We start from the raw sequence: 57,671 nt of genomic DNA on the forward strand, positions 1-57,671 counted from the left end.
TTGATATGCTCGCGCAGCGATTGTGCTACGCGGCCTTCAAAACCGGAAAACGCCTGTACGACGTACCAGCGTTTCTTTGGAGCTTCAGACATCTCAGAACCTCAGGCCAGTGATAAACGATACCAGACGGACCAGAATACCATCCAGCCCCCACAAAATCAGTGACATCACGGCAGTAACCGCGGCAACGATTAACGTGGTGTGCAGCGTTTCCTGGCGGGTTGGCCAGATAACCTTACGCATTTCTGTTCTTGCTTCACGAGCAAAAGCCACGGTCGCTTTGCCTTTGGTCGTTAAAAGCGCAATGCCGCCAGCCGCTGCAATCAGTACAACTACGGCTAAAGCACGCAGTGGCAGTGACACATCACGATAGAGGTAGTTACCTACAATCGCTGCAAGCAGCAGTAACACGACTACTACCCACTTTACCGCTTCCAGGCCACGCCCGCTCCCTTGAGCTTCGGTATTCGCACTCATAAACCAACCTGCCACAATAATTCAGAAACTATTCTGCCCCGCAGTGCGAGGCGTCCAAACCGAATGAGCTTTTGGGGCGTAACTCGGTATCCAACGCCGCATAACAGAGCCTGTCTCAGCAATGATTATGATTCAAAAAATCACTGATGAGCCAGGTTCTATGAAACAGCGTGCAAAAAGGGCATCAAATGATGCCCTTTCCGTGTGCATTGCGTCAAACGTTATCGGTAATTATGCGATAACTTTAGCAACAACACCCGCGCCAACGGTACGGCCACCTTCGCGGATTGCGAAGCGCAGACCTTCGTCCATTGCGATTGGGTGGATCAGGGTAACAACCATTTTGATGTTGTCGCCTGGCATGACCATCTCAACGCCTTCTGGCAGCTCTACTGAACCGGTTACGTCAGTTGTACGGAAGTAGAACTGTGGACGATAGCCTTTGAAGAACGGAGTATGGCGGCCACCTTCGTCTTTAGACAGAACGTAAACTTCTGACTCGAACTGGGTGTGCGGCTTGATTGAGCCTGGCTTAGCCAGAACCTGGCCACGCTGGATGTCTTCACGCTTGATACCACGCAGCAGAACACCACAGTTTTCGCCTGCCTGACCCTGGTCCAGCAGCTTACGGAACATCTCAACACCGGTACAGGTTGATTTCGCAGTATCTTTGATACCCACGATTTCAACTTCGTCGCCGACTTTAACGATGCCGCGCTCAACACGACCGGTTACAACGGTACCACGGCCAGAGATTGAGAATACGTCTTCGATTGGCAGCAGGAACGGCATGTCGATCGCACGGACTGGATCCGGGATGTAGTTGTCCAGGTGTTCAGCCAGCTCAACGATTTTTGCTTCCCACTCAGGAACGCCTTCCAGCGCTTTCAGAGCAGAACCACGAACGATTGGGGTGTCATCGCCTGGGAAGTCGTACTGTGACAGCAGGTCACGTACTTCCATCTCTACCAGTTCCAGCAGCTCTTCATCATCAACCATGTCACACTTGTTCAGGAACACGATGATGTAAGGAACGCCAACCTGACGACCCAGCAGGATGTGCTCACGGGTCTGTGGCATTGGGCCATCAGTCGCAGCAACAACCAGGATCGCGCCGTCCATCTGCGCAGCACCGGTGATCATGTTTTTCACATAGTCGGCGTGGCCTGGGCAGTCAACGTGAGCGTAGTGACGTGCAGCAGTCTCATACTCAACGTGTGCGGTGTTGATGGTGATACCGCGGGCTTTTTCTTCAGGCGTGCTGTCGATCTGATCGAATGCACGAGCCTGGCCGCCGTTGGTTTTAGCCAGTACGGTAGTGATAGCTGCAGTCAGGGTGGTTTTACCGTGGTCAACGTGACCGATGGTGCCCACGTTTACGTGCAGTTTGTTACGTTGAAATTGCTCTTTAGCCATCGCTAGTCCCTCTAAGACACGGATATATCAATGATATCATCACATTAACCAGGCAATGCCTGACTGCAAGGAAGTTACAGAGAAAATCAGGAGGGAGATTAAAGGAAGTGGTGCTGATACCCAGAGTCGAACTGGGGACCTCACCCTTACCAAGGGTGCGCTCTACCAACTGAGCCATATCAGCACATCTGGAGCGGGCAGCGGGAATCGAACCCGCATCATCAGCTTGGAAGGCTGAGGTAATAGCCATTATACGATGCCCGCATCCTGGAACTCGGCTACCTGTTCTTTCTGTAGCTTGCAGATAACAGAGATGTTTCTCTACTATCTACTGCCTGTCAGCGAAGCTGACCGACTTTGACTTCGCTAACGCTCAGTCTGAATTCAGGGTGATAAGTGACTCACCTGACAGATAAACAGGTTGTTTATCTGCGTACCCAACCGCGAGGTTGAGATGGTGGTGGGAGAAGGATTCGAACCTTCGAAGTCTGTGACGGCAGATTTACAGTCTGCTCCCTTTGGCCGCTCGGGAATCCCACCTACTTGATGGTGCCGGCTACCGGAATCGAACTGGTGACCTACTGATTACAAGTCAGTTGCTCTACCAACTGAGCTAAGCCGGCATCAAGTGGAGCGCATTCTAGGAAGGTCGGGCTCTGGATGCAACTAAAAAATCGCTTATTTTTTTCTATCGCTTACTATTTGTGCAAATTATCGCATTTTAGTGTTTTTGTGCAGAATATTTGTGCAATCTGGTCCTGTTTTCATAGGATCAGTCGGCTCGCGCTAATGCCTTAGGCCTCTCTCTGGAACGCTTTTCAGCAGATAAATGATCTGCAGGCAGTATTTTTATTTCACACGCCTGTACCGAACGATGCTTTTTTTGACCTCGCCTGCGCTTTTTTTTCATGTGCAGGCACTTTTCTGTAGAAAGCAGGCCTGTTTTGACATGCGTGTCCCTAATGTCGGTACGACGATGACCAGGCGTGGTGCCTTTCAAAATGACTCTATGCCGTTTGTTCTTTTGCTGAAGTTCTTATGGGACATATTGAATTTGTACCGCATCAGCCTCTCTCTATGCCCTTATGGCGGCGTTTTGTCATTCAGACGTTGTCAGATGTAAAAAGCAGATAAAAGCCGCACATGCGCTGTGATGACCTGCAATATCATAAACAACGATAAAGCAGTAAAAATTAAAGCCACCATGATGTTTTGTGGGTATGCCGACGAAAGCGAGATCACGTTTATCTTTTTACTTCTGTTAAAAGCCATACTGGTGATACCCTCCAGCCCATTGTTCTCACTGATAAACCAGCGATTCGTGATTCACTTCACCTGTGCTGTCCTGCTTATCGGATAACACGCGGTTGATAGCCATGAATTTGCGGTCAGATGCATGCTTATGGATAAAACGACCCCCCCTGACAACGCCTTATTTAGAGTTCACTCGTGAGCAATGGGCTGCATTACGTGATTCCGTACCTATGACGCTGTCAGAGGAAGAGATCGCGCAGCTGGAGGGCATCAACGAGGATCTCTCGCTGGAGGAAGTAGCGGAAATTTATCTGCCACTTTCGCGTCTGCTTAATTTTTATATAAGTTCTAACGTTCGCCGACAGGCTGTACTGGAGCAATTTCTGGGCACCAATGGCCAGAAAATCCCCTATATCATCAGTATTGCGGGTAGCGTAGCGGTCGGTAAAAGCACGACTGCGCGTGTCTTGCAGGCTTTGCTCAGCCGCTGGCCTGAACATCGCAAAGTCGAATTGATCACCACTGATGGCTTCCTTCATCCTAATGCCGTGCTGAAAGAGCGTGGGTTAATGAAGAAAAAAGGATTCCCGCAATCCTACGATATGCACCGGTTGGTCAATTTCGTCTCCGATTTGAAGTCGGGAGCCAGTCAGGTTACTGCTCCGGTCTATTCACATCTGATTTATGATGTCATCCCTGATGGCGATAAAGTGATACAGCAGCCAGATATTCTGATTCTGGAAGGACTGAATGTATTACAGAGTGGAATGGACTATCCCCACGATCCCCATCATGTCTTTGTTTCAGATTTCGTCGATTTTTCTATCTATGTTGATGCAGAGGAAGATCTCCTGCAAAGCTGGTATATCAATCGATTCCTGAAATTCCGCCAGGGCGCATTTACCAATCCGGACTCCTATTTCCATCATTACGCCCAGCTTTCAGAAGCAGAAGCGGTTGAAATTGCTGGTAATTTGTGGAAAGAGATTAACTGGCTTAACCTGCAGGAAAATATCCTGCCGACGCGCGAACGAGCCAGCCTGATTATGACCAAAAGTGGCGATCATGCAGTCGATAAGGTTCGCTTGCGTAAATAACTGCTGTCATAAAAAAAGCCTGCGCTGCTGCAGGCTTTTTTTTACTCAGACAGGACGCAGTGATATTTCTCCACCCACCCAGGCTTTTATTTCGCCATCCTGTTCCAGTAACAGGCCACCCTGGCTGTCTACGCCTCGCGCAATACCATGAACCTCACGTTCACCGATAAGCAGCTTAACCGGCCGGTTAATAAAGTTATCCAGCGCAGCCCAGCGTGCGACAAACGGGGTTAATCCCTCCTGCTCAAAGAGCGGCAGAGCTTCGCGCAGACTGTTGATCAGACGTGCCGCAAGCTCATTGCGGTTTACCGTTACCCCGGCCTCCTGCAGGTTAATCCAGCCCTGATTAATCTGTGATGCATCGGCTGTTCGCATCGCCAGGTTAATCCCCGCACCAATCACGATCTGCGCAGCATCGCCGGTTTTACCTGTCAGTTCGACCAGAATACCCGCCAGTTTACGATCGTTCAGGTAAATATCATTGGGCCATTTTACGCGGACATCATCGGCCCCTAATGAACGTAATGTCTCAGCCATGATAATGCCAATTACCAGGCTCAGACCCATCGCCGCTGCCGGCCCCTGCTCCAGACGCCAGTACATAGACATGTAGAGGTTTGCGCCAAAGGGCGAAAACCACTGACGGCCACGACGGCCGCGACCCGCCTGCTGATATTCCGCAATGCAGGCAGCACCCGACTCCATTTCATGCATACGTTCCAGCAGATACTGATTTGTGGAATCAATCACCGGGATTACCGAGACGTTACCCTGCGTAACCTGTGAGAGTATCGCCTGCTCATCCAGCAGCTGTATCGGGGCAGAGAGACTGTAACCTTTGCCTGTCACGGTATAGACATCAAGACCCCAGCTTTTTAACGTCTGGATATGCTTATTTATGGCTGCGCGACTCATGCCCAGCGTTTCACCCAACTGCTCACCGGAATGGAACTCACCATCAGATAAGATATCAACCAGCTTTAGCGGAACATTATGGTCTTTCATGCGATCACCCCGACGGCATTACACTCACCCTGCGCCTGAATAAAGCGCACTTCGGGTTCAAGCCAGACATCGAATTTTTCACCAACCTGAGCGCGCACGGTTTTTGCCAGCGCAACGATATCGTCGGGAGTGGCATTTTCAGCGTTGATCAGCACCAGAGCCTGTTGCTGGTGAACTGCCGCGCCCCCGATGCGATAACCTTTCAGCTGGCACTGATCGATAAGCCATCCTGCTGCCAGTTTGATTTCACCATTTGGCATCAGATAGTGTGGCATAGCCGGAAAATGCGTCAGTAGTGAGCTGCACTGCACCTCGGTGACGACAGGATTTTTAAAAAAGCTGCCTACATTACCGGTGACTTTCGGATCGGGTAGTTTGCTCTGCCGCATCTGGCATACCGCGTGATAGACATCCCAGGCATTGGCCGTCACCGGATTGAGCGTTTTCAGATCGCCGTAGGTTAATACCGGTTGCCATTGCTTAGGCAATATTATCCCGACTGCGACGATGACATAGCCTGACTGGTAGTGATGTTTAAAAATGCTGTCACGATAGCCAAACTCACAGGCTTCACGATCGAGACGTTCTGTCTGACCACTGTGCAGATTAAGTACATCCACGTATTCGCAGACGTCTTTTAATTCCACGCCATAAGCACCTATGTTCTGAATCGGTGCCGAACCGGTCATACCAGGGATCAACGCCAGATTTTCCAGGCCTGTGATTCCTTTTTCCAGCGTGCTTTTAACCAGCTGATGCCAGTTCTCACCTGCCCCGACGTGTAATTTCCAGCACTCATATTCATCCTGAATTTTGATGCCTTTGATGCGGTTCAGCACCACTGTACCGGCAAAATCTTCCAGGAATAGGACATTGCTGCCTTCACCGAGCACAAGGAAAGGCGTTTGATCACTCTGGCTTGCCTGCCATGCTGCCAGAATGGCGGCTGGCGTCTCGGCGACGATGCGTTTCTGTGTATGTACTTCAAGCCCAAGCGTATTGTCGGCTTTTAAGGAGGGATGCTGGCTGGACATTTGACGGCCTTTACTGAGTTATCTGGCCGTAGTTTACCGTATCAGAGAGGGGTTCTCAGGCTGTTTTCGGGGGTTATGATGAGGTTTTTCACGATCTGCAGACGTAAAAAAAGCCCCGCACTTCCGTGCGGGGCTTCTTCACTTATTTAATGCCTGGCAGTTCCCTACTCTCGCATGGGGAGACCCCACACTACCATCGGCGCTACGGCGTTTCACTTCTGAGTTCGGCATGGGGTCAGGTGGGACCACCGCGCTAAAGCCGCCAGGCAAATCTTGGTGCACGAAACGAATCTTTTACGCCATGACCGCGTTGCCATCGCCCGGCCGCACCGGTCACATACTTCAGTATGCTCCCGCTGACGTCCTCGCTCTGCGCCTTGTCACGCCGCAAAATCTTTCGTTTCCGCTAATTTTTATCCGGTACAGGCTGAAAATTGTGTCTCTCAAAAACGCCTCTGGCGTTGTAAGGTTAAGCCTCACGGGTCATTAGTACCGGTTAGCTCAACGCATCGCTGCGCTTACACACCCGGCCTATCAACGTCGTAGTCTTCAACGTCCCTTCAGGACTCTCAAGGAGTCAGGGAGAACTCATCTCGGGGCAAGTTTCGTGCTTAGATGCTTTCAGCACTTATCTTTTCCGCACTTAGCTACCGGGCAATGCCATTGGCATGACAACCCGAACACCAGTGGTGCGTTCACTCCGGTCCTCTCGTACTAGGAGCAACCCCCCCTCAATTCTCCAGCGCCCACGGCAGATAGGGACCGAACTGTCTCACGACGTTCTAAACCCAGCTCGCGTACCACTTTAAACGGCGAACAGCCGTACCCTTGGGACCTACTTCAGCCCCAGGATGTGATGAGCCGACATCGAGGTGCCAAACACCGCCGTCGATATGAACTCTTGGGCGGTATCAGCCTGTTATCCCCGGAGTACCTTTTATCCGTTGAGCGATGGCCCTTCCATTCAGAACCACCGGATCACTATGACCTGCTTTCGCACCTGCTCGAGCCGTCACTCTCGCAGTCAAGCCAGCTTATGCCATTGCACTAACCTCACGATGTCCGACCGTGATTAGCTGACCTTCGTGCTCCTCCGTTACTCTTTAGGAGGAGACCGCCCCAGTCAAACTACCCACCAGACACTGTCCGCAGCCCGGATCACGGGCCTACGTTAGAACATCAAACATTAAAGGGTGGTATTTCAAGGTTGGCTCCACGCAGACTGGCGTCCGCGCTTCAAAGCCTCCCACCTATCCTACACATCAAGGCTCAATGTTCAGTGTCAAGCTGTAGTAAAGGTTCACGGGGTCTTTCCGTCTTGCCGCGGGTACACTGCATCTTCACAGCGAGTTCAATTTCACTGAGTCTCGGGTGGAGACAGCCTGGCCATCATTACGCCATTCGTGCAGGTCGGAACTTACCCGACAAGGAATTTCGCTACCTTAGGACCGTTATAGTTACGGCCGCCGTTTACCGGGGCTTCGATCAAGAGCTTCTCCTTACGGATAACCCCATCAATTAACCTTCCGGCACCGGGCAGGCGTCACACCGTATACGTCCACTTTCGTGTTTGCACAGTGCTGTGTTTTTAATAAACAGTTGCAGCCAGCTGGTATCTTCGACTGGCTTCGGCTCGGGGAGCAAGTCCCTCCACCTACGCGCCAGCGTGCCTTCTCCCGAAGTTACGGCACCATTTTGCCTAGTTCCTTCACCCGAGTTCTCTCAAGCGCCTTGGTATTCTCTACCTGACCACCTGTGTCGGTTTGGGGTACGATTCTGTGTTACCTGATGCTTAGAGGCTTTTCCTGGAAGCTGGGCATTTATCACTTCAGCACCGTAGTGCCTCGTCGTCACGCCTCAGCGTTAACAAGCGTCCGGATTTACCTGGACACTCCGCCTACACGCTTAAACCGGGACAACCGTCGCCCGGCTGATATAGCCTTCTCCGTCCCCCCTTCGCAGTAACACCGAGTACAGGAATATTAACCTGTTTCCCATCGACTACGCCTTTCGGCCTCGCCTTAGGGGTCGACTCACCCTGCTCCGATTAACGTTGAACAGGAACCCTTGGTCTTCCGGCGAGCGGGCTTTTCACCCGCTTTATCGTTACTTATGTCAGCATTCGCACTTCTGATACCTCCAGCATGCCTCACAGCACACCTTCGACGGCTTACAGAACGCTCCCCTACCCAACAACACATAGTGTCGCTGCCGCAGCTTCGGTGCATGGTTTAGCCCCGTTACATCTTCCGCGCAGGCCGACTCGACCAGTGAGCTATTACGCTTTCTTTAAATGATGGCTGCTTCTAAGCCAACATCCTGGCTGTCTGTGCCTTCCCACATCGTTTCCCACTTAACCATGACTTTGGGACCTTAGCTGGCGGTCTGGGTTGTTTCCCTCTTCACGACGGACGTTAGCACCCGCCGTGTGTCTCCCGTGATAACATTCTTCGGTATTCGCAGTTTGCATCGGGTTGGTAAGCCGGGATGGCCCCCCTAGCCGAAACAGTGCTCTACCCCCGAAGATGAGTTCACGAGGCGCTACCTAAATAGCTTTCGGGGAGAACCAGCTATCTCCCGGTTTGATTGGCCTTTCACCCCCAGCCACAGGTCATCCGCTAATTTTTCAACATTAGTCGGTTCGGTCCTCCAGTTAGTGTTACCCAACCTTCAACCTGCCCATGGCTAGATCACCGGGTTTCGGGTCTATACCCTGCAACTTAACGCCCAGTTAAGACTCGGTTTCCCTGCGGCTCCCCCTATACGGTTAACCTTGCTACAGAATATAAGTCGCTGACCCATTATACAAAAGGTACGCAGTCACCCCCATTAAGAAGGCTCCCACTGCTTGTACGTACACGGTTTCAGGTTCTGTTTCACTCCCCTCGCCGGGGTTCTTTTCGCCTTTCCCTCACGGTACTGGTTCACTATCGGTCAGTCAGGAGTATTTAGCCTTGGAGGATGGTCCCCCCCATATTCAGACAGGATACCACGTGTCCCGCCTTACTCATCGAGCTCACAGCTTGTGTGCTTTTGTGTACGGGAGTATCACCCTGTACCCTGCGACTTTCCAGACGCTTCCACTAACACACAAACTGATTCAGGCTCTGGGCTGCTCCCCGTTCGCTCGCCGCTACTGGGGGGAATCTCGGTTGATTTCTTTTCCTCGGGGTACTTAGATGTTTCAGTTCCCCCCGGTTCGCCTTGCAGCACTATGTATTCATGCTGCAATGATGCACAGAGTGCACCGGGTTTCCCCATTCGGACATCGACGGCTGTAGCGGTTCATATCACCTTACCGTCGCTTTACGCAGATTAGCACGTCCTTCATCGCCTCTGACTGCCTGGGCATCCACCGTGTACGCTTAGTCGCTTAACCTCACAACCCACAGGCGTTTTTCAACGCTGCGTGTTGCAAGCATTTGAGAGACTCGAACGCATCGCCAAATCATTCCTTATTACGGAGGAATGACGCGCTGCGTCGTTTCAATTTTCAGCTTGTTCCGGATTGTTAAAGAGCATAATACGTCGCAGCACACCGTTGCCGGTATGCTCTGAGGTATTTCAGAAAAAAACAGATAAACGGTATGGTGGAGCTAAGCGGGATCGAACCGCTGACCTCCTGCGTGCAAGGCAGGCGCTCTCCCAGCTGAGCTATAGCCCCATACAGTTACTGCAGAGACCACTACTACCACTCAACCGAGTACACTTCGTGAGAAATGCAATTCGTGCTCAGGCAAGGCATGTTTCCGCGAAGCATAGTGAACTATGCGAGCCGGAGACATAACGCAGCGTGAGTGCGAATTTGGTAGGCCTGAGTGGACTTGAACCACCGACCTCACCCTTATCAGGGGTGCGCTCTAACCACCTGAGCTACAAGCCTGTAGAGGTTTTTTCTGCTCGTTACTTTTTTTATCAGACAATCTGTGTGGACACTGCGCGGGAAGGTATCTTCAGGTAAGGAGGTGATCCAACCGCAGGTTCCCCTACGGTTACCTTGTTACGACTTCACCCCAGTCATGAATCACAAAGTGGTAAGCGCCCTCCCGAAGGTTAAGCTACCTACTTCTTTTGCAACCCACTCCCATGGTGTGACGGGCGGTGTGTACAAGGCCCGGGAACGTATTCACCGTGGCATTCTGATCCACGATTACTAGCGATTCCGACTTCACGGAGTCGAGTTGCAGACTCCGATCCGGACTACGACGCACTTTGTGAGGTCCGCTTGCTCTCGCGAGGTCGCTTCTCTTTGTATGCGCCATTGTAGCACGTGTGTAGCCCTACTCGTAAGGGCCATGATGACTTGACGTCATCCCCACCTTCCTCCGGTTTATCACCGGCAGTCTCCTTTGAGTTCCCGACCGAATCGCTGGCAACAAAGGATAAGGGTTGCGCTCGTTGCGGGACTTAACCCAACATTTCACAACACGAGCTGACGACAGCCATGCAGCACCTGTCTCAGCGTTCCCGAAGGCACCAAAGCATCTCTGCTAAGTTCGCTGGATGTCAAGAGTAGGTAAGGTTCTTCGCGTTGCATCGAATTAAACCACATGCTCCACCGCTTGTGCGGGCCCCCGTCAATTCATTTGAGTTTTAACCTTGCGGCCGTACTCCCCAGGCGGTCGACTTAACGCGTTAGCTCCGGAAGCCACTCCTCAAGGGAACAACCTCCAAGTCGACATCGTTTACGGCGTGGACTACCAGGGTATCTAATCCTGTTTGCTCCCCACGCTTTCGCACCTGAGCGTCAGTCTTTGTCCAGGGGGGCCGCCTTCGCCACCGGTATTCCTCCAGATCTCTACGCATTTCACCGCTACACCTGGAATTCTACCCCCCCTCTACAAGACTCAAGCCTGCCAGTTTCAAATGCAGTTCCCAGGTTAAGCCCGGGGATTTCACATCTGACTTAACAGACCGCCTGCGTGCGCTTTACGCCCAGTAATTCCGATTAACGCTTGCACCCTCCGTATTACCGCGGCTGCTGGCACGGAGTTAGCCGGTGCTTCTTCTGCGGGTAACGTCAATCGACGCGGTTATTAACCCCATCGCCTTCCTCCCCGCTGAAAGTACTTTACAACCCGAAGGCCTTCTTCATACACGCGGCATGGCTGCATCAGGCTTGCGCCCATTGTGCAATATTCCCCACTGCTGCCTCCCGTAGGAGTCTGGACCGTGTCTCAGTTCCAGTGTGGCTGGTCATCCTCTCAGACCAGCTAGGGATCGTCGCCTAGGTGGGCCATTACCCCGCCTACTAGCTAATCCCATCTGGGTTCATCCGATAGTGAGAGGCCCGAAGGTCCCCCTCTTTGGTCTTGCGACGTTATGCGGTATTAGCCACCGTTTCCAGTGGTTATCCCCCCTCTATCGGGCAGATCCCCAGACATTACTCACCCGTCCGCCACTCGTCACCCGAGAGCAAGCTCTCTGTGCTACCGTCCGACTTGCATGTGTTAGGCCTGCCGCCAGCGTTCAATCTGAGCCATGATCAAACTCTTCAATTTAAGTTTGATTTGCTTAAACAAGTTAAGCGGTGCTCATCTGTAAAACGTCATAATGAATTTCATTATGTGTTCACTCGTGAGGCTTGATATTTTTTTACGTCCGGAGACGCTGATATCAATCCTGCGAGTGCCCACACAGATTGTCTGATAAATTGTTAAAGAGCAGTGCGAACAGTGCGTTAGCGTCCTGTCGCGAGGTGGCGTATATTACGCTTTCCTCCTGCAGAGTCAACCTCTATTTCAGAAGTTTTTCTCCGGCGGCGCAGTCTCCTGTGCCTCTCAACCCGTTTTCCGTTGCCGGTGTTCCGTGTCGATGGAGGCGCATTATAGGGAGTTCGCGCGGGCTGACAAGTGTTTATTACGAAAAGATTATCGTTCGCAGTAATTTTCATCAAATCGCGCTATTTCGCTACGATTTGCCTGGTAACTGTGCAAAATCATTGGCAAAAGTGCTTACCTGCTGCCAGTCCGTGTACTCCACTTCTTTCGTCGAATCTGTCTCACCACCGGTCATGCGCATAATCAACTGGATCATGACGCGATCGAACCAGCGATAGCGCGGATAATAGAGCGCGCCTGCGAACACGGCACAGCAATCAGGCTGCCACGGCGAGTGTGCCAGGAACTTCTGCGTATAGGCATTGGTTTCAGGAGAGCGCTTCTCAGGTTTGCGCGCCGTCAGGTTCACCGAAAAGAAACCGCTGGTACGCTGCTGCAACTCATGAAGGTGTTGTTTAACGAACTTATCGACGACCGGCTGAAAATGGCCATAGCGGATAGATGCGCCAATTAACACGCGATCATACTGTGCCCAGTCAGGCAGAGTGGCATCCTGAATGTTCAGTACATCACACTGCTGCTGCTGACGGATCACATCAGCAATAGAAGAGGCAATCTTCTTGGTTTGTCCGTCGCGAGTGGAATAGAGAATCAGCGCTTTCATGTCAGCATCCTTATTAATTATTCACGCCAGAAAGTAGGCGTGAACAGCACCAGCAAGGTGAATACCTCGAGACGCCCGAACAACATGGTGGAAATAAGAATCCATTTCGCCACGTCATTCATTGAAGTGAAGTTATCAGCTACGACCCCTAAGCCAGGGCCGAGGTTATTGAGCGTCGCGGCAACGGCAGCAAAAGCCGAGAAGTCATCAACACCGGTAGCGATGATCGCCAGCATGCTGATCAGGAACACCAGCGCATAAGCCGAGAAGAATCCCCATACAGCTTCAAGGATACGTTCCGGCAGCGCCCGGTTGCCCAGCTTAATGGTGTAGACCGCATTGGGGTGAACCAGACGCTTAAGCTCACGGTTACCCTGCTTGCATAACAGCAGTATGCGAATCACCTTCAGACCACCGCCGGTTGAACCGGCACAGCCGCCGATAAAGGCGGAGCACAACAGCAGTACCGGCAGGAACAATGGCCAGCGAGCGATGCTGTCGGTCGTGAATCCCGCCGTCGTCGCCATGGAAACCACCTGGAAAAAGGCCTGGTTCAGCGTCTGCCAGCCACTTTCATAGACATTATGGAACCAGAGCACCAGGGTACAGATCAACACCAGCGTCAGCTGAACGCCAATAAACATGCGGAACTCAGGGTCGCGCCAGTACACACGCAGATTGCGTCCGCTTAACATGGCAAAGTGCAGGCCGTAGTTACAGCCTGAGATCAGCAGAAACACCGCCACGATGGTATTGATGGTGCCACTGTTAAAATAGCCGATACTGGCATCATGGGTTGAGAAGCCGCCAATGGCGATAGTCGAGAAACTGTGGCCAATAGCATCAAACGCTGGCATTCCCGCCAGCCACAATGCCAGCGCACAGGCTATCGTCAGCAGGACGTAGATCAGCCAGAGTGTTTTAGCCGTCTCGGCGATACGCGGTCGCATTTTATTATCTTTCAGCGGCCCCGGCATTTCAGCGCGATAGAGCTGCATGCCCCCGACGCCCAGAATCGGCAGTATCGCCACGGCTAATACGATGATCCCCATACCGCCCAGCCACTGCAGCATCTGCCGATAGAAGAGAATCGCCTTAGGCAACGAGTCCAGCCCCACCAGCGTGGTGGCACCGGTGGTTGTCAGGCCAGAGAAAGATTCAAAGAACGCATCCGTCACCGAAAGATGCGGCTGTTCGGCAAAGATAAAGGGCATCGCCCCTACGCTGCCCAGCACCGTCCAGAACAGGACCACAATCAGAAACCCTTCCCGCGGTTTGAGTTCGGTTTTCTTTTTGCGATTCGGCCACCACAGCAGCGAGCCGATCACCAGCGCCATCATAAAGGTCTGGCTAAACGCCCGCCCTGCGCCATCGCGATAAATTAAGGCGACCAGGCCGGGCAAAATCATCGTCACTGAAAAGAGGATCACCAGCAGACCGACTATGCGGGTAATGGCGCGAAAGTGCATTCAGCCGTTCCTTTAAATAAAAGAGATGAACATCATGGTGTGAGCGGGATCAGCGATAACGCGCCCCGACTAAAGTCTGACAGATTTTTTTGAACCCGTCGATCTGTCCGTAAGGTACAGCCAGCGTCAACGCAATACGATCCTGAAACTGGCTGTCGGTCACCTTACCTTCAAAACGCTGTACCAGCCGTTCAATATCACTGAGCTGTGCATAGTCACATTGCAAAGTGAACAGCTTCATCGGCACTTTGCGCTGCCGTGGCAGCTGCTTAAGCCCCTGCTGGACGCCACCACCATATGCTTTCACTAAGCCGCCGGTTCCCAGCATGATGCCACCGTAGTAACGCACCACCACAGCGGTAATCTCGCCAATATCCGCGCCCATCAGTTGCGCCAGCATCGGTTTCCCTGCCGTACCCGAAGGTTCACCATCATCAGAGAAACCGAGTTGCTGAGAATCATTCGGCGCGCCCGCTACCCAGGCCCAGCAGTGATGCCGGGCAGTGGGATGCTCGCTTTTAACCTGCTGGACAAACGCGCGCGCTGCCTCTGCACCCTCGGTGTGCGCCAGTAGCGTAATGAAGCGACTCTTTTTTGATTGTCTCCTCACTGCTGCTTACTGGCACAGCGGGAATATCAAAGGCCTCCATCAGGCCAGATGCAGATCGCGGGTCATGTTCTCAACGCGATGCGCATGGATCACCACGTTATCCTCGATACGAATCCCGCCATAAGGCCGAAGCGCATCAATGGCCTGCCAGTTAAAGTGCTGACTGAAACGGCCTTCACGCAGCGGCTTGAGTAACGAATCAATAATATAGAAGCCCGGCTCAATGGTTAATACCATGCCCGGTTGCAGCACGCGGGTGCAGCGAAGATAAGGATATTGCGCTGGCGCGGCGAGATGGGTGCCCTGCTCATCCTGCATAAAACCGGCAACGTCATGGACCTGCAGACCCAGCGGATGCCCCAGGCCATGTGGCATAAACGGACCGGTCAGATCTTCAGCCACCAGCGCTTCTTCGCTGATTCCCTGAACCAGCTCAAACTTCAGCAACATCTTCGCAATACGCTGATGCATCTGAAGGTGGTAATCGGTGTAGCGTACGCCCGGTTTCAGCGTGGCTATCAGGGCCAGCTCTTCAGTGTTCATCGCCTCAACCATTCTGGCATAGAGCGAACTGCTCTGCGCCGCATAGCTGCGGGTCAAATCAGCGGCATAGCCAAGATACTCGGCACCCGCATCAATCAAAAAGCTATGGCGTTTCGCCGGTGGCTGATGATCCAGCCGGGTGTAGTGCAGCACCGCAGCGTGCTCATTCAGCGCAATGATATTGCCGTAAGGTACATCGGTGTCGCGATGACCGGTAGCGGTCAGATACGCCTGATTGATATCGAACTCACTTAAGCCCGCCGAGAACGCCTCTTTCGCCGCGCGATGACCGGCAACCGCCAGCTTCTGCGCCTGGCGCAGACAGGCGAGTTCATAATCAGTTTTGATGCTGCGATGGAAGTGCAGGAAGTCGATTACCGCTTTGGGATTAATATTGCCAGAGGCGATGCCGAGCTGAGATGCACGCGCGTTAACCGGGCCGATATAGGCGACGTTATCACGCTGTGCAGGCAGCAACTGCGCTATCTCATCCGCATTTTTCAGGCCGATAACGTCGACATCCCCGGTCCAGAAGCTATCCGGCAACGGTTCAACGTTATGCCAGTAATCCACCGGAGAGTAGAACCACAGTTTCGGTTTGTTTACCCCATCAATCCAGAGCCAGCAGTTGGGCACCTGCGTCACCGGCACCCAGGCCTTGAACTGCGGATTCACCTTAAACGGATAAGTGTGATCATCCAGAAACACCGTCAACAACTCACCGGAATGGATCAACATCGCATCCAGTTTATTGCGTGCCAGCACCTGCTGCGCCCGTTGTTGCAACGTGGCGATGTGCGCGTGATACAAGGTCTTCAGTGAATCCATGGACGTCTCTCCAGTGTCGCGAAATGGCCGCAGTTTAGCATACCCCTTGCGCAGATGCCGAAGTCGGCGCAGCTGTGATCTTGTTAGCAAATAAGCAAAGACCAGTTTGCAAAAAATTAACATCACTCCCACACTCACGATCATCTGGTATGACCAGATCACCTTTCGCGGTTTCAGGAGACGCACATGCTCTACCAAGGCGCTAACCTTACTCTTCACTGGCTGGACGATGGCATCGCCGAGCTGGTTTTTGACGCTACGGGCTCGGTCAACAAGCTCGATACGCAAACTGTCGCCAGCCTGGGCGAGGCAATAGCTGTGCTGGAGCAGCAGCCAGAACTGCGCGGCCTGCTGCTGAGCTCCGCTAAACCTGCATTTATTGTAGGGGCAGATATCACCGAGTTCCTTTCACTGTTTGATGCACCCACCGAAAAACTGAGCCAGTGGCTGAGTTACGCCAACAGCATCTTCAATCGTCTGGAAGATTTGCCGGTACCGACTCTGGCCGCCATTGACGGCTATGCACTGGGCGGCGGATGTGAATGCGTACTGGCAACCGATCTGCGTATCGCTACTGCGGACGCCCGTATTGGCCTGCCGGAAACCAAACTCGGCATCATGCCGGGATTTGGCGGCAGCGTGCGATTGCCGCGCCTGCTGGGCGCCGACAGTGCGCTGGAAATTATTGCGGCGGGAAAAGATGTCGATGGCAATGCCGCTCTTAAACTCGGTCTGGTCGATGCGGTGGTGTCTCGCGAGAAACTGCGTGAGGCGGGAATCACCATGCTCAAAGCCGCTGCCACTGATGGCAGCTGGCGCGCCCGCCGGGCCCCTAAGCTGGCTCCGCTGAAACTCAGCCCGATTGAAGCGGCCATGAGCTTCACTATCGCGAAAGCCATGGTGCTGCAAACCGCAGGCAAGCATTATCCCGCTCCGCTGATGGCGGTAAAAACCATTGAAGCTGCAGCCAGCCTTGGCCGCGATGACGCGCTGAAGCTTGAAACCGCAGCGTTTGTGCCGCTGGCCCAGTCTGATGAAGCACGCGCGCTGGTCGGCATCTTCCTCAACGACCAGTATGTGAAAGGTCTGGCGAAAAAGCGCGGCAGCGAAAGCGGCGCACCCGCTCAGGCAGCGGTACTGGGCGCAGGCATCATGGGTGGCGGCATCAGCTACCAGTCTGCGTGGAAAGGCGTGCCGGTCAGAATGAAAGATATTAATCCACAGGCGTTAACGCTGGGGATGAACGAAGCCAGCAAGCTGCTCAATAAGCTGCTGGAACGCGGCAAAATCGACGGCAACAAACTCGCCAGTGTGATCGCCACTATCCAGCCCACGCTGGATTACGCCGGTTTTGAACAGGCTGATGTGGTGGTTGAAGCGGTGGTAGAGAATCCGCTGATCAAGGCAAAAGTGCTGGCGGAAACCGAACAGCATCTGCGTGAAGATGCGATTCTGGCCTCCAATACCTCGACCATTCCCATCAGCCAGCTGGCGCAGGCGTTGCAGCGTCCGGAAAACTTCTGCGGCATGCACTTCTTCAATCCGGTACCGCGTATGCCGCTGGTAGAGGTGGTTCGTGGCGAGAAAACCAGTGAAGCGACCCTGAGCAAAGTGGTGGCCTGGGCCAGCAAAATGGGCAAAACCCCGATCGTAGTGAATGACTGTCCGGGCTTCTTTGTTAACCGGGTGCTGTTCCCTTACTTCGCCGCTTTCAGCCTGCTGCTGCGCGACGGCGCCGATTTCCGTCAGATTGATAAAGTGATGGAAAAACAGTTTGGCTGGCCGATGGGCCCCTCATGGCTGCTGGATGTGGTCGGCATCGATACCGCGCACCACGCGCAAAGCGTCATGGCTGACGGTTTCCCGGATCGTATGAAGCATGACTATCGTGATGCGATCGATCTGCTGTTTGATGCCGGTCGTTTTGGCCAGAAAAATGGCAAAGGCTTCTGGCGCTGGGAAGAAGATAAAAAAGGGCAAGCTGACAAAAGTGGCTGATACCGAAGTGGATACGCTGCTGGAGCAGGTCTGCCAGCCTAAGCGGGTCTTCAGCGACGAAGAGATCCTGAATCGCATGATGCTGCCAATGCTGAATGAAGTAGTGCGCTGCCTGGAAGAGAAGATTATTGCCTCGCCAGCGGAAGCGGATATGGCGCTGGTCTATGGTCTCGGCTTCCCGCCTTTCCGTGGCGGCGCTTTCCGCTATCTCGATACCCTGGGCAACAGCAATGTGGTGGATCAGGCCCGGCGTTATAGCGCGCTCGGTGGCTTATATGCCCTGCCTGCGCTGCTGGTGCAGAAAGCCCATCAGCATGAAAGCTGGTATCCCGCCGCCAAACCGATTGATGAAGCCGCGCTGAAAAGCGCCTGAGGGCAAAAAGATGGAAAATGTGGTGATTATTGATGCGGTGCGCACGCCAATGGGACGTTCAAAAGGCGGCGCCTTTCGTCACGTGCGCGCTGAAGATCTCTCTGCGCACCTGATGCGCGAACTCCTGAGCCGCAACCCGGCGGTGAACCCGACATCACTGGACGATATCGTCTGGGGCTGCGTACAGCAGACGCTGGAACAGGGATTTAATATCGCGCGTAACGCCGCGCTGCTGGCCGAAATCCCGCATTCAGTGCCGGCCACCACCGTCAACCGACTGTGTAGCTCTTCAATGCAGGCGCTGCATGATGCGGCCCGCGCCATTATGGTCGGTGATGCGCAATGCTGTCTGATCGGTGGCGTGGAGCATATGGGACATGTGCCGATGAATCACGGCGTCGACTTTCATCCCGGTCTGGGCCGAACCGTGGCAAAAGCAGCAGGCATGATGGGCTTAACGGCTGAAATGCTGGCGCGAATGCATCATATCAGCCGTGAGCAGCAGGATGCATTTGCCCTGCGTTCACACCAGCGGGCCTGGCAGGCCACCCAGCGTGGGGACTTTGCAACAGAGATTGTCGCCACCTATGGTCACGACAGCGACGGCATTCTTAAACGCTATGACTTCGATGAGGTGATTCGCGAGGAGACCAGCGCCGAAGGACTGGCGGCACTCAAACCCGCCTTCGATCCGGTTAACGGCACCGTCACGGCGGGTACATCGTCGGCGTTGTCAGATGGCGCGGCCGCCATGCTGGTCATGAGCGAATCACGCGCCCGTGAGCTGGGGCTGACACCGCGTGCGCGCATTCGCAGCATGGCGGTGGTGGGCTGTGATCCTTCGATAATGGGTTATGGACCGGTACCGGCCAGCAAACTGGCATTGAAACGGGCGGGACTGAGCGTCAGTGATATCGATGTGTTTGAGCTGAATGAAGCCTTTGCCGCGCAGACGCTGCCGTGTATCAAGGACTTAGGTTTGCTGGAACGGATGGATGATAAGGTCAATCTGAATGGCGGCGCGATTGCGTTAGGCCATCCGCTGGGCTGCTCCGGCGCACGCATCAGCACGACATTGCTGAATATTATGGAACGACGCGATGCCCGTTTTGGCCTCGCCACCATGTGCATCGGACTGGGTCAGGGCATTGCGACCGTATTCGAGCGTCTGTAATACGTTGAGTCTTACTTTGTCAGATTTACCCGCCGTAAACCGGCGGGTTTTTTCTGTCTGCTACAGGCTGCTACAGGGAATCAGATAAAGGCAAACGCATCGCCATACATCTGTGACTCCACCGCGCCACGCTCGGCACAGAAACGATCGCGGGCAATCTTCGCCATCTCAAAACGTCCGGCGATGTAGATCTCATGCTCGCTCAGCGTACTGAAGTCCTGCATTACTGCCGTCAGTACCGTGCCTGAACGGCCCTGCCAGCCCGCTTCAGGTTGCTCGACAACCGGAATCACCTTCAGGTTCGGGTGCTTCACCGCCAGCGCATCCAGCTCTTCCAGATCGTACAAATGCTTGAGCTCACGTCCGCCCCAGTAAATGGCGATATCGCGCTCTGGCTGTTCCGCCAGTGCAGTGAGCAGAATCGAACGGGCATAGGAGAAACCGGTGCCGCCTGCAATCAGGATCAGCGGCTTGCTGCTCTCTTCACGCAGCCAGGCATCGCCGTGCGGCATATCAACCGTAATCTGGCGATCGTTACGGATGCGATCCATGACGGCCATGGCATAGAGGTTCAGATCGGACGCGCCGATATGCAGCTCAATGATATCTTTTTCCATCGGCGTTGAGGCCAGTGAGAACGGACGCTTGTCACGCTCGTCCATCACTACCATCAGATACTGTCCCGCGCGAAAACTGAATTCCGCTTCAGGGATCAGGCGAACGCGATAGACCGTGTCGGTAATCGCCTCAACCGAAGTTACTTTACAGCTTAACGTTGTCATGCGTTCCCTCTGTCGGGTCGTCTTTATGGTTGTGCTCGCCATCAACGCTGTGGCGGCTGATCAAAAATACCTAGCTCATCCCAGATAGCATCAATGCGCGCGGTGACCGCAGGATCTTTGACGATAGGTGTACCCCATTCGCGCTGCGTTTCACCTGGCCACTTATTGGTCGCATCCATCCCCATCTTCGATCCCAGCCCGGAAACGGGCGAAGCGAAATCGAGATAATCGATTGGGGTATTTTCCACTAATACCGTATCGCGGGCCGGATCCATACGCGTGGTGATCGCCCAGATCACGTCGTTCCAGTCACGCGCATTAACGTCATCGTCACACACAATAACAAATTTGGTGTACATGAACTGCCGCAGAAACGACCAGACGCCAAACATGACACGTTTGGCATGCCCCGCGTACTGCTTTTTAATCGTCACGACCGCCAGCCGGTATGAACACCCTTCTGGCGGCAGATAGAAGTCCACGATCTCCGGGAACTGCTTCACCAGAATCGGCACCAGCACTTCATTCAGCGCCACACCCAGCACCGCAGGTTCATCTGGCGGACGGCCGGTGTAGGTGGAGTGATAGATAGGCTTATGGCGCTGCGTAATATGCGTAACGGTAAACACCGGGAAGCTATCTACTTCATTGTAGTAGCCGGTGTGGTCGCCGTAAGGTCCTTCCGGCGCCATATCGCCCGCTTCGATATACCCTTCCAGCACGATTTCCGCGCTGGCGGGAACTTCGAGATCGTTCGAGAGGCATTTCACTACTTCGGTTTTATTGCCGCGCAGTAAACCGGCAAACGCATATTCTGACAGCGTATCAGGCACCGGCGTTACGGCCCCAAGGATAGTGGCAGGATCGGCACCCAGCGCCACCGAGACCGGAAAACGCTCACCCGGATGCGCTTTCGTCCACTCCAGATAATCGAGCGCACCGCCACGGTGCGACAGCCAGCGCATGATCAGCCGATTTTTGCCGATCACCTGCTGCCGGTAGATACCGAGATTCTGCCGCTCTTTGTGCGGGCCGCGCGTCACGGTCAGCCCCCCACGTAATCAGCGGGGCCGCATCGCCCGGCCAGCACTTCATCACCGGAATCCGCGTCAGATCGACTTCATCGCCGCTGAACACCTCTTCCTGACAGGGTGCATTGCGCAGGCGTTTGGTCGGCATGTTCAGGACCTGCTTAAACTGCGGCATCTTATCGAACAGATCGCGGAAGCCTTTTGGCGGCTCCGGCTCTTTCAGGAAGGCCAGCAGTTTACCCACTTCACGCAGTGCGCTGACCTCTTCCTGGCCCATGCCCATTGCCACACGCTTTGGTGTGCCGAACAGATTGCACAGCACCGGCATGTCGTACCCTTTCGGGTTTTCAAACAGCAGAGCCGGGCCACCGGCACGCAGAGTGCGGTCGGCGATTTCGGTCATTTCCAGTTCAGGATCGATCGACTGGGTAATGCGCTTTAGCTCACCGCGCTGTTCGAGCAGCGCGAGAAAGTCTCTTAAATCGTGATATTTCATGCGGCTTTAGCTTTCCGGCCAGAGTGAATCGGCCATTATAGGTCTGATTAAGCGGTTATGCTGAGGTTTATATGGCAGCGTCATACGCACTGAAAGGGAACCAGCGGTTGTAACGCGCGGGCATCGTGATACCCCTGAATCGGCTCGCCGTGGCGAAACAGTTTAAAATCTTCGTTTCGCACGCTGTGATAGCGCAGCTGATTGTCGTGAACGTGCAGAAAACTGCCTTCACGCAGTGCAATCACCGATTCAGTCGGATTAACTGCACAGAACTCTGCCAGCCGTTCGTCACGGGTTTCGCCCATATGACCGCTGACGCTGGCATCCAGATAGTGGGGATTAATCTGCACCGGAAAGAGTCCCAGCGCAGGCAGCACCACGCTGCTGCGCACCGGCATATCGTTCGTGGTACGGATTGAGGGCGTCGCCACGTTGCAGCCTGCGCTCCAGCCGACATAAGGTACCTGTCGCTCCCGCACCGCGCGCTGAATCGCTCCGATCAGACCCTGCTCATGCAGCATCTGATTCAGGAACCAGGTGTTGCCGCCGCTGACTAAAATCAGCTCTGCCTGCGCAATCGCTTCAGCCGGTGAGGCGAATGCCTGAACCCGCTCAACCTGAATGCCCAGTGAGGCACTGAGTTCGGCGGCGCGTTGCTGCTGATCGCCACGAATAATCGCGTAGGGGATCAGTACCGCCGAGCGGATAGCGCGTCGGGCGATCATGGCGTGCAGCTGCGGCTGCGCATAGCCCAGCAGCGGCGCATCATCCGCCAGCTTGCCGTTGCTCAACAGAAAGAGTTCCATCAGAGGATCCTTTTGCAGATGTGATGGTCATTGAGTCTGATACAGAGCAATAGCAGACGTCAATTTTCAGTCACCTTTTCTGCTGCCCTCGGGCATCTTAAGAAAAGTCTCAGTTTATTTTCTTTGCGGGACGCTTTACCCTGCCCCTGCGCTATAACTCTGGCAACAGGTTTGCTATTCTTAGCGTCCATTCAATGGGAGCAGTTATGGAATCCTGGTACTTACTCTATTGCAAACGTGGACAGCTACTGCGCGCGAAGGAGCATCTGGAGCGGCAGGAAGTGCATTGCCTCAGCCCGATGATCGCTCTGGAAAAGATCGTGCGCGGTAAACGCACCACCGTGAGTGAGCCACTGTTCCCGAATTATCTGTTTATCGAGTTTGATCCGGAAGCCATTCACACCACGACGATCAGCAGCACCCGTGGCGTCAGCCACTTCGTGCGCTTTGGCACGACGCCCGCGACAGTGCCTTCAGCCGTGATTGAAGCGCTGGAAACAGACGTCCCGCAAATCCTGCTTGACCCTGAAACGCCGCAAAGCGGTGATGAAGTGGTCATCACCGACGGGACGTTTGAAGGGCTGCGCGCTATCTTTGCCGAGCCGGATGGTGAAACGCGCTCAATTCTGTTGCTTAATTTGCTGAACAAGCAGGTAATGCGCAGCGTCGACAACAAGCAGTTCCGCAAGATTTAAGCCAGTCTGAATAACGTCCGCGCATTATGGTCGATGCGGGTCGCCAGTTCCTCAGCACTCTCACCACGCCATGTCGCCACCTGGTGCACAATATGCGGTAAAAAGCAGGGTTCATTACGGCGCGAAGTCGGGCGCGGACGCATGTCGCGCGGCAGCAGATATGGGGCATCCGTTTCCAGCAGCAGGCGATCGGCCGGAATCAGTGGCAGCAGCTCGCGCAACTCCAGACCACGGCGCTCATCGCATACCCAGCCCGTAATTCCTACCGATAATCCCATGCCCAGACAGGCTTCCATTTCATCACGCGTGCCGGTAAAGCAGTGGATCACCGCGCCAGGCAGTTTTGGCAGCCAGGGCGCCAGCACTGCGGCGAAACTCGCATGGGCTTCGCGGCAGTGCAGAAAGACCGGCATATTGAGTTCCGCCGCCAGAGCCAGCTGCGCATCAAACGCATACTCCTGCTGCTCATGAGCCGACAGATTGCGATTGAAATCGAGTCCGCATTCACCGATGGCAACCACTTCCGGTTTTTCAGCCAGGCGACGCAGGGTGCTGGCAATTTCCGTTGACCATTCGCTGGCATGATGAGGATGAACGCCCGCGGTAGACCAACAGAAGCCCGCTTGATCTTCAGCCAGTCGCTGAGCCTGCTGGCTCTCCAGCGCGTTAGTGCCGGTAATAAGCATGCCGGTGACGCCCGCATCACGCGCGCGTTTAACCACCTTTTGCCGGTCGGAGGCGAATTGCGTGCTGGTCAGGTTTACACCGATATCAAACATAATTTTTCCCACAGTTTATAAACAAAAACCGCCCATCAGGGCGGTTTGGATTGATCGCTTCCCGCCAGTGCGGGTAAAGCTGTCCGCATCAGGAGTCGGTATTCTCTTCTTCATCCTGTAACCGGCGGCCTTTACCCACATAGTAACGGGAAAAGAATACGCCGACTTCAAACAGGCAGTACATCGGAATAGCGAGCAAAGTTTGGGAAAAAACATCCGGCGGTGTGAGCAACATCCCGACCACGAAGGCGCCCACCAGAATATAGGGACGTTTCTTCTTCAACTCTTCCGGGCTGGTGATACCGGTCCAGCACAGCAACACAATCGCCACCGGCACTTCAAACGCCACGCCAAATGCCATAAACAGCGTCATGACAAAATCGAGGTATTTGGAGATATCCGTTGCTACAGTCACGCCGATCGGCGCTGTCTTGGTGAAAAAACCAAATGCCAGCGGGAAGACCACGAAATAGGCAAAGGCCACGCCGAAGTAGAACAGGAAGGTGCTGGAAAACAGCAGCGGCATAACCAGCCTGCGCTCATGACGGTAAAGCGCCGGGGCGACAAATGCCCAGACCTGATAGAGGATCACCGGCACCGCAAGAAACACCGACACTATAATGGTCAGCTTAATCGGGGTGAAGAACGGTGAGGCCACATCGGTCGCGATCATGCTGGAGCCCACCGGCATCTGGCTGATTAGCGGTGCCGCGACCAGCTGGTAGATGTCGTTGGCGAAATAAACCAGCACCAGGAAAATCGCTAATACGGCAATGATGCAGTTCAGTAGTCGCTTACGCAGCTCAATCAGATGACTGATGAGCGGTTGGGTATCTTCAACGGCCATTATCGTTCATCACTTGCAGAAGAGGGGGTAGCGGTTTGACGCGCAGGATCGGCTGGCCTGGCAACGTCGCCAGCGGGCGCCTGTGCCGGTGCGCTGGCCACAGCGGTTGGTGCGGCAGAGGACTGCGCCGCCGGACCTGATGAAACCGCTGAAGAAGCCGGTGCCGGAGCAGTGGCGACGGCAGAAGGTGCGGCAGAGGATTGCACCGCCGGACCTGAGTCTGAAACCGCAGACGGTGTCTGTGCCGGGGCACTGGCCTGGTGTTCTGCTGTAGCCGGTGTCGCCGAAGGCTCAGCCGGAGCAGGCGCGGGCCTGTGCTGAGCCGAATGGATGGTGTTTGCCTCGTCTTCCTCTTTTTCAATGTCGATGCTCTGACTGACCGAGCGTTTCATTGAATCCGCAGTTTTACGCAGCTCTTCCATCGACTCTTTCAGCTCGGGTGAGAGCGTGCCACGGCCCGCTTCTTCCACCTTTTTCAGGCTCTCCTGCAACTCCTGCAGCTTGAGCTCCTGCGCCAGTTCATGTTGTACATTGGCTGCCAGCGAACGAATCGCCCTGATCCAGCCGACCACGGTTTTCACCGCAACCGGTAAACGTTGCGGGCCGAGTACAATCAGCCCGATCACGAACACCAATACCAGTTCACTAAAACCAATATCAAACACGGTTTACACCTGCTTGTCGTTCTTGGCTTCTTCTTTGTTAGCCGAAGTTTGCTGTTTGTCCGCCAGCGTTTTGGCAGCGAAGTCAGCGTCCTGCTCTTTCGGTTGATCCTTTTTTGTCGTCCTCGTCACCCATGGCTTTTTTGAAGCCACGAATCGAAGAACCCAAATCTGAACCCAGATTACGTAATTTGTTGGTACCGAACAGAAGTACAACAATCACGGCAATGATTAACAATTGCCAGATACTGATACCGCCCATGAGATAGCCTCTAATATTCTGTGAAAACGATGAGGTAATGCACCACAGAGTGCCCTTTTCAACCGGGCCTGAGCCAGCGACATTACCTTTTTTTAGACGGACGTGACAATCAGTTTGTCTTACGCCAGCCGATTAACCAGGAGACAATTCCTGCTGCCATCAAAACCGCCGGGAAAAAGTCCCAATCCGGTCGGGTGAGCAGCACAGCCGTTCCGCTTAACAGCAACGTTGCACCGACGCCGAACAGGTAACGCGCCTGATGGTGCCGGACGCGCTGCGCATTCATATCGCCCACTAATTTATCGACGCTGTGCCGCAAAAGTTTGTGCTGGCGCATGCTGTCGTAAAACAGCTCCGGCAGCTCAGGGAGCTTCTCAGCCCAGAATGGCGCTTTCTCTTTTACCGCACGGATAATAGCCGGTAATCCCACCTGATCTTTGATCCACTCTTCCAGGAAGGGCTTGGCTGTCTTCCACAGGTCGAGCTGCGGATAGAGCTGACGGCCGATGCCTTCAACATAGAGCAGCGTTTTTTGCAGCAGGACCAGCTGCGGCTGCACTTCCATATTAAAGCGGCGTGCGGTGTTGAACAGGTTCAGCAGCACATGCCCGAAGGAGATTTCAGCCAGCGGTTTTTCAAAAATCGGCTCGCAGACCGTACGAATCGCAAACTCGAAATCTTCTACGTTGGTATCGGGCGGCACCCAGCCTGAGTCAACGTGCAACTCCGCGACCTTACGGTAGTCACGGTTGAAGAAGGCGATAAAGTTTTCAGCCAGATAGCGCTTATCTTCTTTGTTCAGTGAACCCACGATACCGCAGTCGATGCCGATATATTGTGGATCTTCCGGATGTTCATAGCTGACAAAAATATTGCCAGGATGCATATCCGCATGGAAGAAGCTGTCGCGGAAGACCTGGGTGAAGAAGACCTGCACGCCACGTTCTGCCAGCAGCTTCATATTAACGCCATGACGCTCCAGCGTGACAACATCTGAAATCGGAATGCCGTAGATGCGCTCCATCACCATCATGGTTTCGCTGCAGTAGTCGGAATAGACTTCCGGCACATAGAGCATGCGGCTATCTTCAAAATTCCGGCGCAACTGAATGGCGTTGGCCGCTTCACGTAACAGATTCAGCTCATCAAGCAGGGTTTTCTCATAATCGCGCACCACTTCGACCGGACGCAGACGACGGCCATCCGGCAACAGGCGCGGGACCCAGCGGGCCAGGCGATAGATCAGCTTCATGTCCGCCCGAATCACCGGCAAAATATCGGGGCGAATCACTTTAATCACCACTTTCTTGCCAGTTGATTTCAGCGTGGCGGTGTGCACCTGCGCAATGGATGCCGAAGCCAGTGGCTTGATATCAAAATCATCAAACCAGGTTTCAATCGGCGCGCCCATTGAAGCTTCAATCTGCGCTTTGGCTTTGACGCCATCGAACGGCGCAACACGGTCCTGCAGGATCGCCAGTTGATCGGCAATCAGCGGCGGGAAGAGATCACGACGGGTCGACAGCATCTGGCCAAACTTGATCCAGACCGGACCCAGCTGCTCCATCGCCATGCGCATACGTGCGCCGATCGGTTCATGCTGATGCAGATTAGGGATCCAGAAAACAGAGCGACGCCACAGGCGAAACAGGAAAGTGAGGCGTGTCTGAGGAATCAGTTCATCAAGGCCATAGGTCAGAAACACCTTCATGATCAGATATAAGCGGCGGATCTCTCCAAAACTCATTTTGCCTCCAGCTGCGCCAGACGCGCATCAAGCGCCTCAAGCGAACGTTCCATCGCGTCGACCTCCTCAGAAAACCAGGCTAATTCCAGCGAGCCAGGCGCAACACGCCACTCTTCGGTTATGGCCTGTCCGAGATAATCCTGGCGACGCTGCACTTCACCTTTGAAAAAGCGTAATGCCTGTTGTGAGCGCTGGCTGATCCCCTGTGCGGCGATATCGCCGACCCAGGGAGCCAGATATTCTGCCGGATCCAGCTCAGCCAGATCCATCAGCGCAGAGAACTGCTGCACCACCTGCAGGTCACCTTCAACCTGCAGTTCACCGCTACGGATCAGCGGCGTCAGCTGCTGGCGATCGCGCAGCTTCGGCAGGGTTTTCAGCGAGGTGATCACCGTGCAGTCACTGCGATCCTGCCAGTCAGCCAACACATCGACCTGCTGTTCACTGAAGACCAGCACCAGCGGATGAGAGAACTCATTCAGGCGCAGCGTCAGCACTTTGCCATTCAGGCGTTGCCGCGCCGGTTTCAGGCCACGATCGCGATAGAGAATACGGTTCAGCGCCGTTTCCAGGCCCGCGGTAATCAAGGGCGTCAGGTTCATTACCATCTCACTCAGAACTTAAATCCACGATGCAGCGCCACAATGCCGCCGGTCATATTGGAGTAAGTGGTATTTTCAAAACCGACATCGTTCATCATCGCTTTCAGGGTCTCCTGATCGGGATGCATGCGGATCGATTCGGCCAGATAGCGATAGCTCTCTGCATCCTGCGCCACTAGCTGTCCGATACGCGGCAGAATATGGAACGAGTAGGCGTCATACGCTTTGCTCAGCGGATCCAGGACGGGTTTAGAGAACTCCAGCACCAGCAGGCGTCCGCCCGGCTTGAGTACCCGGAACATAGAGGCCAGCGCCTTCTCTTTTTCCGTAACGTTACGCAGGCCAAAAGAGATGGTAATGCAGTCGAAATAGTTATCAGGGAAAGGCAGGGCTTCGGCATTGGCCTGTACGTAACTCACGTTGCCGACCACGCCCTGATTGCGCAGCTTTTCGCGGCCCATCTTCAGCATGGAACTGTTGATATCGGCCAGTACAACCTGACCCGTTTCGCCCACCAGGCGAGAAAATTTAGCCGTCAGATCGCCGGTACCCCCCCGCCAGATCCAACACGCGCTGACCGCGACGTACGCCGCTGCTGTCAATGGTAAAACGCTTCCAGATACGATGGACGCCAAACGACATCAAATCGTTCATCAGGTCATATTTTGCCGCTACGGAGTGAAACACGTCCGCGACTTTGTCAGCTTTTTCGCTTTTGGCGACCGTCTGAAAGCCAAAATGGGTAGTTTCCTGCTGTGATTCATCTGCCATCGGTTTTACCTGCTCCACAAACAATACTTCCCGAAGTGTATCAGAGTCACGGAAGTCAGGCACGCTGCGCCCATACTATTCGTGGAGGCGCCTCACATGCATCTCACTCTCATCCGCATCACTGTCATCATCTGCGTCATCAGCCGCCCGGTTTTCCGGCATGGCTCGTTCGGCCAGCTGAGGATTAATTGGCCGTTTGATCTCCACGCCCAGCGCACGAAATCCTTCAGTCTGCGCAATCAGGTTGCCGCGCCCTTCTGACAGCTTTTTCATCGCCTCGCGATAGCTGTTCTGCGCCTTATTCAGGCTGTGACCAATGCCGCTCATGTCATCGACAAACAGCCGCATCTTGTCATAGAGCCGCGTTGCCCGATCGGCAATACGCTGTGCATTGCGGCTCTGATGCTCATAGCGCCACAGATTATTAATGGTACGCAACGCCACCAGCAGCGTGGTGGGGCTGACCAGCATGATGTTCTGCTGCAGCGCCTCACCAATCAGCTCAGGCTGGCGGTCAATGGCCAGCAAAAAGGCGGGCTCCACCGGGATAAACATCAGCACATAATCCAGCGATCGTAAGCCGGGCAATTGTTGATAATCTTTTCGTCCCAGCAGGCGGATGTGCGCCCGCATGGCAGCGACATGTTCCTGAATAGCCTGCTCTCGTTCGATCTCATCATCCGCATTGAAGTAGCGCTCATAGGCCACCAGCGTCATTTTGGCGTCCACCACCACATCTTTGCCCTGCGGCAGGCGCACAATCACATCCGGCTGCATCCTGCCCTGCTGTTCTGACTGAATGCTCACCTGGGTTTCATATTCGTAGCCTTCACGCAGTCCGGAAGCTTCCAGTACCCGGCTCAGCACCACTTCACCCCAGTTACCCTGGATTTTATTATCGCCCTTCAGCGCTTTGGTCAGGTTAAGCGCCTCCTGCGCCATCTGCGCATTCAGCTGCTGTAACTGCCGGATTTCATGGGTCAGGGTATGTCGCTCACGCGCTTCTGCGCCAAAGCTTTCATGAACTTGACGACGGAAGCCATCAAGCTGTTCACGCAACGGACCAATCAGCCCGTCCAGACTTTGCCGGTTCTGTTCATCGACGCGACGGCCGCTGTTTTCGAAAATACGGTTGGCGAGGTTTTCAAACTGGGCGCTAAGGCGTTGTTCGCTGTTGGTCAGCAGGCGCTGTTTCTCTTCTGCGGCGAAACGGGTCTCTTCAAGGCGAATGGTCACCTCGCGCAGCTCCGCCTCCTGTGCGCTGTTGACCTCCAGCTGATTGCGCAGTTCACGATTAAGCTGCTCACTTTCATTACGCCAGTAATCAAGCTGTTGCAGTCGCTCATTGGCGCCGCTCAGCGCGCCGTGCAGCTGACGAAGCTCCTGCTCACGCTGCTGCGTCTGCTGCTGAAGCTGTTCGATTTGCTGCTGCTGACGCTGTTGCGCCTCTTCCTGCAGACGGCGCTCGGTCTGGAAACTGGCGACCTGATGGCCGGCACGTAACTGTGCCAGCATCCAGCCAATCCCTAACCCGGCAAGCGCCAGACAGGCGCTGATAATGATGTGCTGATCCATGATTTCCCCCGCGACTCAGGCTGCTGAGGGAAAGGTAGAGTCGCACTGTATGAATGTCCAGATAATTTTAGCAGGATTCAGCGCCTTACAGCGCCGTCACCGTAAGCTTGCCAGCCTGCCACTCATCAATCAGGAAAAACGGCATGGGCAATAGCCATTCACCCTTTTTAACCTGCGCCAGATAGTGCCAGGTTGTCCCGCCCGAGGTGATCTCGACGCGCTGTCTGCTTCCCTCAGCGGCGCTGGATTTGCCGGTCATACTGGCAAAACCGGCATTGCTGCCCACATGGAAATGCGGCGTCTGCCAGCGCACGGGGGCATGGTCAGGCCACGGCTGGGCCTGATGAAAATGAAACAACTCATCGTGGCTCAGGAGGCTTTCACGCACCGTCGGCCACAACGCCACCTTGAGGAAATATTGATCGGTGAAGCGCTGGCTGCCCTGATACTGCGCAATGAAATCGCGCATCGCCTGTTCCACATCCCGGAAGACGCCGTGACAGCCGCCCCACATCCCTGCCAGCAGCAGCTCAGTATGGGAGAAGTAGTCACGCATATGGTGGAACCAGTAAGGCGACGCCAGCCAGGCGTTTACCGCTGCCGCTTCGCGCTCCGAGAGCAGCGAGTCGGCATCACGCACGATAAAACGCTTCACGCCCGGATCGTCCATTACCAGGAAACGCCACAGGGTCGGAAACAGCGTTTTCTCGTGAGACATATCGATCAGCTGGACGTGCGGCTGGTCAAGGCGCTGCCAGACATGCTGCGGCACGCTGTCATCGAGATAGATGCGGCAGACCCAGCCGGGATAGAGCTCAGGCGCCACTTCAACGTTTTTGATTAAGGTTTCACAGTAGCGCGGCTGATCGCCATAGAGGCAGAAAGCGATGACATTCTGGTGCGGATGAGTGAGATCGACAGGCTCCGGTTGCGGAGCGGGAAACGCGGCGCGCTGCCCCTGACTGAAACGCGCATCAGAGCGCATCAGCGAGGCCAGCCCATGACGCGCCACCTCATCCTTTTTATCCAGCCAGCCACACACTTCGGTCAGGCCATCCAGCCAGGTTTCAGAGGCGGTAGCCTGTACAGCGGGCGGTGACTGATAAATCTTCTGGTAGATTTTGTACGATTTATTGTACTGACCCAGACGCAGCAGGCAGAGCGCGTAGTCGCTCAGCACCTGCATCTGATTGGGCATCGTGCGCAATACCTCTTCACAGCATTGAGCGGCCAGCGCATAGTCGCCCTGTTGCATGGCGGCGCGAAAACGTTCGGCACTGCGTTCCAGCATGGCTTTGAGTGCGGCCGGATTAGCACCAGGGGCAGGACGTCGGACGGGAATAGTATTGCGCATAAAAACTCTCAGGTTTCACTGATATTACGCGCCGTTAACTACCGGCAGCAGATTTTGAGTCTGGACAAAAAACCTGCTGCCAGACGCGGTCGTTATAGTAAGCGACGCGCCGCTTCGACCACAATCTTCACTGCGTCACTTTCTGTCTGTTTCATGGTGACCGCATCCGGGATCTCTTTCTGAGTGCGGTTCACAATCACGCCCGCCACCATGCCGGCTCGCAGACCCTGGCTGGCGCACATGGTTAACAGTGTAGCGGATTCCATCTCATAGTTGAGAACGCCCATCTCCTGCCACTCTTTCATCGATCCCCTGAAGCGACTGACTACGCGGCCCGAGACGGTGTCGTAGCGCTCCTGACCCGGATAGAAGGTGTCAGAAGAGGCGGTGATGCCGATATGCGTTTTCGCGCCACAAGCTTCTGCGGCGGCAACCAGCGCGGTGGTGCAGGCGAAATCAGCCACTGCCGGAAACTCCATCGGCGCAAAATGCAGGCTGGCCCCGTCCAGGCGAACGGATGCGGTGGTCACCAGCACATCGCCGACATTGATATGCGGCTGGATAGCGCCCGTGGTACCGACACGCAGGAAGGTACGCACGCCAAGCTGCGCCAGCTCTTCGACCGCAATCGAGGTCGAAGGACCGCCAATGCCGGTTGAGCAGACCACGACCGGCTTACCATCAATTTTTGCCAGCCAGGAGGTAAATTCACGGTGTGAGGCGAGATGCGTGGCATCTTCCATCAGTCCGGCAATTTTCTTCACGCGCTCCGGATCGCCCGGCACAATCGCCAGGGTGGCGCCCTGCAGATCGGCTTTGGTCAGGCCAAGATGGAAAACGTCAGACTGTGTCATTTTCAGACTCCTGTTAAGGGAAGGTAGCGCGCCACTCTACGCCAGCACGCCCAATAAATATGTGACAACATTCACTTAAGAAAATGAAAGTTACATTTCCAGAAAGATAAATTGTGACGACAATCACACAATAGCATCTTCCGGGTGCGGATAGCTCTCGGTGGGGCTGTGTCAGGGTCTGCGCAATGTTAAAGAGAAGGATGATTTTATTCGCTGCTGATTCTGTGACCCGACACCTGGCGCATACGCTTTCCGGCCAGGCTATAGTTACGTGATTGCGCAAATGCTTGCACGGAGAGAATAATGAAACCCAGTGATAATATGGCACAAAAACCGGCGACGGGCGGCTTTGCCCCTGCCGTGCAGCCCACCGCCTCCACCACCATCATTACCGACAGCCCGGCGATTCACGCGGGTGAAACCTCAGTGCCCAGCCAGGGCGAAAACATGCCGGCATTCTTTGCAAAACCCCAGTCAGCGGAAGGCCCGTGGCCAGTCGTACTGGTCGTGCAGGAGATCTTTGGTGTGCATGAACACATCCGGGATATCTGCCGCCGCCTGGCGCTGGAAGGCTATCTGGCGATTGCGCCTGAGCTCTATTTCCGCGAGGGCGATCCCGCTGAGTATAATGATATCCCGACGCTGTTCAGCGAGCTGGTCAGCAAAGTGCCTGACAGCCAGGTGCTGGCCGATCTCGATCATGCCGCCAACTGGGCCGCACGCAACGGCGGCGATATTCGTCGCATGGGCATCACCGGTTTTTGCTGGGGTGGCCGAATCAGCTGGCTCTACGCCGCGCATAACCCGCAACTGCGCGCCGCCGTGGCGTGGTATGGACGACTGACCGGTGAGCGCACGCTGAAGCAGCAGAAGCATCCTATTGATATTGCAGTCGATCTGAATGCGCCAGTATTAGGTTTGTATGGTGGCCAGGATGAGGGTATCCCGCTGGAGAGCGTCGAGCAGATGCGTCAGGCACTGCATGCCGCCAATGCAACCGCAGAGATCATCGTCTATCCCGAAGCGGGTCATGCCTTTAATGCTGACTATCGTGCAAGCTATCATGCTGAATCTGCCAATGATGGCTGGCAGCGGATGCTGGCCTGGTTCAGGCAGTATGGTGTTGCATCGCAGTAAATAAAAAAAGGGGCGCTTATGCGCCCCTGATTTTTTCGCCCACCAGACCCGATTCCCTACGCCGTTTCTCCACGCAATTTCTTCGCTGCCGTCACCATGTTCGCCAGCGCCTGACGCGTTTCCGTCCAGCCACGTGTTTTCAAACCGCAGTCCGGGTTCACCCACAGACGCGCTTCCGGAATACGTTTCGCCGCCTTAAGCAACAGTGCTTCTATCCACTCCACGCTGGGGACGTTAGGCGAATGGATGTCGTAGACGCCGGGGCCGATTTCATTCGGGTAGTCGAAGTTTTCAAACGCCTCCAGCAGGTCCATGTCAGATCGCGAGGTTTCGATGGTGATCACATCGGCATCCAGCGCCGCGATAGCGTCCATGATGTCGTTGAACTCGCAGTAACACATATGGGTGTGAATCTGGGTTTCATCCCGCGCCACCGCCGCATTCAGTCGGAAGGCCTCCACCGCCCAGTTCAGGTAGGCGGCCCATTCAGACTGATGCAGTGGCAGACCTTCACGCAGCGCAGGCTCATCAATCTGGATAATCCCGATGCCCGCCTTCTCCAGGTCTTCGACTTCATCACGCAGCGCCAGCGCGATCTGTTTCGCGATGGTTTCGCGTGACACATCTTCACGCGGGAATGACCAGCAGAGGATGGTTACCGGACCGGTCAGCATCCCTTTTACCGGCTTGTTGGTCAGCGACTGGGCATATCTGGCCCACTCAACGGTGATCGCCTCCGGACGACTGACATCGCCGATGATGACAGGCGGTTTCACACAGCGTGAACCGTAGCTCTGAACCCAGCCATTCTGTGTGAAGACAAACCCCTCCAGATGTTCGCCGAAGTACTCAACCATGTCGTTACGTTCCGCTTCACCGTGCACCAGCACATCCAGCCCCAGCTGCTCCTGTTCGAGAATCGCCTGCTTAATGTGCTCCGCGATGCCGGTGCGGTAATGGTTGCTGTCGAGCCGGCCCTGTTTAAAGTCGAGGCGCAGGCCGCGAATTTCAGTGGTCTGCGGAAAAGAGCCGATGGTGGTGGTAGGCCAGGCTGGCAGATTGAAACGCTGACGCTGCAGGACCGCCCGCACCGGATAAGCGCTCTGGCGTTCACTGTGCTGTGAGGTAATGGCCTGCAGACGCTGGCCCACCGCCGCATTATGCACGCGGCAGGAGTGAGCGCGGGCGTGTACCGGTGCGCTCCAGGCTTCCAGCGCCGTCGCATCGTTGTTGTTGAGTGCCTGACTCAGCAGTGATAGCTCGGCACATTTCTGCAGCGCAAAGGCGAACCAGCTTTTGACTTCATCATCCAGACGGGTCTCGACGCTCAGGTCGATAGGGCTATGCAGCAACGAGCAGGAGGAGCCGATCCACACCTGTTCACGCGCTCTCGTCAGCGGTTGCAAGCGGCTGAACCAGCGGCTCAGATCGGCGCGCCAGACGTTGCGTCCGTTGATCACGCCGAGCGACAGCAGCCAGCTGGCGGGCAGTTGCTGATTCAGTTGCTGAATATCATCACGACCATGGACCAGATCGACATGCAGCCCCTTCACCGGCAGCGCACGAATCACATCAATGTTCTGGCCGATGCTGTCAAAATAGGTGGTCAGCAGCAGTTTGCTGTGACCCTGCAGTGCGTCATACGCCGGCTGGAAAGCTTCGCGCCACGTCTGCGGCAGCTCCAGTGCCAGAGCGGGTTCATCAATCTGTACCCATTCGATGCCGCGCTTTGCCAGTTCCGCCAGCACCTGCTGATAGACCGGCAGAATTCCCTCCAGCAGCGAAAGACGTTCAAACGGCTCACCCTTCACTTTACCCAGCCACAGATACGTCACCGGCCCCAGCAGTACTGGCTTGATGTTGTGTCCCAGCGCCAGTGCCTCATCCACCTCGTCCAGCAGCTGGGTCCAGGTCAGTTTAAACGTCTGACCCTGGGTAAATTCTGGCACCATGTAGTGATAGTTGGTGTTAAACCATTTGGTCATTTCTGCCGCCGCCGCAGGCTCGCCGGTCGGCGCACGACCGCGTCCCAGGCGGAACAGGGTGTCGAGGTCCACGGTGCCGGCTTTGTTCTGATGACGCGCGGGCACGTTGCCCAGCATCAGGCTGGTGGTCAGCACATGGTCATACCAGGCGAAATCGCCGACCGGCAGCAGATCGACGCCCGCCTCTTTCTGTTGTTGCCAGTGTCGTGCACGCAGCTCACGGCCCGTCGCCAGTAATGCCTGCTGCGTGCTGTCGCCAGCCCAGTAGCTCTCCAGCGCTTTTTTCAGTTCACGGCGCAGGCCAATACGGGGAAAGCCGAGGGTATGGTTCAGGATAGTCATGTGCTGTTCTCCAGATAATCTTTCACTTTGGCTTAAATGGGCAGCCAAAGATGTTTAGCCGTCCAGATGTTTACACTGCTATACTCTGCGGGTACTGTATATTGCTCAAGCGCAATATGTTCATTTTCGATGTGAAGGACTCTCATGATCGAACTCAAGCACCTGCGGACGCTTCAGGCTCTGCGCAATACGGGATCGCTGGCGGCGGCGGCGGCCCAGCTTCATCAGACGCAATCGGCGTTGTCTCATCAGTTCAGCGATCTGGAGCAGCGGCTGGGATTCCGCCTGTTCGTGCGTAAAAGTCAGCCGCTGCGCTTTACGCCGCAGGGCGATATTCTGCTGCAGCTGGCAGAGCAGGTGCTGCCGCAGATTCAGCAGGCATTGCAGGCCTGCCATGAGCCACATCAGACCACGCTGCGGGTGGCGATAGAGTGCCATAGCTGCATTCAGTGGCTGACCCCCGCGCTGGATAAATTCCGCCAGAGCTGGCCGCAGGTGGTGATGGATTTCAAATCGGGCGTGACCTTTGATCCTCAACCCGCCCTGCAACAGGGTGAGCTGGATGTGGTGCTGACCTCCGATATCCTGGCGCGCTCGGGTCTGTTCTACTCCCCGATGTTTGATTATGAAGTGCGTCTGGTGCTGGCAACGGATCACCCGCTGGCGCAGGTTGAGCAGATTTCGCCGGAAGATCTAGCCGATGAGGTGTTGATGATCTATCCGGTGCAGCGTCAGCGTCTGGATATCTGGCGTCACTTCCTGCAGCCCGCAGGCGTCAGTCCGGCACTGAAAAGTGTGGATAACACCCTGCTGATGATTCAGATGGTCTCGGCACGTATGGGGATTGCCGCACTGCCGCACTGGGTGGTGGAGAGTTTTGAGAAGCAGGGTCTGGTGGTCACCCGCACGCTGGGCGATGGCCTGTGGAGCCGTCTTTATGCGGCCGTGCGCGAAGGGGAGCAACGTCAGCCGGTGCTGGAAGCGTTTATCCGCTTTGCCCGTCAGCACGCCTGTGAGCATCTGCCTTTTGTGCGCGACGCCGCGCTGCCCGGTGCGGTGTTGCAGCGATAATCTGGCGGGCACAAACCTGCGCGAAGGCGGGCAAAATCCCCTATAATGCGCAGCCTGTCGACTGACCACGAGAAGATTTCACCATGACTAACAATGATATTCTGCGCAGCGTGCGCTATATGCTCAACCTGAGCGATGCCAAAATGGTGGAGATTTTTGCGCTGGCGCAATGTGACGTGCCGCTGGCGGATATTCAGGCGTGGCTGAAAAAAGATGACGATGCTGCGTTCCGTCCCTGCCCCGATGTGCTGATGGGTTATTTCCTGAATGGCCTGATCTTCTACCGTCGCGGCAAAAGTGAAGATGCGCCCGCGCCGTCGATTGAGCGCAAGATGACCAATAACATCTTCATGAGAAAGCTGCGTATCGCTTTTGATCTGAAAACCACCGACATTCCTGATGTACTGAAGCGCGTGAATTTTACCGTTTCACAGGCTGAGATTGGTGCGATTTTCCGCAAACCTGATCATAAGAACTATCGCGAATGCGGCGATCAGATTCTGCGTAACTTCCTGAAAGGGCTGGCGATGATTCAGCGTCCTAAGAGTGAAAAGCCTGCTTAATGTCTGTGGCTGATCGCTTCGGGTACCTGCGTGGTCAGAAGTGGCGCATCTGATCGCAAAGAAAGCCTGCATCCATGCAGCACGGCCTCGCCATCCCTGGCTCGGACGCTTTGCTCCTCAGTTGCGCCACCTCTTCCCTTAAGCTTCTTCATGGCTTTTTAATCAGCAACACCAGGCCAGCCCTGGGGAGTGAAAGCGGGTCATCGGTAGAGCCTTCGTCGCAGGGGAAAAAAGCGCCGGGAGCATTTCTGAACCATCCTGGAAGATTCCTTCGCGATCGCACACGCCAGCTCCATCGCGAATGCTCTACGTTTCAGCGCGCCATCCCCTCCTTCATATTCGCTCTGAGCCCCTGGTTCAACTGCGATGATGCTGTTAAGTCTCCAGGGCTGGCGCGTCTGAAGAGCGAAGCGTCCGGGCCAGGGATGGCCCGGCCGATCCACAGGGATGTGAGATTCCTTCGCGATCGGACGCGCCAGCCCGGGAGGCCGCACCCATGCAACAGCCCTGTTTATGATCGGTCACTGCGCCCCACCACCCAGCGCTTATGCACCCACAACGAGGCGAGGATCACCAGTGCGCCCGCAATAAAGCTTGGCCAGTGCGGTTTCTCCTGCCAGATAGCCAGATTCACCAGCAGCCCGGCAGGAACGTGCATGTTATTCATAATGCCCAGCGTGCCGGCATCGACCTGGGTCGCACCATAATTCCACATAAAATAGCCGAGACCGGAAGCCGCAATGCCCAGCCAGACCAGAATGCCCCACTGCAATGAGGTGGTCGGCAACTTCTGCGGATTGCCCCAGGCACACCAGGCGATCACCGCAATCAACACCGCACCCAGATAGAACCAGGAGAAGGCCGTGTGCTGCGGCATCGGGCGGGTCTCCTGCAGACGCTTATAGCCCACCATTCCCGCCGCAAAGCAGATGTTTGCCAGTTGCACTAACAGCAGACCAAACCAGAAATGATCGCTGACTTTGTCATAGCGAATAATGGCCGCACCTGCCACAGCCAGCAGTGCACTGAAGATATAACCCATGCGCAGTGGACGACGGCTGATCAGATCGTAAATCAGCGTCACATAAAGCGGCGTCATCACCGTAAACAGCAGGAATTCCGACACGCTAAGATAGAGATAGGCTTCGAAACTCAGCAGATACATCACGCCCAGCTGCAGCATCCCGACCAGCATGTAAAGCAACAGCGTTGAAGGGCGATGACCACGCCAGCGCAGGAAAGGTAAAAATACCAGCGCAGCCAGCGCCAGTCGCATCAGTACAGAGAACCAGCTGTCCACCTGCCCGGCAAGGTATTCGCCAATCAGACTGAACGAAAAGGCCCACAGAATGGTGGTAATAATCAATAAAAACACGGTGACGACCCCGAAATTAACAGGCCGTCAGTGTAAACAATGTGCTGCCATCAGGCTGTGAAATCTGGTTGACATCTGATTACAAACCAGGCGATCAGAATGTCTATCGGAAAAGGGCTTTCGCTTCCTGACATAACTGTCTGCATAAAGATCTTTCAGCCAGATAAAATGCGCGAAATGATCCATCGCATGATCACTTCCGCTCCAGAATGTAATAAAAGTGTAACAAATGTGTCATTCATCACAGTAACGTTGCGCAACTAACACTATTCTTTGCGCGAAATGGAACATTCTGCGTCCATTTTCTTCTGCTCTTTTCCTGCCCCAACCTGCTGGGAATTAAAAACCATAATGTGCCCTGGAGGGCCTCACTGATGCTGAGCATTTTTAAACCTGCACCACGTCAGCCGCAGGTGGCGGAGGATCACGTTGATCCGCTCTACCGTCGTCTGCGCTGGCAAATTTTCATCGGGATCTTCTTTGGTTACGCCGCCTACTATCTGGTCAGAAAAAACTTCGCACTCGCCATGCCCTACCTGGTAGAGCAGGGTTTTTCACGTGGCGATCTCGGTTTTGCCTTATCCGGCATATCCATCGCCTACGGCTTTTCAAAATTCATCATGGGATCGGTCTCTGACCGCTCAAACCCGCGCGTCTTCTTACCGGCAGGCCTGATTCTGGCTGCGACAGTGATGCTGAACATGGGATTCGTTCCCTGGGCCACCTCCAGCATTATGGTGATGTTCGTGCTGCTGTTTATCTGCGGCTGGTTCCAGGGCATGGGCTGGCCACCTTGTGGACGTACCATGGTTCACTGGTGGTCGCAGAAAGAGCGCGGCAGGATCGTTTCGGTCTGGAACTGCGCCCATAATGTCGGCGGCGGTATTCCGCCTCTGCTGTTCCTGCTCGGTATGGCGTGGTTCAACGACTGGAAAGCGGCACTCTATATGCCGGCGTTTGGCGCCATCGCCATTGCGATTCTGGCCTTTGCGCTGATGCGTGATACGCCGCAATCCTGTGGTCTGCCACCGATTGAAGAATACAAAAACGACTATCCGCCCGACTATGATGCCAGCCACGAAGAGGAGCTGACGGCTAAACAGATCTTCATGAAATATGTGCTGCCGAACAAGCTGCTGTGGTACATCGCGCTGGCCAACGTGTTTGTTTATCTGCTGCGCTACGGCATTCTCGACTGGTCGCCGACCTATCTCAGAGAAGTAAAACACTTCACGCTGGATAAATCGTCGTGGGCTTACTTCCTGTATGAGTATGCGGGGATCCCCGGAACGCTGCTGTGCGGCTGGATGTCGGACAAAGTGTTCCGCGGTAATCGCGGTGCGACCGGGGTGTTCTTTATGACGCTGGTAACCATCGCGACCGTGATCTACTGGCTTAACCCGGCGGGCAATCCTGGCGTCGATATGGCCTGTATGATTGTGATTGGCTTCCTGATCTACGGTCCGGTGATGCTGATTGGTCTGCACGCGCTGGAGCTGGCCCCGAAAAAAGCGGCGGGGACAGCGGCGGGCTTCACCGGCCTGTTCGGCTATCTGGGTGGATCGGTGGCGGCCAGCGCCATTGTCGGTTACACCGTCGATTACTTCGGCTGGGACGGCGGCTTCATGGTGATGATTGCTGGCTGTGTGCTGGCGGTTATCCTGCTGTTACTGACCATGGTCAGCGAACACAAACACAAAAAGACCCCTGCCTGACGGCAATAAAAAAAGGGCCGGATATCCGGCCCTTTTTTTGCGCTGACGGCTTAAGCAAGATAGAGCGTGCGCAGCGTCTGCGGCACGGCATCATCGGCATTTGAACCGATCACATCCAGCTCCGGCAGCGTATCTTTCAACCTCTGATGGGCGTTCTGCATGATAAAGCCCTTACCCGCCATGCTCAGCATCTCCACATCGTTCATGCCGTCGCCAAAGGCGATACAGCTTTCCAGTGAATGGCCCAGCGTTTTCGCGACCGCTTCCAGCGCATGCCCTTTCGACACGCCGCCCGCCATCACTTCCAGACAGGTAGGCAGTGAGAAACTGACGTTAACCCGATCGCCCCAGCGCGCTTCAATCGCCTGTTCCATCGGGATCAGATGCTCGGGATTTTCGCAGGTGAAAAAGACCTTGCTGATATTATCGGTTGGCAGCAGACCCGGCTCATAGACCTGATAGTTGAACACCGACTCGCGGAAATAGTCCTGCTCAGCCGGGCTTGAGCGGCTGACAAACCACTCATCGTCGCGGTAAACGTGGGTCAGAATATCGCTGTGATGATATTGCAGGCCAAACAGATCGCTGGCGATATCCTCATCCAGATTATGACTGAACACCAGTTCGCCCTCGGCGTTGTGCACGCGCGCGCCGTTTGAGGTGATCATATAGGCCGGAATCGCCAGGCTGTCGCGCATCTGTCCGACATCGATATGATGACGGCCGGTGGCGAATATAAAGTGAATATCTTTCGCAACCAGCTGCTGCAGCGTTTCACGCGCAAAAGGGGTCAGACGATGTTCGGGAGAAAGCAGCGTGCCATCCAGATCGGATGCAACGATGTGATACATGAAAACCTCGGGTATCTGGTTCTGCCGGCCTTAACCGGTCGGATAAATAACGTCAGTGGTGCGAGGAAAAGAAGTCGACCACTGCATTGAGTGCTTCGGCGCGCATCTCATCCTTTTCAAACAGGATCTCATGACGCGCACCGTCGATCACCCGTGGCTTATTGCCCTCACACGGATGACCCGCCGCTGCCATCGCGGCACAAAAAAGGTCCTGCGAACGATTGTCGACCACCCGATCATCGCTGGCCTGTAACAGTAGCAGTGGCGTGGTGATCTTATCGACCTGACTGATGATGTTGCGACCTGCATGGATGCCTTCACGTACCCAATGGTAGGTTGGCCCGCCAACGCGAATCGCCGGATCGTCCGCATAAAAGCGCAGATTTCGCCGGTAACGCTCGGTGCTGTGCGTCAGCCGGTTAATGCCAAACGGATGCGCACGCCAGCGGCCGGTGCCGAGCGCATAGCCATCGCGCATCGCCGGACGCTTCTCCGCCCAGTCCAGGATCCGATGGGCCAGAAAAGAGGGCAACGGTAAAGCAATGCCAAACATCGGCGCCACCAGCGCGACCGCATGAAACGCCTGCGGCTGACGCGCCAGAAACAGCGTTAAGATTGCGCCGCCCATGGAGTGAGCCAGCGCATAGCGCTGCTGGTAGTGACCGCTGATAATCTCTTTCAGATAGAGCGTTTCAAGGTCGTCGACATAATGGGTAAATTCCGCCACGTGACCGCGGTGTGAATCTTCCAGCAGGCGATCGGAACGCCCCTGACCGCGATGGTCAAGGATCACCACATCAAATCCGCAGTGAAACAGATCGTACGCCAGCTCAGGATATTTTATGTAACTCTCGATGCGTCCCGGCACAATCAGGATCACACGCTTGTGTTGCGGTGATGTGAAGCGGACGTAGCGCAGCGTCAGATTACCCACGCCGGTAAACTCAAGCTCTTCGCGGCTGTGCCAGAAATCGAGCAGTGGCCCGGTAGCGAAGGCAGCAAAGGCTTTTTCTCGTCGCAGCCAGCTGGCTTTGTGTTGATTCATTCGCCCTCCTGATGACCGGATAAAGAGTCCTGAATGCCATGCGCAGGCCGTAGCGCCGCGCTTATTTCTGGCGTATTGTGTCACAATTCCGCTACTAAAGAGAGCCTGACCCATGACCATCGAATGGTGGCTGACCTATCTGCTTACCACTACAATTCTCAGCCTGTCGCCCGGTTCCGGCGCAATCAACACCATGAGTACCGGTATCAGCCACGGCTATCGCGGCACGGTGGCCTCTATCTCCGGTTTGCAGGTCGGCCTGGCGCTGCATATCGTGCTGGTCGGCATCGGTCTGGGCGCGCTGTTTTCTCAGTCGCTGCTGGCGTTTGAGATTCTGAAATGGGCCGGTGCGGCCTATCTGGTCTGGCTGGGTATTCAGCAGTGGCGCTCAGCGGGTGGCATTGATCTGGATGCGGTCGCCAGAGCGATGCCGCGTCGTCGCCTGTTCAAACGCGCCGTGCTGGTTAACCTGACCAACCCGAAAAGTATCGTCTTTCTCGCCGCCCTGTTCCCGCAATTTATTCAGCCGCATCAGCCGCTATTTATGCAGTATCTGGTGCTGGGCGTCACCACCGTTGTGGTCGATATCATCGTGATGATTGGCTACGCCACGCTGGCAACGCGGATTGCGGGCTGGATTAAGGGACCAAAACAGATGAAGTTAATGAACCGCATTTTTGGCGGGCTGTTTATGGCGGTAGGCGCGCTGCTCGCCAGCGCCAGAAAAATCGCTTAACGTCTGACGCGCCGAATTCGGCGCGAAAGATTATCCCTTCTTCCCTGGCCCCGCTACGGCGCTGTCAGTGGAACCGCACGCAACACAATGATGCCCGGCTTCGAGCGCATATATTCCCTGAACGGCGCATCGACAACTTTTCGATTAACGGCCAGCGAAGAGGCGTTCCTGAACCATAAGCGGCCATCATGCCGGACAGCAATCCCCACATGCGTAACATCCAGGCTCTGACTGGTGGCGTAAACCCCCCACGTAATCGCCGGTCTGAATCTGGTTCAGCACCTGCGGTGTGATCGCCCGGGCCGGAATGTAAGTGATACGACGTGCAATCACACCCAGACCGGGCACCTGTTCTGCTCCGCTGGCCTGACGATTCAGGTGCTTCACCACCGTCACCGTATCCGGGCTAAGAGTGCGGGTCACGTCATCGGCATTGCGCGGGCTATCGGCAAACCAGTCGGAGAAAAAGTGGCGACGATTCCGGTAGCTGACCTCACCGCCAGCGTAGCGGGTCCGAATCAGGTTAGCCTCAAAGCTGGCGCGATCGTGGCTGCGGCTCAGCGCCTGCACGTAATCAAGCAGCGTGTAACAATCCACACCGTTGAAATTGATCACCAGCGCTTCCGGACGCGTGGGAGAACCGATCAGCGTATCCGCTTCATAGGGTGTTCCGAGAAACGTCGCAGAGATCCGGCTAATCCTTTCGCCCTGCGTCTGATCGACATCGGGCAGCGTCTGCATCAGGATCGAGGTGACCTCATCGGTCTGGCCCGGCTCTGGCGCAGGGTTGCGGGCGGCATCAGGCGAGGCGCAGGCGCTGATACAGGCCGTCATCAACACCAGTAATATGAACTTCACTCTCATCATCCTCTTCATAAACGTTGCGCCTGCTTCCCGACTTTAATGGAGATATGGATATGAATGATTAATAAAGAGTGACGATTTATCTGCGGTTGCAACAGCAAAACTCCCTGAGCCCTGGAATGTGACATCCGTCACACAAGCGAACTCTCTGGAGGAAGCGACAGCAAGGGAGGTTTCTGCCGGAGGCGCAACGCGCACGCCGGCATAAGGACTGAAACGGAGATTAACGCGAAAGAATCAGGTGGATACCAAAACCGGCAAACAGTACGCCGGCCATGCCATCGACCCATTTCGCCAGTCGCTGATACTTAGCGCGGATCCACGGCAGCGCAAAAATCGCCGCCACCAGGGTAAACCAGGCAAAGGTTTCACCGACAATCAGCAGGAACAGACCCCAGCGCTCCGCCGAACCGACATCGTCGCCAACAAACAGCGAGAAGACGCTGCCGAAGTAGATAATGGCTTTAGGATTCGACAGGTTCGTCAGCAGGCCTTTGAGAAAGCTCATGCCGCGTTTCGGCAACGCAACCACCGGCTCATCCTGCTGCGGCTGTTTATGACGCTGACGTGCCGAGCACATCAGCTGCCAGCCCATCCACAACAGATAAAGTCCACCGCCGACCATGATGATCTGATGCAGCCAGGCCATTTTTTCCAGAATCAGATGCAGCCCCATCAGCGCCACACCCGCCCAGACCACAATGCCCAGCGTAATGCCCAGTACACCCATCATCGCCTCTTTGCGCGAGCGGCTGGCGGCAGTCTGTGACACGAAAAAGAAATCGGGGCCGGGGCTCATCAGCGCCACCAGATGCACCAGCGCCACAGTGGCGAATAACATCAGCATAATCAGTGTCCTTTACTCTTCATCATCAAGATGCTCTTTGATCATCACCAGGAAAGGTTTGCCAAAGCGCTCCAGTTTGCGGTGACCCACGCCGTTGACGCTGAGCATCTCGGACGCGCTGACCGGCATCTGTTCTGCCATCTCTATCAGTGTGGCGTCATTGAACACCACGTAAGGCGGAATATTCTCTTCATCGGCGATCGCTTTTCGCAGCTTACGCAGCTTGGCGAACAGTTTGCGATCGTAGTTGCCACCGTGAAACTTCGCCGGACTGCTGCTTTTTGTTTTTGCGGTGATTAAACGCGGCACCGCCAGCATCAGTGGCACTTCACCACGCAGCACCGGCCGCGCCGCTTCGGTGAGCTGCAGAGCCGAATGCATAGCGATGTTCTGCGTCACCAGCCCCAGATGGATTAGCTGACGTAACACGCTCACCCAATGTTCGTGGCTCTGATCTTTGCCCAGTCCATAGACCGGCAGTTTGTCATGACCCTGCTCACGGATACGCTGATTGTTGGACCCGCGCAGCACCTCAACGATATAGCCCATACCAAAACGCTGACCCACGCGGTAGATGCCGGAGAGGGCTTTTTTGCGCTTCAACCAGGCCGTCATAACGTTTAGGTGGGTCAAGACAGATATCGCAGTTATCGCACGGCTGCTGGCGGCCCTCGCCAAAATAGTTCAGCAGCACCAGACGGCGGCAGGTCTGCGCTTCAGCAAACGCGCCCATGGCGTTGAGTTTGTGACGCTCAATATCCTGCAGCGGCCCGGGCACTTTCTCTTCCAGACATTTACGCAGCCAGGCCATATCGGCCGGGTCGTAAAGCATCATCGCTTCGGCAGGCAGACCATCACGTCCGGCTCGCCCGGTTTCCTGATAATAGGACTCGATGTTGCGCGGAATATCGAAGTGGACCACAAAACGGACGTTGGGCTTGTTGATGCCCATGCCAAAGGCCACCGTCGCCACCACGATTTGCAGATCGTCACGCTGAAACGCTTCCTGCACCCGGCCACGCTGCTCGCTGTCGATCCCGGCGTGGTAGGCTCCAACGCTGAACCCCCGGCTTTGCAGTCGCGCGGCGGTGTCTTCCACCTTCGCCCGGCTGTTGCAGTAGATAATGCCGCACTTGCCGCGCTGATCCTGAACGTAACGCAGCAGCTGATCGGTGGGTTTAAATTTCTCCACCAGCGTGTAGCGAATATTGGGGCGGTCAAAGCTGCTGATCTGGATCAGCGGATCCTGCATATGCAGCAGGTTAACGATGTCGTTGCGGGTGGTTTCATCCGCGGTCGCGGTCAGCGCCATTACCGGTAATTCCGGGAAGCGCTGACGCATCTTGCCGAGTGCGCCATATTCCGGACGGAAATCGTGGCCCCACTGGGAAATACAGTGCGCTTCATCCACCGCCAGCATCGCCGGTTGCCAGTGCGCCAGACTGTCCAGGAAGTTATCCATCATCAGACGTTCCGGGGCGATGTAGAGCAGCTTAACCCGACCGGTTCGGCAGTCGGCCATCACCGTCTGCTGCTGATCGCGCGTCATGGTGGAGTTGAGATACGCCGCCGCCACGCCGTTCGCCAGCAGCTGATCGACCTGATCTTTCATCAGCGAGATCAGCGGCGACACCACCAGCGTCAGCCCCTCGCGCACCAGCGCAGGGATCTGATAACAGAGCGATTTACCACCGCCGGTGGGCATCACCACCAGACAATCGCGCCCGCTCAGCGCCTCATTGATGATCGTCTGCTGACCGGGACGAAAATGCTGGTAGCCGAAGGTATCCTGCAATACCTGCTGCGCCAGCGCTTCCTGATTAAGAACTGCCGAGGTTGCCACGCGATTCCTGTCTTTCGTTATGGATTAGAACAAGTCGTTAAGTGTTACACCCACACCCAGACGCGTCTGGCGATGGTTGTAATCGATCAGTGATTCACCGTAACCGCTAAACACCTGAGTATAGAAGCGAACGTGCTCAGTGATAGGGTAGCTCCAGCCCAGGGTCGCGCCGCCATAACCGCTGTTCCAGTTATAGTTGCCCTCTACGCTGAAGATATTGTCGCCGAGCTTATAGCCCAGACGGGTGCGGTAGTAACCCATATATTTGGTGATATCAGGATTATCATCGCTGTTCGCCCCTTCAGGGATGCGATACCAGGGTTTGATTTCCGCCAGGAAGTTACCATTCTCTGCCATCAGACGCGCATAGACGCGGTTCCAGCTGCGCGAGGTGGGATCGCTTCGTCCATTGGATTGGTGATTCAGACCCACTTCGACATCACGCAGTGTCCAGCCCGCCAGCGAATAGTCGGTCGCCCAGCCCAGGAAAATCTGCGGCTCATAGTTGGTCTCACGGAATGGCGATGACTCAGCGCTATTCGACAGCTGCCACCAGGAACGCTGGGTGTAAGAGGCTGCCAGCACCGAGTTGTCGCCCAGAATACCGCGCCACAGCGGAAACGCCAGGCTGAGCTGGAATTTCACTTCATCTTTGCGGGCATTCTCTCCCCAGTTATAGGAGGAGATCGCCTCTTTATTGAGGTCGCTGGTATAGGTATAAAGCAGATAGTTGTTCTCGTACGGATAGAGAACAAACGGGTTATCATGCTTCTCCAGCAGGTTAGCAATAATGCTGCCCTGAACCTGTGGCGCGTCATGAACCTCTTTAATATGGGCTTCATCCGCCTGCGCCAGCGCAGGAAATATCAACATTGCCGCCAGCAAGGCGCGATGCTTACGCATAAAATTCTCCGGTGAGCAGCTGCGTATCAAAGTAACTGAAAGGGTGTCGTAAAAAGCAGGCCATTCTACACGCAAATGGCAGTGAGCATGAGTGCTGATTTCTTAAACTGGAAACACCCTCGCAGGCGGCATAGAATACACAACTCATTCATATTCCGCGCCCCTCTGGCCCGATTTTTTCAGGACACATCATCATGTCATCACCCGTGCTGACACAGCAGGACGCTCGCCAGCTGGTCGGCGAAATTTTCGTTTATCACATGCCGTTTAATCAGGCGCTGGGCCTGGAACTGATGCGCCTTGACGCAGACTACGCAGAGATCAGCTTCAATAACAAAACCATGCTGGTGGGCAACCAGGCGCAGCAGATTCTGCACGGCGGCGTTATCGCGTCGGTACTGGATGTGGCGGCGGGCATGGTCTGCGTCAGTAATGCGTTAACCCGTCAGGAAAGCATCAGCGAAGCGGATCTGCGCCAGCGTCTGTCACGCATGGGTACCATTGATATGCGCGTCGACTATCTGCGTCCCGGACGCGGCGAACGCTTCACCGCCACCAGCAGCCTGCTGCGCGCCGGTAACAAAGTCGCTGTGGCGCGCGTGGAACTGCACAATCAACAGGGCGATTATATCGCCACGGCTACCGCCACCTATCTTATCGGCTAACCACGCCATTGAATGGATCGCATATGGATACGCAACAAACCCGCCAGGGCGTTGGCTTTGCACTGGGCGCTTACTTTATCTGGGGCATTGCGCCCGCTTATTTCAAACTGGTAAAGCAGGTTCCCGCCACGGAAATCATGACGCACCGGGTGATCTGGTCTGCACTATTTATGCTGTTACTGATTACCCTGAGCCGCAGCTGGCCCGGCGTTCGCAGCGTGTTGCGCCAGCCTAAAAAAGTGCTGCTGCTGGCGCTGACGGCCGTGACTATCGGCGGCAACTGGCTGCTGTTTATCTGGGCAGTCAACAATCAGCATATGCTGGAAGCCAGCCTGGGCTACTTTATTAACCCGCTGATCAACGTGGTGTTCGGCATGCTGTTTTTGCGCGAACGGTTTCGCCGCTTGCAGTGGCTCGCCGTGCTGCTGGCCACCGTCGGCGTACTGGTGCAGCTGTGGCAGTTTGGGTCGTTACCGATTATCGCGCTGGGCCTGGCGCTGAGCTTCGCCCTGTATGGCCTGGTGCGCAAAAAGATTCAGGTCGATGCGCAGAGCGGTATGCTGATTGAAACCCTGTGGCTGTTTCCACTGGCGGCGATTTACCTGTTTGGTTTTGCCGACAGCGCCACCAGCCACTTATCCGCCAACCCACTGAGTCTCAACCTGAAGCTGATAGCGGCGGGCATTGTAACCACCATTCCGCTGATGCTGTTTGCGGCGGCCTGCAGCCGTCTGCGACTTTCCACCGTAGGCTTCTTTCAGTATCTCGGCCCGACGCTGATGTTTGTGCTGGCGGTCGCGTTTTACGGTGAGACCATCACGCCAGACAAGATGGTGACTTTTGGCTTTATCTGGCTGGCGCTGCTGGTATTTGTCTGCGATGCGGTGGCGTTTTCATTCCGTTCCCGTTCGCGCATAGCGTGAAATAAAGCGCGCTAAAGCCGGGCCGGTCAGCAGGATGGTAAACAGACGCAACGTCTGCAACGCCATCACAAACGCCATGTTGACCTGGGTTCCCGCCGCAATAATCGCCACCGTGTCCAGCCCGCCTGGACTGGTGGCAAGATAGGCCGTCATCAGATCGATATCCAGCATTCGCGTCAGCATCCACGCCAGCCCGCCACACAACAGCATCAGCCCGAAGATCGAGGCCAGCATCTGCGGCAGCGTGCGCAGTGCCAGCAGAAAAATCGGGCGGGTGAAACGTAATCCCACGCTCCAGCCAATCAGTGCATAGGCCACGGCCAGCAGCCATTCCGGCACCTGTAACACCGCGATGTCGCTACTTTGCAGTGCCGCACCCGCCAGCGCAGGCAGCAGCAGCGCGCCAGAAGGAATGCGCAGTCGGGTGCCCAGCCACGCGCCCGTCAGCATCACCACCAGGGTGATAACAAAGCCCTGATTCAGCGGTGGAAACCAGAGCAGCGAGACGCTGTGCGCCTCATCACCCAGCCCGATGCGTGCCACCAGCGCGGCCGCCGAGGCGACAAACAGCACCCGCAGATATTGCATGAATGCGACCAGCCGCACGTCAGCGCCAAAGTCACCCGCCATCGCCACCATGGCCGTTGCACCGCCCGGCGACGATCCCCATGCGCCGGTCGGGCCAGGCAGATGACTGAAGCGCACCAGCAGAAAACCTGACAGGCCGCTGGCCGCCAGCGTCAGCAGCAGCACCGCCAGCACGATCGGCCAGTCCTGGATCAGCGGGGCCAGAATCGAAGGCGACAGACTCTGCGCAATCATGCAGCCCAGTACGGCCTGAGCGAGCAGGAACAGCCGTTTATCAATTCGCAGCGTGGCACCCGACAGCCCCATCACTACACCCACAATCATCGGTCCCAGTAACAGCGCAGCGGGCACATGAAAATAGTGCAGCACCGCGCCCAGCAATACTGAGATCAGCAGCAGCAGCGTCCACTGCGCGCGCAACGGAAAAGCGTCCATAAGAAGTTAATAATTTGTAAAAACAGGAGGGTAAGATTACGCAGAAATGGGGACAGGAGCCAGCAGAACGGGCCATCTCAGATGGCCCGTTCTTATTTTAAAGCCAGTTTTTACGTTTGAAATAGAGATAAGGCGCCAGTCCGGCCAGAATCATCAGGCCGATCGCCGCCGGATAACCGAAGCTCCACTTCAGTTCCGGCATAAACTCAAAGTTCATCCCATAGCTGGAGGCCACCAGCGTCGGCGGCAGAAACACCACGGAGACCACCGAGAAGATCTTGATGATGCGGTTCTGCTCGATGTTGATGAAACCCATCGCCGCCTGCATCAGGAAGTTGACCTTCTGAAACAGTGATTCGTTATGCGGCAGCAGCGATTCGATATCGCGCAGAATTTCACGCGCCTGCTCCAGCTGATTGCCCGGCAAACGTGCTTTGCGTACCAGGAAGTTCAGAGCGCGCTGGGTATCCATCAGACAGAGACGCACCTTCCAGCCGATATCTTCCAGTTCCGCTAATCGCGACAGCGCCTGATCGTACTCTTCGCCCTGCTGACCTTCCATGATCACCCGGCTGAGTTTCTCCAGTGCGCTGTAGATGTTCTCGATTTCGTCCGCCAGCTGCTCGATTTTGGTTTCAAACAGGTCGAGCAGCAGCTCAAAGGCATTGCCGTCGATCAGGGTCTGATTACGGGCGCGCATGCGATAGAGACGGAACGCAGGCAGCTCACGTTCGCGCAGCGTGTAGAGACGGCCTTCACGGATGGTGAACGCCACGGTGGAGTTACCGGCGTGATCGTCAGCATCTTCATAGAAGAAGAAGGAGTGGATATGCAGACCATCTTCATCTTCGAAGAAGCGTGCCGAGGCCTCGATATCTTCCAGCTCAGGCCGTGTTGCCAGACTCTGGCCCAGCTCAGATTGCACGCGATCACGTTCGCCCTCTTCCGGCTCGATCAGATCGACCCAGACAGAGGTCGTCAGTTTGTCGTTTTCGTCTTCCAGCTCCAGTCGCGTCAGGCGGCTGTGATCCAGTTTAAATGCGCTCAGCATAGCAATACTCCCCATTGCAGACTAAATGGGACAAGGCAGTCCGCCGTTCCTCAACATGGAACGGGCAGCCTGAACACGGAAACAGAGTTTCAGAGATAAATCAGTGCTGACTCGCGACGGAATCAAAAAAGGGAGGTCGCTGATAACCGCTAAGGCTACCCGCGTAAAGAGGTAGCCTTAGATGTTATTCCTGGAATCCAGGTCATTGAGCCAGCATCGACTGGGCGTGTCCAAGGCATTGTCCTCTCATGATAATAGTGGGCGCATGTTACGCTGAGACGAAAAAGCCGTCAACCGCACGCTAAAGCGTTTCAAGCTTCGCGTAAGCCGCCACCAGCCACTTGATTCCCTGCCCCTGAAACGCCACCTGAAGACGGCTATGCTCGCCGCTGCCTTCCAGATTAATGATGGTGCCTTCGCCAAATTTTGCGTGATGAACACGCTGACCCAGCGCGAATCCACTGTCATTTTTGGTCACCGGGGCACCCATCCGCTGATGGTTTACCGGACGGCTGACGCTGGCGCGCAGACGCACTTCTTCTATGCACGCTTCGGGCAGTTCGCCGATAAAACGGGACGGGCGGTGATACACTTCCTTACCATAGAGTCGGCGGGTTTCGGCGTAGGTCAGCGTCAGTTTCAGCATCGCACGGGTCACGCCGACATAAGCCAGACGACGCTCCTCCTCCAGCCGGCCACCTTCATCCAGTGACATCTGGCTCGGGAACATGCCCTCTTCCATGCCGACGATAAACACCTGGCTGAACTCCAGCCCTTTTGCCGAGTGGAGCGTCATCAGCTGAACTGCATCCTGCCATTTGTCTGCCTGGCCTTCGCCCGCTTCCAGCGCGGCGTGGGATAAAAAAGCCTGCAACGGCATCAGATCTTCATCTTCATCCTGATAGCTGAACTGCCGCGTAGCGGTCACCAGCTCCTCAAGGTTTTCGATACGCGCCTGACCCTTCTCACCTTTTTCCTGCTCATACATCAGCCACAGGCCAGAGTCTTTGATGACCCGGTCGGTCTGAACATGCAGCGGTAACTCAGCGGTTTCGGTTGCCAGCGAATCAACCAGTTCACAGAAGCGTTGCAGCGCAGACGCGGCCCGGCCAGCCAGCGCACGGCTTTGCAGCAGTTCACGCGTTGCCTGCCACAGCGTCATCTGACGTTCACGGGCCGTCTGACGCACCACGTCGAGCGTGCGATCGCCCACGCCGCGCGTCGGGGTATTCACCACGCGTTCAAATGCCGCGTCGTCATTGCGGTTCGCCATCAGACGCAGATAGGAGAGCGCATCTTTGATCTCCTGACGTTCGAAGAAGCGCATGCCGCCATAAATACGGTACGGCATGCTGCTTTGCAGCAGCGCCTCTTCCAGCACACGCGACTGGGCGTTGCTGCGATAGAGAATGGCGCAGTCGTTGAGCGCGCCGCCGTTCTCCATCCAGACCTTAATACGGTTGACCACGAAGCGCGCTTCATCCAGCTCATTAAAGGCGCAGTAGATCGAGATCGGTTCGCCATCACTGCCTTCGGTCCAGAGCTCTTTCCCCAGGCGACCATTGTTGTTAGCGATCAGGGCGTTGGCGGCTTTCAGGATGTTATTGGTTGAGCGATAGTTCTGCTCCAGACGGATCGTTTCCGCGCCGGGGAAATCCTGCAGAAAGCGCTGAATATTCTCGACCTGTGCGCCGCGCCAGCCGTAGATCGACTGGTCATCATCGCCCACGATGATCACCCGGCCGCTGTCGCCCGCCAGCATCCGAATCCAGGCATACTGAATGTTGTTGGTATCCTGGAACTCATCCACCAGCACGTTGGTAAAGCGTTCGCGGTAGTGATTAAGAATGTGTGGCTTGTTGAGCCATAATTCATGGGCGCGCAGCAACAGCTCGGCAAAGTCGACTAAACCGGCGCGATCACAGGCTTCCTGATAGGCCTGATAGATGCGCAGCCAGGTCTGCTCAATCGGATTGCCGTAGCTTTCGATATGCTTTGGTCGCAGGCCTTCATCTTTTTTGCCATTGATGTACCACATGCCCTGACGCGCAGGCCACTGTTTGTCATCAAGGTTCATTGATTTGATCAGGCGCTTGAGCAGACGTAGCTGATCTTCGCTGTCGAGGATCTGAAAATCCTGTGGCAGACCGGCGTCAAGATGGTGGGCGCGCAGTAAGCGGTGCGCCAGACCGTGGAAGGTTCCGATCCACATTCCGCCCTGACTGGTGCCGATCAGATGCTCGATACGGTGACGCATCTCCGCTGCCGCTTTGTTGGTAAAGGTCACCGCCATAATCGAATAGGGTGAGCAGTTCTCCACCGACATCAGCCAGGCAATGCGATGCACCAGCACCCGCGTTTTACCACTGCCCGCGCCTGCCAGCACCAGCAGGTTACTGCGCGGTGCCGCAACGGCAGCGCGCTGATTGTCATTCAAACCATCGAGCAGTTCAGAAACGTCCATAAGCACCGATTACCAAAGAAAAAAACGCCGTCGTCACACTGATTATTCCGCCTGCCGTAAGGCATTATCGCTGCCAGTCAGGCGGCGCCACAGACGCCGGATAAGGGACGGCGGCAAAACAGAAAAGAGAAGACGACTGGATAAATTTACAGCCATTATAGCAGTGAGGTGAGTGATGCCAACCGCGAAATTTCGACATGCGGCAACAGGCGCGCATCCGGGATATGCATCAGGTTGCCCTGCCGCAGGTTAATCCAGCAGGCCTGCAGCCCGCAGCGCAGTGAGCCCGCCACGTCGGTGGTCAGGTCATCACCCACGTGCAGAATATGGTGTGGCGCGATATCAAGGCGTTGCGCGGCAAGCTGATACATATCCTGCCACGGCTTGGCGCGCCCGTCTGGCCCGGCCCGCAGCGTGAAGCAGAAGTATTCTGCAATGCCCATTTTCTCCGGGCAGGCGTTGCCGTTGGTGACCGCCACCAGCGGGATTTTCTCCGCCAGGGCTTTCAGCGTCTGGTGCGTCTCATCCGGCATCTCGACCTGACTCCGCCACTGATGGAAGACCGCCATCACTTCTGCCGCGCCCGCGGTGGCTTCAGCAGCAGAGAGGCCGATATTCAGCATCGCCAGCTCAACCGAACGGCGTCGCCACTCCGAAACATCATGATAGATATCAGGTTCGCGCTGCAGCAGCTCATCGCGCAACTGCTGATAATCCTGCGGCGTGAAGTCACGCAGCGCCGGATGAAAAGCCTGCAACGCGGCATGGGACTCCAGGGTGGTACGACGGATGACCGGGTAGTTATCGTAGAGTGTGTCATCAAGGTCGAAGGTCATGGCTTTTATGGCCGACAGCGGACGATAAAACTTCATTCGTTCTTTCCTCGTTTGGCGCGGGGATGCGCAGCGTCATACACCGAAGCCAGATGCTGGAAATCGAGATGGGTGTAGATCTGGGTCGTCGACAGGTTTGCATGACCCAGCAACTCCTGCACGGCGCGCAGGTCACCGCTGGATTCCAGCAGATGCGTGGCAAATGAGTGTCGTAGCTTATGCGGATGGATATGGCTGGCCACGCCCTGTCTGATGCCCCATTCGGCAAAGCGTTTCTGCACGTTGCGTGGCGAGATGCGGTTGCCGCGCGTCGAAAGAAATAGCGCATCATCCTGGCCGCCAAAGGTTTCACGCAGCGGCAGCCAGTGCTGGATCCAGGCGACCGCCGTGCGACCAATCGGTATCCGGCGCTCTTTGCTGCCCTTACCGACTACCCACACTTCGCCTGAATCGAGATCGACGTGGCGACAATCCATATTCACCAGTTCAGAGAGACGCAAACCGCCGCCATACATCACTTCCAGCATCGCCCGGTCGCGCACCGCCAGCGGATCGCTAAGGTCGATCTCCAGCAGCTGATTTACTTCATCAACATCAATGTTTTTAGGCAGATGGCGCGCTTTACGCGGCGTCATCACCCCTTTGGCCGGGTTGGCGGAAAGCAAACCCTGGCTCACCTGCCAGTCGAGAAAACTGCGCAGGGCGGAGAGCCGCAACGCGAGGCTGCTGGCGGCCAGTCCGGCGCGACGGCTGCGCGCCGCCATGCTGCGCACCTGCGCCGGTTCCAGTTGCGCCCAGCTGCTGAGCTTCATCTCATCAGCAATCGCCACCAGCGCGGCAAGCTGGCGCGCATAGCTGCTCTGGGTTAACGGACTGAGCTGGCGCTCCACTTTCAGGTAGCGCAGAAATCCGTCGACGGCCTCCTGCAGCGCGCTACTCATGCGCGTTCAACCCAGCGGGAGAGCAGATCAGGCATCATCTGCGACAGATGCTGCAACAGCAGTGTCCCCATGCCCGATTGATAGTGCTGGCTGTCACGACTGCTGAACACCAGCACGCCGAGATCGCCCTCCTCACCCATTAGCGACATGGCAACCGACCCGATCGCTTTGGCCTGCGGCAACAGCAGCAGCAGTTCCGGCCCATTAATGTTGCCAAGATAGTGATGCTGGTTACCGAAGCGCTGAATACGCAGCGGTTCAAACGCCTGACGCGAGAGGCTCAGCTGAAAGAAATCGGAGGGCGCGCCCAGCAGCCATTTATCACTGAACAGCCGCACATTGGCACCCGCCAGGCCCAGCTCACGCGCCCAGCGATGCAGACGGTTGAGCATATCCTGCAGCGAGTCAGCCGCGGCCAGATGGCTCTCCAGCGACAGCAGACGATCAAACAGTTCGTGGTTAGCGCTGGCCTGCTCCATCAGCAGCGTGATCTCTTCTTCCAGCCGCTGAATATGGTTGCGTTGCCGCGCCATATGCCATTCGACCAGAGAGACGCTGCCACGCACCGGATGCGGCACGGCCATCTGTTCAACTGCACGGGCATTGCGGATAAAGAAATCGGGATTCTGCCGCAGATAATCACTGACGGCCTGATCGTCCAGCAGAACCGAACTGTCAGCCTGCTCTTCGATATTTTTCATAGATGAATAAACCCATCGTAGACGTGTGTCGCAGGCCCGGTCATATAGAGCGGCTGACCGGCGCCTTTCCAGGTGATGTGCAGCGTTCCGCCAGGCAGGTCGACACGCACTTTGGCTGCCAGAATGCCCTGCTGAATGCCACATGCAACGGCAGCACAGGCGCCGCTGCCGCACGCCTGCGTTTCACCCGCTCCGCGTTCGTAGACGCGCAGGCGGATATGTTCGGGATTGATGATCTCCATAAAACCAACATTGACGCGATCCGGGAAGCGTTCATGACTCTCCAGAATCGGACCCAGCAGTTCAACCTGCGCGGTTTTGACACTTTCAACCTGGATAACGCAGTGCGGGTTGCCCATCGACACCGCACCCAGCATCACCGTCTGTTCGGCCACGCGCAGCAGATAGAGATTTTCGGCCTTGTTGGCGCGGAACGGCACCTGCTGAGGCTCAAAGTTTGGCTCGCCCATGTTCACGCGCACCTGGTCGTCAGGCGTGACGGTCAACACCATGCGGCCATTCTGCGTACTGACCCGGATGTCACTTTTGTTGGTCAGCCCTTTCAGCTGAACAAAGCGGGCAAAGCAGCGCGCACCGTTGCCGCACTGTGCGACTTCACTGCCGTCGGCGTTGAAAATGCGATAGTGAAAATCGAGATCGGGATCGTAAGGCGGTTCAACAATCAGCAGTTGATCAAAACCGATCCCCAGATGACGATCGGCCAGCCGGCGGATCAATTCCGGCGAAAAGAAGACGTTTTGTGTCACCGCATCCACAACCATAAAATCGTTGCCGAGACCGTGCATTT

General features: G+C 55.5%; 41 protein-coding genes, 6 tRNA genes, 3 rRNA genes and 7 pseudogenes (2 of these 57 only partly in view). 11 read left to right on the forward strand and 46 right to left on the reverse strand.

Features of this window, described 5'->3' with window-relative positions; genetic code table 11:
• The 7 genes from nusG to JNO11_RS18555 form a co-directional block, all read right to left on the reverse strand.
• Positions 1-92 carry the 5' end (the start) of a transcription termination/antitermination protein NusG gene (nusG, locus tag JNO11_RS18525; protein ID WP_003848088.1) on the reverse strand. Its footprint begins 454 nt before the window's first position, so 92 of the gene's 546 nt are visible here — the first part of the coding sequence; its start codon is at positions 90-92; its stop codon lies off the left edge, out of view.
• 1 nt (position 93) lies between these two features.
• Positions 94-477 (reverse strand): preprotein translocase subunit SecE, encoded by a 384-nt coding sequence (secE, locus tag JNO11_RS18530; RefSeq protein WP_008927141.1) that lies wholly within the window; start codon positions 475-477, stop codon positions 94-96.
• A 231-nt stretch (positions 478-708) separates the two neighbouring features.
• On the reverse strand, positions 709-1,893 hold the full coding sequence (tuf, locus tag JNO11_RS18535; protein WP_010261012.1) for an elongation factor Tu: 1,185 nt from the start codon (positions 1,891-1,893) through the stop codon (positions 709-711).
• Positions 1,894-2,001: 108 nt separating this feature from the next.
• Positions 2,002-2,077 (reverse strand) — tRNA-Thr (locus JNO11_RS18540).
• Between the two features lie 5 nt (positions 2,078-2,082).
• Positions 2,083-2,157 (reverse strand) — tRNA-Gly (locus tag JNO11_RS18545).
• A gap of 191 nt (positions 2,158-2,348) precedes the next feature.
• Positions 2,349-2,433 (reverse strand) — tRNA-Tyr (locus tag JNO11_RS18550).
• Positions 2,434-2,440: 7 nt separating this feature from the next.
• Positions 2,441-2,516 (reverse strand) — tRNA-Thr (locus tag JNO11_RS18555).
• 753 nt (positions 2,517-3,269) lie between these two features.
• Here JNO11_RS18555 and coaA point away from each other — a divergent pair.
• Complete coding sequence (gene coaA, locus JNO11_RS18560) at positions 3,270-4,244, forward strand: type I pantothenate kinase (protein WP_325177684.1); 975 nt, start codon at positions 3,270-3,272, stop codon at positions 4,242-4,244.
• Positions 4,245-4,289: 45 nt separating this feature from the next.
• Here coaA and birA read toward each other — a convergent pair whose 3' ends face one another.
• The 11 genes and pseudogenes from birA to pepQ all read right to left on the reverse strand — a co-directional run bounded on the left by birA (position 4,290) and on the right by pepQ (position 16,177).
• Positions 4,290-5,249: a bifunctional biotin--[acetyl-CoA-carboxylase] ligase/biotin operon repressor BirA gene (gene birA / locus JNO11_RS18565; RefSeq protein ID WP_010261004.1), complete on the reverse strand. Its 960-nt coding sequence runs from the start codon at positions 5,247-5,249 to the stop codon at positions 4,290-4,292.
• A complete protein-coding gene (murB, locus tag JNO11_RS18570; protein ID WP_158132083.1) occupies positions 5,246-6,283 on the reverse strand; it encodes a UDP-N-acetylmuramate dehydrogenase in 1,038 nt (345 codons plus the stop codon). Before murB ends, birA begins: the two co-directional genes overlap by 4 nt.
• Before the next feature lie 151 nt (positions 6,284-6,434).
• A 5S ribosomal RNA gene (gene rrf / locus JNO11_RS18575) occupies positions 6,435-6,550 on the reverse strand.
• Positions 6,551-6,748: 198 nt separating this feature from the next.
• Positions 6,749-9,662: ribosomal RNA gene (locus JNO11_RS18580) — 23S ribosomal RNA — on the reverse strand.
• 209 nt (positions 9,663-9,871) lie between these two features.
• Positions 9,872-9,947: transfer RNA gene (locus JNO11_RS18585), tRNA-Ala, on the reverse strand.
• Between the two features lie 142 nt (positions 9,948-10,089).
• Positions 10,090-10,166: transfer RNA gene (locus tag JNO11_RS18590), tRNA-Ile, on the reverse strand.
• A gap of 75 nt (positions 10,167-10,241) precedes the next feature.
• Positions 10,242-11,784, reverse strand: a 16S ribosomal RNA gene (locus JNO11_RS18595).
• The 16S, 23S and 5S rRNA genes sit together here with 2 tRNA genes alongside, the layout of an rRNA operon.
• A gap of 409 nt (positions 11,785-12,193) precedes the next feature.
• A complete protein-coding gene (gene hemG / locus JNO11_RS18600; RefSeq protein WP_033773286.1) occupies positions 12,194-12,727 on the reverse strand; it encodes a menaquinone-dependent protoporphyrinogen IX dehydrogenase in 534 nt (177 codons plus the stop codon).
• A gap of 17 nt (positions 12,728-12,744) precedes the next feature.
• Positions 12,745-14,196: a Trk system potassium transporter TrkH gene (gene trkH, locus JNO11_RS18605; RefSeq protein WP_010257200.1), complete on the reverse strand. Its 1,452-nt coding sequence runs from the start codon at positions 14,194-14,196 to the stop codon at positions 12,745-12,747.
• A gap of 32 nt (positions 14,197-14,228) precedes the next feature.
• A pseudogene (locus tag JNO11_RS18610) lies at positions 14,229-14,846 on the reverse strand (IMPACT family protein).
• Entirely contained in the window at positions 14,846-16,177 is a 1,332-nt protein-coding gene (gene pepQ / locus JNO11_RS18615; RefSeq protein WP_010671687.1) for a Xaa-Pro dipeptidase, read from the reverse strand. Before pepQ ends, JNO11_RS18610 begins: the two are co-directional and overlap by 1 nt.
• Before the next feature lie 186 nt (positions 16,178-16,363).
• Between pepQ and fadB the strand changes: the two are divergent.
• Together fadB and fadA are read left to right on the forward strand one after the other, a co-directional pair.
• Positions 16,364-18,548 (forward strand): annotated as a pseudogene (gene fadB / locus JNO11_RS18620) (fatty acid oxidation complex subunit alpha FadB).
• A gap of 10 nt (positions 18,549-18,558) precedes the next feature.
• Positions 18,559-19,722, forward strand: a complete 1,164-nt coding sequence (gene fadA / locus JNO11_RS18625; protein WP_325177576.1) for an acetyl-CoA C-acyltransferase FadA — start codon at positions 18,559-18,561, stop codon at positions 19,720-19,722.
• Positions 19,723-19,802: 80 nt separating this feature from the next.
• Here fadA and fre read toward each other — a convergent pair whose 3' ends face one another.
• From fre to pepE, 3 genes and pseudogenes are all read right to left on the reverse strand, one after another.
• Positions 19,803-20,504, reverse strand: coding sequence for an NAD(P)H-flavin reductase (gene fre / locus JNO11_RS18630; RefSeq protein ID WP_010257219.1), 702 nt, complete (start codon positions 20,502-20,504; stop codon positions 19,803-19,805).
• A 41-nt stretch (positions 20,505-20,545) separates the two neighbouring features.
• A pseudogene (ubiD, locus tag JNO11_RS18635) lies at positions 20,546-22,031 on the reverse strand (4-hydroxy-3-polyprenylbenzoate decarboxylase).
• 80 nt (positions 22,032-22,111) lie between these two features.
• Positions 22,112-22,837 (reverse strand): dipeptidase PepE, encoded by a 726-nt coding sequence (pepE, locus tag JNO11_RS18640; RefSeq protein ID WP_010257226.1) that lies wholly within the window; start codon positions 22,835-22,837, stop codon positions 22,112-22,114.
• 206 nt (positions 22,838-23,043) lie between these two features.
• On the opposite strand from pepE, the gene rfaH reads away from it, so the two are divergent.
• The gene (rfaH, locus tag JNO11_RS18645; RefSeq protein ID WP_010257230.1) at positions 23,044-23,532 is read left to right on the forward strand and encodes a transcription/translation regulatory transformer protein RfaH; all 489 of its coding nucleotides are present in this window, start codon (positions 23,044-23,046) and stop codon (positions 23,530-23,532) included.
• Here the strand turns inward: rfaH and tatD are convergent.
• From tatD to udp, 10 genes and pseudogenes are all read right to left on the reverse strand, one after another.
• Positions 23,529-24,311, reverse strand: a complete 783-nt coding sequence (gene tatD, locus JNO11_RS18650) for a 3'-5' ssDNA/RNA exonuclease TatD (RefSeq protein ID WP_325177577.1) — start codon at positions 24,309-24,311, stop codon at positions 23,529-23,531. The genes rfaH and tatD overlap by 4 nt on opposite strands.
• 88 nt (positions 24,312-24,399) lie before the next feature.
• A complete protein-coding gene (tatC, locus tag JNO11_RS18655) occupies positions 24,400-25,158 on the reverse strand; it encodes a Sec-independent protein translocase subunit TatC (protein ID WP_010257238.1) in 759 nt (252 codons plus the stop codon).
• Positions 25,158-25,823, reverse strand: a complete 666-nt coding sequence (gene tatB / locus JNO11_RS18660) for a Sec-independent protein translocase protein TatB (RefSeq protein WP_325177578.1) — start codon at positions 25,821-25,823, stop codon at positions 25,158-25,160. Before tatB ends, tatC begins: the two co-directional genes overlap by 1 nt.
• A gap of 3 nt (positions 25,824-25,826) precedes the next feature.
• Positions 25,827-26,082: pseudogene (gene tatA, locus JNO11_RS18665) on the reverse strand (Sec-independent protein translocase subunit TatA).
• Between the two features lie 109 nt (positions 26,083-26,191).
• Positions 26,192-27,829, reverse strand: coding sequence for a ubiquinone biosynthesis regulatory protein kinase UbiB (gene ubiB, locus JNO11_RS18670; RefSeq protein ID WP_325177579.1), 1,638 nt, complete (start codon positions 27,827-27,829; stop codon positions 26,192-26,194).
• Positions 27,826-28,431 (reverse strand): SCP2 domain-containing protein, encoded by a 606-nt coding sequence (locus tag JNO11_RS18675; protein ID WP_010257253.1) that lies wholly within the window; start codon positions 28,429-28,431, stop codon positions 27,826-27,828. The genes ubiB and JNO11_RS18675 overlap by 4 nt, the downstream gene beginning before the upstream one ends.
• 11 nt (positions 28,432-28,442) lie before the next feature.
• Positions 28,443-29,202 (reverse strand): annotated as a pseudogene (gene ubiE / locus JNO11_RS18680) (bifunctional demethylmenaquinone methyltransferase/2-methoxy-6-polyprenyl-1,4-benzoquinol methylase UbiE).
• Positions 29,203-29,277: 75 nt separating this feature from the next.
• Complete coding sequence (gene rmuC / locus JNO11_RS18685; protein WP_325177580.1) at positions 29,278-30,777, reverse strand: DNA recombination protein RmuC; 1,500 nt, start codon at positions 30,775-30,777, stop codon at positions 29,278-29,280.
• A gap of 85 nt (positions 30,778-30,862) precedes the next feature.
• Positions 30,863-32,131, reverse strand: coding sequence for a tetratricopeptide repeat protein (locus tag JNO11_RS18690; protein ID WP_325177581.1), 1,269 nt, complete (start codon positions 32,129-32,131; stop codon positions 30,863-30,865).
• 92 nt (positions 32,132-32,223) lie between these two features.
• Positions 32,224-32,985 (reverse strand): uridine phosphorylase, encoded by a 762-nt coding sequence (gene udp / locus JNO11_RS18695; RefSeq protein ID WP_010257266.1) that lies wholly within the window; start codon positions 32,983-32,985, stop codon positions 32,224-32,226.
• 303 nt (positions 32,986-33,288) lie between these two features.
• On the opposite strand from udp, the gene JNO11_RS18700 reads away from it, so the two are divergent.
• Positions 33,289-34,122 carry a dienelactone hydrolase family protein gene (locus JNO11_RS18700; protein WP_010671680.1) on the forward strand — a complete coding sequence of 278 codons (834 nt, stop codon included), beginning with the start codon at positions 33,289-33,291 and terminating at the stop codon, positions 34,120-34,122.
• Between the two features lie 56 nt (positions 34,123-34,178).
• On the opposite strand, the gene metE is transcribed toward JNO11_RS18700, so the two are convergent.
• Positions 34,179-36,449: a 5-methyltetrahydropteroyltriglutamate--homocysteine S-methyltransferase gene (gene metE, locus JNO11_RS18705; protein WP_325177582.1), complete on the reverse strand. Its 2,271-nt coding sequence runs from the start codon at positions 36,447-36,449 to the stop codon at positions 34,179-34,181.
• A gap of 144 nt (positions 36,450-36,593) precedes the next feature.
• On the opposite strand from metE, the gene metR reads away from it, so the two are divergent.
• On the forward strand, positions 36,594-37,520 hold the full coding sequence (gene metR / locus JNO11_RS18710; RefSeq protein WP_003854400.1) for an HTH-type transcriptional regulator MetR: 927 nt from the start codon (positions 36,594-36,596) through the stop codon (positions 37,518-37,520).
• An 83-nt stretch (positions 37,521-37,603) separates the two neighbouring features.
• Entirely contained in the window at positions 37,604-38,083 is a 480-nt protein-coding gene (locus JNO11_RS18715) for a DUF1456 family protein (RefSeq protein ID WP_010257278.1), read from the forward strand.
• 511 nt (positions 38,084-38,594) lie between these two features.
• Here JNO11_RS18715 and JNO11_RS18720 read toward each other — a convergent pair.
• Positions 38,595-39,458 carry a carboxylate/amino acid/amine transporter gene (locus JNO11_RS18720; protein WP_010257282.1) on the reverse strand — a complete coding sequence of 288 codons (864 nt, stop codon included), beginning with the start codon at positions 39,456-39,458 and terminating at the stop codon, positions 38,595-38,597.
• Positions 39,459-39,832: 374 nt separating this feature from the next.
• On the opposite strand from JNO11_RS18720, the gene glpT reads away from it, so the two are divergent.
• Positions 39,833-41,173, forward strand: a complete 1,341-nt coding sequence (gene glpT / locus JNO11_RS18725; protein ID WP_325177583.1) for a glycerol-3-phosphate transporter — start codon at positions 39,833-39,835, stop codon at positions 41,171-41,173.
• Positions 41,174-41,223: 50 nt separating this feature from the next.
• Here the strand turns inward: glpT and yigL are convergent, their stop codons facing one another.
• Both yigL and pldB read right to left on the reverse strand, forming a co-directional pair.
• Entirely contained in the window at positions 41,224-42,024 is an 801-nt protein-coding gene (yigL, locus tag JNO11_RS18730) for a sugar/pyridoxal phosphate phosphatase YigL (protein WP_010257286.1), read from the reverse strand.
• 52 nt (positions 42,025-42,076) lie between these two features.
• Positions 42,077-43,069 (reverse strand): lysophospholipase L2, encoded by a 993-nt coding sequence (gene pldB, locus JNO11_RS18735; RefSeq protein ID WP_010257288.1) that lies wholly within the window; start codon positions 43,067-43,069, stop codon positions 42,077-42,079.
• A gap of 112 nt (positions 43,070-43,181) precedes the next feature.
• Between pldB and rhtB the strand changes: the two genes are divergently transcribed.
• A complete protein-coding gene (gene rhtB / locus JNO11_RS18740; RefSeq protein ID WP_010257290.1) occupies positions 43,182-43,805 on the forward strand; it encodes a homoserine/homoserine lactone efflux protein in 624 nt (207 codons plus the stop codon).
• 53 nt (positions 43,806-43,858) lie between these two features.
• On the opposite strand, the pseudogene JNO11_RS18745 reads toward rhtB, so the two are convergent.
• From JNO11_RS18745 to pldA, 4 genes and pseudogenes are all read right to left on the reverse strand, one after another.
• A pseudogene (locus tag JNO11_RS18745) lies at positions 43,859-44,669 on the reverse strand (DUF1460 domain-containing protein).
• Between the two features lie 223 nt (positions 44,670-44,892).
• On the reverse strand, positions 44,893-45,516 hold the full coding sequence (gene rhtC / locus JNO11_RS18750; protein WP_010257296.1) for a threonine export protein RhtC: 624 nt from the start codon (positions 45,514-45,516) through the stop codon (positions 44,893-44,895).
• Between the two features lie 12 nt (positions 45,517-45,528).
• Positions 45,529-47,359 (reverse strand): annotated as a pseudogene (recQ, locus tag JNO11_RS18755) (ATP-dependent DNA helicase RecQ).
• 24 nt (positions 47,360-47,383) lie between these two features.
• A complete protein-coding gene (gene pldA / locus JNO11_RS18760) occupies positions 47,384-48,262 on the reverse strand; it encodes a phospholipase A (protein ID WP_010257301.1) in 879 nt (292 codons plus the stop codon).
• A 194-nt stretch (positions 48,263-48,456) separates the two neighbouring features.
• On the opposite strand from pldA, the gene JNO11_RS18765 reads away from it, so the two are divergent.
• Entirely contained in the window at positions 48,457-48,927 is a 471-nt protein-coding gene (locus JNO11_RS18765; RefSeq protein WP_010257304.1) for a thioesterase family protein, read from the forward strand.
• Positions 48,928-48,950: 23 nt separating this feature from the next.
• On the forward strand, positions 48,951-49,850 hold the full coding sequence (gene rarD / locus JNO11_RS18770) for an EamA family transporter RarD (RefSeq protein ID WP_010257306.1): 900 nt from the start codon (positions 48,951-48,953) through the stop codon (positions 49,848-49,850).
• On the opposite strand, the gene JNO11_RS18775 is transcribed toward rarD, so the two are convergent.
• From JNO11_RS18775 to dapF, 7 genes are all read right to left on the reverse strand, one after another.
• Complete coding sequence (locus JNO11_RS18775; RefSeq protein WP_325177584.1) at positions 49,821-50,873, reverse strand: AbrB family transcriptional regulator; 1,053 nt, start codon at positions 50,871-50,873, stop codon at positions 49,821-49,823. The genes rarD and JNO11_RS18775 overlap by 30 nt on opposite strands.
• A 97-nt stretch (positions 50,874-50,970) precedes the next feature.
• On the reverse strand, positions 50,971-51,924 hold the full coding sequence (corA, locus tag JNO11_RS18780; RefSeq protein ID WP_003854370.1) for a magnesium/cobalt transporter CorA: 954 nt from the start codon (positions 51,922-51,924) through the stop codon (positions 50,971-50,973).
• 301 nt (positions 51,925-52,225) lie between these two features.
• A complete protein-coding gene (uvrD, locus tag JNO11_RS18785) occupies positions 52,226-54,388 on the reverse strand; it encodes a DNA helicase II (protein WP_010257313.1) in 2,163 nt (720 codons plus the stop codon).
• Positions 54,389-54,543: 155 nt separating this feature from the next.
• On the reverse strand, positions 54,544-55,260 hold the full coding sequence (gene yigB / locus JNO11_RS18790; RefSeq protein ID WP_250489623.1) for a 5-amino-6-(5-phospho-D-ribitylamino)uracil phosphatase YigB: 717 nt from the start codon (positions 55,258-55,260) through the stop codon (positions 54,544-54,546).
• Positions 55,257-56,162: a tyrosine recombinase XerC gene (gene xerC / locus JNO11_RS18795; RefSeq protein ID WP_010671674.1), complete on the reverse strand. Its 906-nt coding sequence runs from the start codon at positions 56,160-56,162 to the stop codon at positions 55,257-55,259. The genes yigB and xerC overlap by 4 nt, the downstream gene beginning before the upstream one ends.
• Positions 56,159-56,863 (reverse strand): DUF484 domain-containing protein, encoded by a 705-nt coding sequence (locus JNO11_RS18800; RefSeq protein ID WP_010257324.1) that lies wholly within the window; start codon positions 56,861-56,863, stop codon positions 56,159-56,161. The genes xerC and JNO11_RS18800 overlap by 4 nt, the downstream gene beginning before the upstream one ends.
• A protein-coding gene (gene dapF / locus JNO11_RS18805) for a diaminopimelate epimerase (protein ID WP_031292612.1) crosses the window boundary here: on the reverse strand, positions 56,860-57,671 show its 3' portion. 13 nt of this gene lie beyond the right edge of the window; 812 of the gene's 825 nt are visible here — the last part of the coding sequence; the start codon falls outside the window, past its right edge; it ends in the stop codon at positions 56,860-56,862. The genes JNO11_RS18800 and dapF overlap by 4 nt, the downstream gene beginning before the upstream one ends.

This window comes from Pantoea sp. 1B4 (assembly GCF_016925765.1).
GTDB classification, from domain to species: Bacteria; Pseudomonadota; Gammaproteobacteria; order Enterobacterales; family Enterobacteriaceae; genus Pantoea; species Pantoea agglomerans.

What these genes read in the sequence shown, in the direction of transcription:
- secE (WP_008927141.1), bottom strand. Translation starts at nt 477, where the DNA reads ATGAGTGCGAATACCGAAGCTCAAGGGAGCGGGCGTGGCCTGGAAGCG.
- tuf (WP_010261012.1), bottom strand. Translation starts at nt 1,893, where the DNA reads ATGGCTAAAGAGCAATTTCAACGTAACAAACTGCACGTAAACGTGGGC.
- coaA (WP_325177684.1), top strand. Translation starts at nt 3,270, where the DNA reads ATGAATTTGCGGTCAGATGCATGCTTATGGATAAAACGACCCCCCCTG.
- birA (WP_010261004.1), bottom strand. Translation starts at nt 5,249, where the DNA reads ATGAAAGACCATAATGTTCCGCTAAAGCTGGTTGATATCTTATCTGAT.
- murB (WP_158132083.1), bottom strand. Translation starts at nt 6,283, where the DNA reads ATGTCCAGCCAGCATCCCTCCTTAAAAGCCGACAATACGCTTGGGCTT.
- hemG (WP_033773286.1), bottom strand. Translation starts at nt 12,727, where the DNA reads ATGAAAGCGCTGATTCTCTATTCCACTCGCGACGGACAAACCAAGAAG.
- trkH (WP_010257200.1), bottom strand. Translation starts at nt 14,196, where the DNA reads ATGCACTTTCGCGCCATTACCCGCATAGTCGGTCTGCTGGTGATCCTC.
- pepQ (WP_010671687.1), bottom strand. Translation starts at nt 16,177, where the DNA reads ATGGATTCACTGAAGACCTTGTATCACGCGCACATCGCCACGTTGCAA.
- fadA (WP_325177576.1), top strand. Translation starts at nt 18,559, where the DNA reads ATGGAAAATGTGGTGATTATTGATGCGGTGCGCACGCCAATGGGACGT.
- fre (WP_010257219.1), bottom strand. Translation starts at nt 20,504, where the DNA reads ATGACAACGTTAAGCTGTAAAGTAACTTCGGTTGAGGCGATTACCGAC.
- pepE (WP_010257226.1), bottom strand. Translation starts at nt 22,837, where the DNA reads ATGGAACTCTTTCTGTTGAGCAACGGCAAGCTGGCGGATGATGCGCCG.
- rfaH (WP_010257230.1), top strand. Translation starts at nt 23,044, where the DNA reads ATGGAATCCTGGTACTTACTCTATTGCAAACGTGGACAGCTACTGCGC.
- tatD (WP_325177577.1), bottom strand. Translation starts at nt 24,311, where the DNA reads ATGTTTGATATCGGTGTAAACCTGACCAGCACGCAATTCGCCTCCGAC.
- tatC (WP_010257238.1), bottom strand. Translation starts at nt 25,158, where the DNA reads ATGGCCGTTGAAGATACCCAACCGCTCATCAGTCATCTGATTGAGCTG.
- ubiB (WP_325177579.1), bottom strand. Translation starts at nt 27,829, where the DNA reads ATGAGTTTTGGAGAGATCCGCCGCTTATATCTGATCATGAAGGTGTTT.
- JNO11_RS18675 (WP_010257253.1), bottom strand. Translation starts at nt 28,431, where the DNA reads ATGAACCTGACGCCCTTGATTACCGCGGGCCTGGAAACGGCGCTGAAC.
- rmuC (WP_325177580.1), bottom strand. Translation starts at nt 30,777, where the DNA reads ATGGATCAGCACATCATTATCAGCGCCTGTCTGGCGCTTGCCGGGTTA.
- JNO11_RS18690 (WP_325177581.1), bottom strand. Translation starts at nt 32,131, where the DNA reads ATGCGCAATACTATTCCCGTCCGACGTCCTGCCCCTGGTGCTAATCCG.
- udp (WP_010257266.1), bottom strand. Translation starts at nt 32,985, where the DNA reads ATGACACAGTCTGACGTTTTCCATCTTGGCCTGACCAAAGCCGATCTG.
- JNO11_RS18700 (WP_010671680.1), top strand. Translation starts at nt 33,289, where the DNA reads ATGAAACCCAGTGATAATATGGCACAAAAACCGGCGACGGGCGGCTTT.
- metE (WP_325177582.1), bottom strand. Translation starts at nt 36,449, where the DNA reads ATGACTATCCTGAACCATACCCTCGGCTTTCCCCGTATTGGCCTGCGC.
- metR (WP_003854400.1), top strand. Translation starts at nt 36,594, where the DNA reads ATGATCGAACTCAAGCACCTGCGGACGCTTCAGGCTCTGCGCAATACG.
- JNO11_RS18715 (WP_010257278.1), top strand. Translation starts at nt 37,604, where the DNA reads ATGACTAACAATGATATTCTGCGCAGCGTGCGCTATATGCTCAACCTG.
- glpT (WP_325177583.1), top strand. Translation starts at nt 39,833, where the DNA reads ATGCTGAGCATTTTTAAACCTGCACCACGTCAGCCGCAGGTGGCGGAG.
- yigL (WP_010257286.1), bottom strand. Translation starts at nt 42,024, where the DNA reads ATGTATCACATCGTTGCATCCGATCTGGATGGCACGCTGCTTTCTCCC.
- pldB (WP_010257288.1), bottom strand. Translation starts at nt 43,069, where the DNA reads ATGAATCAACACAAAGCCAGCTGGCTGCGACGAGAAAAAGCCTTTGCT.
- rhtB (WP_010257290.1), top strand. Translation starts at nt 43,182, where the DNA reads ATGACCATCGAATGGTGGCTGACCTATCTGCTTACCACTACAATTCTC.
- rhtC (WP_010257296.1), bottom strand. Translation starts at nt 45,516, where the DNA reads ATGCTGATGTTATTCGCCACTGTGGCGCTGGTGCATCTGGTGGCGCTG.
- pldA (WP_010257301.1), bottom strand. Translation starts at nt 48,262, where the DNA reads ATGCGTAAGCATCGCGCCTTGCTGGCGGCAATGTTGATATTTCCTGCG.
- JNO11_RS18765 (WP_010257304.1), top strand. Translation starts at nt 48,457, where the DNA reads ATGTCATCACCCGTGCTGACACAGCAGGACGCTCGCCAGCTGGTCGGC.
- rarD (WP_010257306.1), top strand. Translation starts at nt 48,951, where the DNA reads ATGGATACGCAACAAACCCGCCAGGGCGTTGGCTTTGCACTGGGCGCT.
- JNO11_RS18775 (WP_325177584.1), bottom strand. Translation starts at nt 50,873, where the DNA reads ATGGACGCTTTTCCGTTGCGCGCGCAGTGGACGCTGCTGCTGCTGATC.
- corA (WP_003854370.1), bottom strand. Translation starts at nt 51,924, where the DNA reads ATGCTGAGCGCATTTAAACTGGATCACAGCCGCCTGACGCGACTGGAG.
- uvrD (WP_010257313.1), bottom strand. Translation starts at nt 54,388, where the DNA reads ATGGACGTTTCTGAACTGCTCGATGGTTTGAATGACAATCAGCGCGCT.
- yigB (WP_250489623.1), bottom strand. Translation starts at nt 55,260, where the DNA reads ATGAAGTTTTATCGTCCGCTGTCGGCCATAAAAGCCATGACCTTCGAC.
- xerC (WP_010671674.1), bottom strand. Translation starts at nt 56,162, where the DNA reads ATGAGTAGCGCGCTGCAGGAGGCCGTCGACGGATTTCTGCGCTACCTG.
- JNO11_RS18800 (WP_010257324.1), bottom strand. Translation starts at nt 56,863, where the DNA reads ATGAAAAATATCGAAGAGCAGGCTGACAGTTCGGTTCTGCTGGACGAT.